This window comes from Telluria sp. LT2P34 (assembly GCF_059685915.1).
The window spans coordinates 56,615-113,443 of the sequence record NZ_JCASIN010000005.1; the positions used below are offsets into that span (position 1 = coordinate 56,615).

Annotated in this window: 53 protein-coding genes (2 of these 53 only partly in view); 37 read left to right on the forward strand and 16 right to left on the reverse strand. The window is 63.9% G+C overall.

Features of this window, described 5'->3' with window-relative positions; translation table 11 throughout:
- The 14 genes from dtd to AC56KZ_RS14670 form a co-directional block, all read left to right on the forward strand.
- Positions 1-125: the 3' portion of a D-aminoacyl-tRNA deacylase gene (gene dtd, locus AC56KZ_RS14605; RefSeq protein WP_497162904.1), read on the forward strand. It extends 334 nt beyond the left edge of the window; the window shows 125 of its 459 coding nt (coding positions 335-459); its start codon lies beyond the left edge, outside the window; the stop codon is at positions 123-125.
- A gap of 53 nt (positions 126-178) precedes the next feature.
- Positions 179-844 (forward strand): YbhB/YbcL family Raf kinase inhibitor-like protein, encoded by a 666-nt coding sequence (locus tag AC56KZ_RS14610; protein WP_497162905.1) that lies wholly within the window; start codon positions 179-181, stop codon positions 842-844.
- 52 nt (positions 845-896) lie between these two features.
- On the forward strand, positions 897-1,556 hold the full coding sequence (locus AC56KZ_RS14615) for a histidine phosphatase family protein (RefSeq protein ID WP_497162906.1): 660 nt from the start codon (positions 897-899) through the stop codon (positions 1,554-1,556).
- Positions 1,557-1,688: 132 nt separating this feature from the next.
- Entirely contained in the window at positions 1,689-2,714 is a 1,026-nt protein-coding gene (gene dusB / locus AC56KZ_RS14620) for a tRNA dihydrouridine synthase DusB (protein ID WP_497162907.1), read from the forward strand.
- A gap of 81 nt (positions 2,715-2,795) precedes the next feature.
- Positions 2,796-3,029, forward strand: coding sequence for a helix-turn-helix domain-containing protein (locus AC56KZ_RS14625; RefSeq protein WP_379747209.1), 234 nt, complete (start codon positions 2,796-2,798; stop codon positions 3,027-3,029).
- An 88-nt stretch (positions 3,030-3,117) separates the two neighbouring features.
- Entirely contained in the window at positions 3,118-4,689 is a 1,572-nt protein-coding gene (gene purH / locus AC56KZ_RS14630) for a bifunctional phosphoribosylaminoimidazolecarboxamide formyltransferase/IMP cyclohydrolase (protein WP_497162908.1), read from the forward strand.
- 110 nt (positions 4,690-4,799) lie between these two features.
- The gene (gene ruvC / locus AC56KZ_RS14635) at positions 4,800-5,336 is read left to right on the forward strand and encodes a crossover junction endodeoxyribonuclease RuvC (RefSeq protein WP_497162909.1); all 537 of its coding nucleotides are present in this window, start codon (positions 4,800-4,802) and stop codon (positions 5,334-5,336) included.
- Positions 5,337-5,355: 19 nt separating this feature from the next.
- Complete coding sequence (gene ruvA / locus AC56KZ_RS14640; RefSeq protein WP_497162910.1) at positions 5,356-5,934, forward strand: Holliday junction branch migration protein RuvA; 579 nt, start codon at positions 5,356-5,358, stop codon at positions 5,932-5,934.
- A 35-nt stretch (positions 5,935-5,969) separates the two neighbouring features.
- Positions 5,970-7,031, forward strand: a complete 1,062-nt coding sequence (ruvB, locus tag AC56KZ_RS14645) for a Holliday junction branch migration DNA helicase RuvB (protein WP_497162911.1) — start codon at positions 5,970-5,972, stop codon at positions 7,029-7,031.
- Positions 7,031-7,486, forward strand: a complete 456-nt coding sequence (locus AC56KZ_RS14650; RefSeq protein ID WP_497163139.1) for a YaiI/YqxD family protein — start codon at positions 7,031-7,033, stop codon at positions 7,484-7,486. Before ruvB ends, AC56KZ_RS14650 begins: the two co-directional genes overlap by 1 nt.
- 101 nt (positions 7,487-7,587) lie before the next feature.
- A complete protein-coding gene (locus AC56KZ_RS14655) occupies positions 7,588-9,381 on the forward strand; it encodes a CIA30 family protein (RefSeq protein ID WP_497162912.1) in 1,794 nt (597 codons plus the stop codon).
- A gap of 46 nt (positions 9,382-9,427) precedes the next feature.
- On the forward strand, positions 9,428-10,513 hold the full coding sequence (locus tag AC56KZ_RS14660) for a sensor histidine kinase (RefSeq protein WP_497162913.1): 1,086 nt from the start codon (positions 9,428-9,430) through the stop codon (positions 10,511-10,513).
- Entirely contained in the window at positions 10,510-11,115 is a 606-nt protein-coding gene (locus tag AC56KZ_RS14665) for a response regulator transcription factor (protein WP_497162914.1), read from the forward strand. The genes AC56KZ_RS14660 and AC56KZ_RS14665 overlap by 4 nt, the downstream gene beginning before the upstream one ends.
- A 60-nt stretch (positions 11,116-11,175) precedes the next feature.
- A complete protein-coding gene (locus AC56KZ_RS14670) occupies positions 11,176-11,700 on the forward strand; it encodes an MgtC/SapB family protein (protein WP_497162915.1) in 525 nt (174 codons plus the stop codon).
- Between the two features lie 191 nt (positions 11,701-11,891).
- On the opposite strand, the gene AC56KZ_RS14675 is transcribed toward AC56KZ_RS14670, so the two are convergent.
- Positions 11,892-12,101, reverse strand: coding sequence for a cold-shock protein (locus AC56KZ_RS14675; protein ID WP_497162916.1), 210 nt, complete (start codon positions 12,099-12,101; stop codon positions 11,892-11,894).
- Between the two features lie 349 nt (positions 12,102-12,450).
- On the opposite strand from AC56KZ_RS14675, the gene AC56KZ_RS14680 reads away from it, so the two are divergent.
- Both AC56KZ_RS14680 and AC56KZ_RS14685 read left to right on the forward strand, forming a co-directional pair.
- A complete protein-coding gene (locus tag AC56KZ_RS14680) occupies positions 12,451-13,611 on the forward strand; it encodes an ATP-binding protein (RefSeq protein ID WP_497162917.1) in 1,161 nt (386 codons plus the stop codon).
- A gap of 20 nt (positions 13,612-13,631) precedes the next feature.
- Positions 13,632-13,991 (forward strand): response regulator, encoded by a 360-nt coding sequence (locus AC56KZ_RS14685; RefSeq protein WP_497162918.1) that lies wholly within the window; start codon positions 13,632-13,634, stop codon positions 13,989-13,991.
- 51 nt (positions 13,992-14,042) lie between these two features.
- Here AC56KZ_RS14685 and AC56KZ_RS14690 read toward each other — a convergent pair whose 3' ends face one another.
- A complete protein-coding gene (locus AC56KZ_RS14690) occupies positions 14,043-14,489 on the reverse strand; it encodes a DUF2147 domain-containing protein (protein WP_497162919.1) in 447 nt (148 codons plus the stop codon).
- 86 nt (positions 14,490-14,575) lie between these two features.
- Positions 14,576-17,386 (reverse strand): valine--tRNA ligase, encoded by a 2,811-nt coding sequence (locus AC56KZ_RS14695; protein WP_497162920.1) that lies wholly within the window; start codon positions 17,384-17,386, stop codon positions 14,576-14,578.
- Between the two features lie 175 nt (positions 17,387-17,561).
- Between AC56KZ_RS14695 and AC56KZ_RS14700 the strand changes: the two genes are divergently transcribed.
- From AC56KZ_RS14700 to AC56KZ_RS14715, 4 genes are all read left to right on the forward strand, one after another.
- Positions 17,562-18,038 (forward strand): chemotaxis protein CheW, encoded by a 477-nt coding sequence (locus tag AC56KZ_RS14700; RefSeq protein WP_497162921.1) that lies wholly within the window; start codon positions 17,562-17,564, stop codon positions 18,036-18,038.
- A gap of 87 nt (positions 18,039-18,125) precedes the next feature.
- Positions 18,126-18,794, forward strand: a complete 669-nt coding sequence (locus tag AC56KZ_RS14705) for an ion channel (RefSeq protein ID WP_497162922.1) — start codon at positions 18,126-18,128, stop codon at positions 18,792-18,794.
- A 94-nt stretch (positions 18,795-18,888) separates the two neighbouring features.
- The gene (locus AC56KZ_RS14710; protein ID WP_497162923.1) at positions 18,889-20,769 is read left to right on the forward strand and encodes a potassium transporter Kup; all 1,881 of its coding nucleotides are present in this window, start codon (positions 18,889-18,891) and stop codon (positions 20,767-20,769) included.
- Positions 20,770-20,883: 114 nt separating this feature from the next.
- Positions 20,884-23,676: a bifunctional diguanylate cyclase/phosphodiesterase gene (locus AC56KZ_RS14715; RefSeq protein ID WP_497162924.1), complete on the forward strand. Its 2,793-nt coding sequence runs from the start codon at positions 20,884-20,886 to the stop codon at positions 23,674-23,676.
- 84 nt (positions 23,677-23,760) lie between these two features.
- On the opposite strand, the gene AC56KZ_RS14720 is transcribed toward AC56KZ_RS14715, so the two are convergent.
- Entirely contained in the window at positions 23,761-25,317 is a 1,557-nt protein-coding gene (locus AC56KZ_RS14720) for a S8 family serine peptidase (RefSeq protein ID WP_497162925.1), read from the reverse strand.
- 327 nt (positions 25,318-25,644) lie between these two features.
- On the opposite strand from AC56KZ_RS14720, the gene AC56KZ_RS14725 reads away from it, so the two are divergent.
- From AC56KZ_RS14725 to AC56KZ_RS14735, 3 genes are all read left to right on the forward strand, one after another.
- Positions 25,645-26,751: an S-(hydroxymethyl)glutathione dehydrogenase/class III alcohol dehydrogenase gene (locus AC56KZ_RS14725; protein WP_497162926.1), complete on the forward strand. Its 1,107-nt coding sequence runs from the start codon at positions 25,645-25,647 to the stop codon at positions 26,749-26,751.
- A 116-nt stretch (positions 26,752-26,867) separates the two neighbouring features.
- A complete protein-coding gene (locus tag AC56KZ_RS14730) occupies positions 26,868-27,518 on the forward strand; it encodes a hypothetical protein (RefSeq protein ID WP_497162927.1) in 651 nt (216 codons plus the stop codon).
- A gap of 185 nt (positions 27,519-27,703) precedes the next feature.
- Entirely contained in the window at positions 27,704-28,339 is a 636-nt protein-coding gene (locus AC56KZ_RS14735; RefSeq protein WP_497162928.1) for a YidC/Oxa1 family membrane protein insertase, read from the forward strand.
- Positions 28,340-28,349: 10 nt separating this feature from the next.
- On the opposite strand, the gene AC56KZ_RS14740 is transcribed toward AC56KZ_RS14735, so the two are convergent.
- Both AC56KZ_RS14740 and AC56KZ_RS14745 read right to left on the reverse strand, forming a co-directional pair.
- Complete coding sequence (locus tag AC56KZ_RS14740) at positions 28,350-28,829, reverse strand: hypothetical protein (RefSeq protein WP_497162929.1); 480 nt, start codon at positions 28,827-28,829, stop codon at positions 28,350-28,352.
- Positions 28,830-28,986: 157 nt separating this feature from the next.
- A complete protein-coding gene (locus AC56KZ_RS14745) occupies positions 28,987-29,532 on the reverse strand; it encodes an SRPBCC family protein (protein ID WP_497162930.1) in 546 nt (181 codons plus the stop codon).
- A 417-nt stretch (positions 29,533-29,949) separates the two neighbouring features.
- Here AC56KZ_RS14745 and AC56KZ_RS14750 point away from each other — a divergent pair, with 417 nt between their 5' ends.
- Positions 29,950-32,265 carry a UvrD-helicase domain-containing protein gene (locus AC56KZ_RS14750; RefSeq protein ID WP_497162931.1) on the forward strand — a complete coding sequence of 772 codons (2,316 nt, stop codon included), beginning with the start codon at positions 29,950-29,952 and terminating at the stop codon, positions 32,263-32,265.
- Between the two features lie 52 nt (positions 32,266-32,317).
- Here AC56KZ_RS14750 and AC56KZ_RS14755 read toward each other — a convergent pair whose 3' ends face one another.
- The 3 genes from AC56KZ_RS14755 to AC56KZ_RS14765 all read right to left on the reverse strand — a co-directional run bounded on the left by AC56KZ_RS14755 (position 32,318) and on the right by AC56KZ_RS14765 (position 34,691).
- Positions 32,318-33,091 (reverse strand): BPSS1780 family membrane protein, encoded by a 774-nt coding sequence (locus AC56KZ_RS14755; protein WP_497162932.1) that lies wholly within the window; start codon positions 33,089-33,091, stop codon positions 32,318-32,320.
- A 5-nt stretch (positions 33,092-33,096) separates the two neighbouring features.
- Positions 33,097-34,062, reverse strand: coding sequence for a homoserine kinase (locus AC56KZ_RS14760; protein ID WP_497162933.1), 966 nt, complete (start codon positions 34,060-34,062; stop codon positions 33,097-33,099).
- Positions 34,063-34,148: 86 nt separating this feature from the next.
- On the reverse strand, positions 34,149-34,691 hold the full coding sequence (locus tag AC56KZ_RS14765) for a DUF2782 domain-containing protein (protein ID WP_497162934.1): 543 nt from the start codon (positions 34,689-34,691) through the stop codon (positions 34,149-34,151).
- 190 nt (positions 34,692-34,881) lie between these two features.
- Here AC56KZ_RS14765 and polA point away from each other — a divergent pair, with 190 nt between their 5' ends.
- The 4 genes from polA to AC56KZ_RS14785 all read left to right on the forward strand — a co-directional run bounded on the left by polA (position 34,882) and on the right by AC56KZ_RS14785 (position 40,832).
- Positions 34,882-37,629 (forward strand): DNA polymerase I, encoded by a 2,748-nt coding sequence (gene polA / locus AC56KZ_RS14770; protein ID WP_497162935.1) that lies wholly within the window; start codon positions 34,882-34,884, stop codon positions 37,627-37,629.
- Positions 37,630-37,769: 140 nt separating this feature from the next.
- On the forward strand, positions 37,770-38,993 hold the full coding sequence (locus tag AC56KZ_RS14775) for a DUF4382 domain-containing protein (protein ID WP_497162936.1): 1,224 nt from the start codon (positions 37,770-37,772) through the stop codon (positions 38,991-38,993).
- 84 nt (positions 38,994-39,077) lie between these two features.
- Positions 39,078-39,962: a dienelactone hydrolase family protein gene (locus AC56KZ_RS14780; protein WP_497162937.1), complete on the forward strand. Its 885-nt coding sequence runs from the start codon at positions 39,078-39,080 to the stop codon at positions 39,960-39,962.
- A gap of 183 nt (positions 39,963-40,145) precedes the next feature.
- A complete protein-coding gene (locus tag AC56KZ_RS14785; RefSeq protein WP_497162938.1) occupies positions 40,146-40,832 on the forward strand; it encodes a ZIP family metal transporter in 687 nt (228 codons plus the stop codon).
- Between the two features lie 92 nt (positions 40,833-40,924).
- Here AC56KZ_RS14785 and AC56KZ_RS14790 read toward each other — a convergent pair whose 3' ends face one another.
- The 3 genes from AC56KZ_RS14790 to AC56KZ_RS14800 are packed head-to-tail and all read right to left on the reverse strand — an operon-like array spanning position 40,925 to position 43,825.
- Positions 40,925-41,791 carry a sulfurtransferase gene (locus AC56KZ_RS14790; RefSeq protein ID WP_497162939.1) on the reverse strand — a complete coding sequence of 289 codons (867 nt, stop codon included), beginning with the start codon at positions 41,789-41,791 and terminating at the stop codon, positions 40,925-40,927.
- 7 nt (positions 41,792-41,798) lie between these two features.
- Complete coding sequence (locus AC56KZ_RS14795; protein ID WP_497162940.1) at positions 41,799-42,722, reverse strand: DMT family transporter; 924 nt, start codon at positions 42,720-42,722, stop codon at positions 41,799-41,801.
- A 2-nt stretch (positions 42,723-42,724) separates the two neighbouring features.
- Positions 42,725-43,825, reverse strand: coding sequence for an aromatic ring-hydroxylating oxygenase subunit alpha (locus tag AC56KZ_RS14800; RefSeq protein ID WP_497162941.1), 1,101 nt, complete (start codon positions 43,823-43,825; stop codon positions 42,725-42,727).
- A 369-nt stretch (positions 43,826-44,194) separates the two neighbouring features.
- Between AC56KZ_RS14800 and AC56KZ_RS14805 the strand changes: the two genes are divergently transcribed.
- The 5 genes from AC56KZ_RS14805 (at position 44,195) to AC56KZ_RS14825 (ending at position 48,614) form a co-directional block, all read left to right on the forward strand.
- Positions 44,195-44,455, forward strand: a complete 261-nt coding sequence (locus tag AC56KZ_RS14805) for an exodeoxyribonuclease VII small subunit (protein ID WP_497162942.1) — start codon at positions 44,195-44,197, stop codon at positions 44,453-44,455.
- The gene (locus tag AC56KZ_RS14810; protein ID WP_497163140.1) at positions 44,455-45,345 is read left to right on the forward strand and encodes a polyprenyl synthetase family protein; all 891 of its coding nucleotides are present in this window, start codon (positions 44,455-44,457) and stop codon (positions 45,343-45,345) included. The genes AC56KZ_RS14805 and AC56KZ_RS14810 overlap by 1 nt, the downstream gene beginning before the upstream one ends.
- Entirely contained in the window at positions 45,346-47,220 is a 1,875-nt protein-coding gene (gene dxs / locus AC56KZ_RS14815) for a 1-deoxy-D-xylulose-5-phosphate synthase (RefSeq protein WP_497162943.1), read from the forward strand.
- Between the two features lie 174 nt (positions 47,221-47,394).
- Positions 47,395-48,249 carry an alpha/beta fold hydrolase gene (locus tag AC56KZ_RS14820; protein WP_497162944.1) on the forward strand — a complete coding sequence of 285 codons (855 nt, stop codon included), beginning with the start codon at positions 47,395-47,397 and terminating at the stop codon, positions 48,247-48,249.
- Positions 48,250-48,260: 11 nt separating this feature from the next.
- Positions 48,261-48,614, forward strand: a complete 354-nt coding sequence (locus AC56KZ_RS14825) for a hypothetical protein (protein WP_497162945.1) — start codon at positions 48,261-48,263, stop codon at positions 48,612-48,614.
- Here AC56KZ_RS14825 and AC56KZ_RS14830 read toward each other — a convergent pair.
- The 4 genes from AC56KZ_RS14830 to AC56KZ_RS14845 form a co-directional block, all read right to left on the reverse strand.
- Positions 48,583-49,278, reverse strand: coding sequence for a 2OG-Fe(II) oxygenase (locus AC56KZ_RS14830; protein WP_497162946.1), 696 nt, complete (start codon positions 49,276-49,278; stop codon positions 48,583-48,585). The two genes, AC56KZ_RS14825 and AC56KZ_RS14830, sit on opposite strands and share 32 nt — an antisense overlap.
- 108 nt (positions 49,279-49,386) lie before the next feature.
- Positions 49,387-50,055, reverse strand: a complete 669-nt coding sequence (locus AC56KZ_RS14835; protein ID WP_497162947.1) for a PEP-CTERM sorting domain-containing protein — start codon at positions 50,053-50,055, stop codon at positions 49,387-49,389.
- 181 nt (positions 50,056-50,236) lie between these two features.
- The gene (locus AC56KZ_RS14840; protein ID WP_497162948.1) at positions 50,237-51,304 is read right to left on the reverse strand and encodes a rhomboid family intramembrane serine protease; all 1,068 of its coding nucleotides are present in this window, start codon (positions 51,302-51,304) and stop codon (positions 50,237-50,239) included.
- Positions 51,305-51,312: 8 nt separating this feature from the next.
- Entirely contained in the window at positions 51,313-51,867 is a 555-nt protein-coding gene (locus AC56KZ_RS14845) for a cob(I)yrinic acid a,c-diamide adenosyltransferase (protein WP_497162949.1), read from the reverse strand.
- Positions 51,868-51,940: 73 nt separating this feature from the next.
- Between AC56KZ_RS14845 and AC56KZ_RS14850 the strand changes: the two genes are divergently transcribed.
- The 4 genes from AC56KZ_RS14850 to AC56KZ_RS14865 form a co-directional block, all read left to right on the forward strand.
- A complete protein-coding gene (locus AC56KZ_RS14850; RefSeq protein WP_497162950.1) occupies positions 51,941-53,434 on the forward strand; it encodes an FAD-linked oxidase C-terminal domain-containing protein in 1,494 nt (497 codons plus the stop codon).
- A gap of 10 nt (positions 53,435-53,444) precedes the next feature.
- Positions 53,445-54,488: a glycolate oxidase subunit GlcE gene (glcE, locus tag AC56KZ_RS14855; RefSeq protein WP_497162951.1), complete on the forward strand. Its 1,044-nt coding sequence runs from the start codon at positions 53,445-53,447 to the stop codon at positions 54,486-54,488.
- Position 54,489: 1 nt separating this feature from the next.
- Positions 54,490-55,728 carry a glycolate oxidase subunit GlcF gene (glcF, locus tag AC56KZ_RS14860; RefSeq protein ID WP_497162952.1) on the forward strand — a complete coding sequence of 413 codons (1,239 nt, stop codon included), beginning with the start codon at positions 54,490-54,492 and terminating at the stop codon, positions 55,726-55,728.
- A 207-nt stretch (positions 55,729-55,935) separates the two neighbouring features.
- On the forward strand, positions 55,936-56,829 hold the start of the coding sequence (locus AC56KZ_RS14865; RefSeq protein WP_497162953.1) for a TonB-dependent receptor plug domain-containing protein. It continues 1,887 nt past the right edge of the window; the window shows 894 of its 2,781 coding nt (coding positions 1-894); the start codon lies at positions 55,936-55,938; the stop codon falls past the right edge of the window.

Consider the following 56,829-nt stretch of genomic DNA (forward strand, 5'->3'; position numbering starts at 1 on the left):
AGGCGCGGCATCGCCATCACAAGGTTGAAACGGGTCAATTTGGCGTCGACATGCAAGTGACGCTGACGAACGATGGCCCGGTGACAATCTGGCTGCGTGTTGATCCGGTCGATATTTCACGTTGAAACCCCTGGCGCGCCCTGCGGTCAATACCATTGAGGCCCACCGGGAGTCTGCGATGAATATCTGGAGTGATTCGTTTACCGAAGGCGGGCTGATCCCGCCTGAGTGCGCGTTCGCGGTCATCGACCCGAAAACGCATGTACGCTTGTCGAACAACCGCAATCCCCACATCGCGTGGGAAGACGTGCCGGCCGGCACCCAGTCGCTGGTCATCCTGTGCCACGATCCCGACGTTCCCGCCGAGGGCAGCGAGGTCAACAAGGAAGGCAGTCTGGTGCCCGAAGCGGCCAGGCGCACCGATTTTTACCACTGGACGCTGGTCGACATCCCGCCCAGCCTGAAGGCCATCGGCGAGGGCCAGTTTTCCGACATGGTCACGCCGCACGGCAAGCCTGGCCCGAACGTCTCTTTCCTGGTGCGCAACGGCACCGAACATCAGTTGCGCCAGGGCGTCAACGACTACACCGGCTGGTTCGCGCGCGACCCCGCCATGGCTGGCGACTACTACGGTTACGACGGCCCTTGCCCGCCCTGGAACGACGAGCGCGTCCACACGTATGTGTTTACAATCTACGCACTCGACGTCGCCGAGTTTCCGCTCGAGGGACGTTTCGGCGGCCAGGAAGCGCGTCTCGCGCTGATGGGCCATATCCTCGACGAGGCGCAGATTTTCGGGATTTATTCGCTCAACCCGGAAATCGCGCCCACGCTTTCGGTGTAACTCTCTATATATATAACGACGCTGCCCCGAGGTTCGGGCACATTCGAACCTCATGCATACTCATTCCACTACCCGGATCACGCTGATCCGCCACGGCGAAACCGCCTGGAACGCCGAGCGCCGCCTGCAGGGCCACCTCGATATCGACCTCAACGCCGAAGGGCGGCGCCAGGCGCATGCGCTCGGCGCGGCGCTGGCCAACGAAGCGAATACCTTCGATCTGCTCGTCGCGAGCGACCTGGCGCGCGCCGCCCAAACCGCGAAAGCGCTGGGCGAAGCACTGCACCTGCCCTTGTATATCGACGGCCGCCTGCGCGAGCGCTGCTATGGCGGCTTCGAAGGCTTGCTGTATTCGGACATCGCTGCCCGCTACCCGCGCGAGTTTGCCGCCTGGCAGGGGCGTGATGTCGATGGTACTTTGCCGCCGGGCCAGAATCTTGGCGAAACCTTTCGCGAGTTCCATGACCGCGTCGTGCCCGCCATCCTCGGCTGGGCGCATGACAATCCCGGCAAGTCGCTGCTGCTTGTGACCCACGGCGGTGTGCTCGAATGCGCCTACCGCGCCGCGCTCGGCCTGTCGCTCGATACCCCGCGCGACTTCAAGGTGCTCAACGCCAGCATCAACCGCTTCAGCGTGCAGGACGGCAAGCTGGTGCTGGAGAGCTGGGGCGAAGTCGAACATCTGAAAACCGCCGTGCTGGACGATGTTTGATAACGGGTTCTTGTCCTCCTGTCCATAGTGAAATATCCCGTTCGCTACAGTTCGGGAAAAATTTTGCCGCTTAATTGAGCAGCGCTTGGGGTAAAATAGCGGGTTCCCGTCCATTCTTCTCCTGTTCCCTCCGTGCAAATAGGCCCGTATACGCTGCGCAATAACGTCTTCGTCGCACCCATGGCGGGTGTGACGGACCGCCCATTCCGCCAGCTGTGCAAGCAGTTGGGGGCGGGCTATGCCGTGTCGGAAATGGCGGCGTCGAACCCGCGCCTGTGGGCCAGCGAAAAGACCAGCCGCCGCACCGACCACGCGGGCGAGATGGAGCCGAAGGCCGTGCAGATTGCCGGCGCCGACCCGCAGGACCTGGCCGATTGCGCCCGCCACAACGTCGAGCGCGGCGCCCAGATCATCGACATCAACATGGGCTGCCCGGTAAAAAAGGTGTGCAACAGCTGGTGTGGCTCGGCGCTGTTGCAGCACGAGGACCTGGTCGAGCGCATCCTGCATGCGGTCGTGCGCGCCGTGGACGTGCCGGTCACCCTGAAATTTCGCACAGGCTGGGACCGCCAAAACCGGAACGCGCTGACCATTGCGCGCATGGCCGAGCAAGCAGGCATCCAGATGCTGACCCTGCACGGGCGCACCCGCGCCGACGGCTACAAGGGCGAGGCCGAATACGACACGATCCGCGCTGTCAAAGCGGCGGTCGGCATTCCGGTGGTGGCCAATGGCGACATCACGACCCCGGAAAAGGCGAAATTCGTACTCGACTACACGGGCGCCGATGCGATCATGATCGGCCGCGCGGCCCAGGGCCGGCCCTGGATCTGCCGCGAGATCGACCATTATTTGCGTACCGGCGAACACTTGCCGCCGCCCATGGTGGAAGAGGTGCGCGCGCTGATGAACGAACACCTGCCGGCGCATTACGCCTTCTATGGCGACTATGTCGGCGTACGCAGCGCGCGCAAGCACATCGGCTGGTATGTGGAAGACTTGCCGGGCGGTGAAGATTTCCGCCAGCGCATGAATCTGCTGGAAACGACGGGCGAACAATTGGCGGCGGTGGATAATTTTTTCCGATCCCAACTTCGCCATGGCGAGCGGTTACAATACCGGCCCGCCTTGCCTGTCGAACAGGCAATCGCAGCATAAATAGTTAAAACAACAAAAACGATTTGGGGACACCGCCGAACTAGCGGCGGAGCAATCACTAACCAGGATGAAGCAGCAGACATGAGCAAAGAGAGTATCCAGGAAGTTGTTCAGAAAAGCCTTGAGGATTATTTCAATGACCTGGGCGAGCAAAAACCCTCGAACATCTATGACATGATGGTCATGACGGTCGAGAAGCCGATCCTGGAGGTGGTGATGACGCGCGCCGACGGCAACCAGTCGCACGCCGCCCAGATGCTGGGCATCAACCGCAATACTTTGCGCAAGAAACTGCAAGAGCACGGACTGCTCTAAGCCTTTACCGGCACGCGTGGCCGCGTGGGCGCGGCCAGCAGGGCGCGCCGGGAATCCGTACCGAATTCTCATCAACAGTGGCCACCCCATGATCAAACAAGCTCTCATTTCCGTCTCCGACAAGACCGGCGTGCTCGATTTCGCACGCGCGCTGTCTGCGCTCGGCGTGAATATCCTGTCCACCGGCGGCACCGCCCGGCTGTTGCAGGAAAACGGCGTGCCGGTGACGGAAGTTGCCGACTACACCGGCTTCCCGGAAATGCTCGACGGCCGCGTCAAGACCCTGCACCCGAAAGTCCACGGCGGCATCCTCGCGCGCCGTGACTTCCCGGAGCACGTGGCCAAGCTCGACGAGCACGGCATCCCGCAGATCGACATGGTCGTGGTCAACCTCTACCCCTTCCAGGCCACCGTCGCCAAAATTGACTGCTCGCTGGAAGACGCCATCGAAAACATCGACATCGGCGGCCCGACCATGCTGCGCTCGGCGGCCAAGAACCACCGCGACGTGGTGGTGGTGTGCGACCCGGCCGATTACGAACGCGTGCTGGTGGAGATGAAAGGCGGCGAGGTGAGCTACGACACCAAATTCATGCTCGCCAAAAAAGTCTTTGCGCATACCGCGCAATACGACGGCGCCATCACCAACTACCTGACCAGCCTGGGCGAAGACAAGGCGCACGGCACGCGCATGAGCTATCCGCAGGTCATCAACATGAGCTTCGAGAAGGTGCAGGACATGCGCTACGGCGAGAACCCGCACCAGGGCGCCGCCTTCTACCGCGACCTGGCGCCGGTCGAAGGCGCGCTGGCCAACTACCGCCAGCTGCAGGGCAAGGAACTGTCGTACAACAACATCGCCGACGCCGACGCGGCCTGGGAATGCGTCAAGTCGCTGGGCGGCTTCGAGCATCCGGCCGGCTGCGTGATCGTCAAGCATGCCAACCCCTGCGGCGTCGCGATCGGCCTCGACGCCCTCGACGCCTACACCCGCGCCCTGCAGACCGATCCGACCTCGGCCTTCGGCGGCATCATCGCCTTCAATGTCGAAGTCGATGGCCGCGCCGCCGAAGCGCTGGCGAAACTGTTCGTCGAAGTGCTGATCGCACCCGCGTTCACCGAAGAAGCGCGCCGGATCATGTCGGCCAAGCAGAACGTGCGCCTGCTGGAGATTTCGCTTGGTAGCGGCCAGAACGCCTGGGACGTGAAACGCGTCGGCGGCGGCTTGCTGGTGCAGGCGCCCGATGCAAAAAACGTCGGCATCGACGACCTGCGCGTGGTGTCCAAACTGCAGCCAACCCAGCAGCAACTGCAAGACCTGATGTTCGCCTGGCGCGTGGCCAAGTTCGTCAAATCGAACGCGATCGTCTTCTGCGGCAACGGCATGACGCTGGGCGTCGGGGCAGGGCAGATGAGCCGCATCGATTCGGCCCGCATCGCTTCGATCAAGGCCCAGAACGCCGGCCTGTCGCTGGCCGGTTCGGCCGTGGCCTCGGACGCCTTCTTCCCCTTCCGCGACGGCCTCGACGTGGTGGTCGACGCGGGCGCGACCTGCGTCATCCACCCGGGCGGCTCGATGCGCGACCAGGAAGTGATCGATGCGGCCGACGAGCGTGGCGTGGTGATGGTGTATACGGGGACGCGGCATTTCAGGCATTGATCTGTAAGGCAGGCACGTAATGGAGCCCACCGGGCTCCATTACCCCACGCTACTGTGTTTTTCCACAGTATTTTTCCCACGACCCCTGCTGGCCGGTATACCATTCGATAATGATTATTCTCGGCATCGACCCAGGCCTGCGCACGACCGGCTTCGGGGTTATTGAAAAACACGGCAGCAAGCTGCGCTACATTGCCTCGGGCACCATCAAGGCCGGGATGGAGGGCGCCTTGCCGCCACGCCTGAAGATCATCCTGGCCGGCGTGCGCGAAGTCGTCGCCACCTATGGGCCGGATTGCGCGGCCATCGAAAAAGTATTCGTGAACGTGAATCCGCAATCGACACTGCTGCTGGGCCAGGCGCGCGGCGCGGCGATCTGCGCATTGGTCGGCGCCGACCTTGAGGTGGCGGAATATTCGCCGACCCAGATCAAGCAAGCCGTCGTCGGCAGCGGCAAGGCCGCCAAGCCCCAGGTGCAGGACATGGTCGCGCGCCTCCTGAAACTTTCCGGGCTGCCCGGCAGCGATGCCGCCGACGCGCTCGGCGTGGCGATATGCCACGCGCATACCTGCGATACGCTGGCGCTGGTCGGCGCGCTCAGCCCGCAAAAGACCGCGCTGCGCATGAAAAACGGTCGCCTCGTCTAACCGAAAAAAAAGGTCAAGCATGATTGGTCGCATCTCCGGAATTCTGCTGGAAAAAAATCCACCGCAACTGCTGGTCGATTGCCAGGGCGTCGGCTACGAAGTCGACGTGCCGATGAGCACTTTCTATAACCTTCCGCACACCGGCGAAAAGGTGGTGCTGTTCACCCACCAGGCGATCCGCGAAGATGCCCATTTGCTGTTCGGCTTCGGCAGCGCCGGCGAGCGTGCGCTGTTTCGCCAGCTGATCAAGATTACCGGTGTCGGCGCCCGCACCGCACTGGCGATCCTGTCCGGCATGACGGTGGCCGACCTGGCCCAGGCCGTCACCTTGCAGGAATCGGGGCGCCTGGTGAAGGTGCCGGGCATCGGCAAGAAGACCGCCGAGCGCCTGCTGCTGGAGCTGAAGGGCAAGGTCGGCGCCGATCTTGGCATTGTTGGCGGCGCGCCGCGCGACCATACCGAATCCGACGTGCTCAATGCATTGCAGTCCCTGGGGTATTCTGACAAGGAAGCGCTATTGGCCATCAAGAATCTGCCGGCCGGTTCGACCGTGTCGGACGGCATCAAGTTTGCCCTGAAAGCGCTGTCGAAGCCCTGAAGCCCTGAAGCGCCGTTTGCAATCGAAGATAAAACATGAGCATCCAGACCGATAATTTCACCGAGCAGCGCGTCATCGACGCCGCTCCCAGTTCGCCCAACGAGGAAGCGATCGAGCGCGCCTTGCGTCCGAAGCAGCTCGACGAATACGTCGGCCAGGAAAAGATCCGCGACCAGCTCGAAATCTTCATTTCGGCCGCGCGCAAGCGCAAGGAAGCGCTCGACCACACCCTGCTGTTCGGCCCGCCGGGCCTCGGTAAAACCACGCTGGCGCACATCATCGCGCGCGAGATGGGCGTGAACCTGCGCCAGACCTCGGGCCCGGTGCTCGAGCGCCCGGGCGACCTGGCCGCCATCCTCACCAACCTCGAGCCGAACGACGTGCTGTTCATCGACGAGATCCACCGCCTGTCGCCGGTGGTCGAGGAAATCCTGTACCCGGCGCTGGAAGACTACCAGATCGATATCCTGATCGGCGAAGGCCCGGCCGCGCGTTCCGTGAAGCTCGACCTGCAGCCCTTCACGCTGGTCGGCGCCACCACCCGCGCCGGCATGCTGACCAACCCGCTGCGCGACCGCTTCGGCATCGTCGCCCGCCTCGAGTTTTACAACGTCGATGAACTGACCAAGATCGTCACCCGCAGCGCCGCGCTGCTGGGCGCGCCCATCAATGACGACGGCGCGCGCGAAGTGGCGATGCGCGCGCGCGGCACGCCGCGTATCGCCAACCGCCTGCTGCGCCGCGTGCGCGACTACGCGGAAGTCAAAGCCAACGGCGACATCACCAAGAACATCGCCGACCTGGCCCTCAAAATGCTCGACGTCGACTCGGTCGGCTTCGACGTGATGGACCGCAAACTTCTCGAAGCGGTGCTGTTCAAATTCGGCGGCGGGCCGGTCGGCATCGGCAACCTGGCCGCCGCCATCGGCGAAGCGGCCGACACCATCGAAGACGTGCTCGAACCGTATTTGATCCAGCAGGGCTACCTGCAGCGCACCCCGCGCGGGCGCATCGCCACGCCGGCGGCCTACCTGCACTTCGGCGTCGCCGCGCCGCGCATCAGCCCGACGGGCGACCTGTGGGACAACCTGCAGTGATGCAGATCTGGGTCGATGCCGACGCCTGCCCGGGCGTCATCAAGGACATCCTGTACCGGGTTGCCGAGCGCACGCAAATCCCCGTGACCCTGGTGGCGAACCAGCTGATGCGCGTGCCCGGCTCGAAATACATCCGCGCGCTGCAGGTGCCGAGCGGCGCCGATGTCGCCGACCTCGAGATCGTCGAACGCCTGGCGCCCGGCGACCTGGTCGTCACCGGCGACATTCCGCTGGCGGCGCTGGTGCTGGAAAAGGGCGGCTTCGCCCTGAATCCGCGCGGCGATTTTTATACGAAGGACACCATCGCCCAGCAGCTGACGATGCGCGCCTTCATGGAAGAATTGCGCAGCGGCGGCGTCGACACCGGCGGCCCGCCCGCCTTCAGCCAGGGCGACCGCCAGGCTTTTGCCAACGCCCTCGACCGGCACCTTGTGCGACAAAGGCCACGCAACTGAGCACGCACATGACATTTGTAATGTAAATATCATGGCAGCCGCGTCTGGCGCGCCTGCCCCCAAATTCGGATACTCGCCCCATACCAACCTGGGAGAGCCCGATGAAACCGACCGTCCTGACAAGCCTGATGCTGTGCGCCGCCCTTGGCCTCAGCCCTACCGCATTCGCCGCGCCCACGCTAATCAAGGACGTGCGCGTCTTCGACGGCAGCAAGGTCCACGAGCGCCGCTCCGTACTGTTCGACAAAGGCGTGATCCTCGACGCGAACTACCGCGGCGCCGCGCCCCAGGGCGCGCGCGTGGTCGAAGGGCAGGGCCGCACGCTGCTGCCGGGCCTGATCGACTCGCATACCCATGCCTTTGCATCGCAAGAACTGCCGGTGCTGTTCGGCGTGACCACCCAGATCGACATGTTTACCGATGTCGGCATGATGAAAAAGGCGAAATCGGCGATGGCAGCGGGCGGCAATCACCAGCATGCCGACCTGTTCTCGGCCGGCACCCTGGTCACCGCCCCGAATGGCCACGGCACCCAGTTCGGCATCCCGATCCCCACCATCACGGGGCCGGAACAGGCCCAGGCCTTTGTCGACGCGCGCATCGCCGAAGGCTCCGATTTCATCAAGATCGTGATGGAGACCGGCTACGGTTTCCAGTCGCTCGACCTGGCGACGACGCAGGCCGTGATCGCGGCGGCGCACAAGCGCGGCAAGCTGGCCGTGGTCCATATCGGTAACGAAAAGGATGCGCGCGCCGTGCTGGAAGCCGGCGCCGACGGCCTGGTGCACCTGTTCCCCGGGGAGTCCGCCGATGCGAATGGGCTGGCGCAGCTGGCACGCTCCAAGGGCGCCTTCGTGATCCCCACTTTTACTGTACTGGAGAGCATGGCGGGCTGGCGCGGCGACGACCTGCTGGCGAATGCCGCCTTTGCCGGGCTGCTCGACAAGACCGCGCAGACTCCGCTCAAGGCGCGCTACGGCAACACGGCGCGTCCGGAAAGGCTGCTGGCGCCGAAAGCCGTCGCCAGGGCGATGATGGAGGCGGGCGTCCCGCTGCTGGCGGGCACCGACGCCGGCAACCCCGGCACCCAGTACGGGATCAGCATGCATCGCGAACTGGCGGCGCTGGTCGACGCCGGCCTGAGTTCAGCGCAGGCGCTGGCGGCGGCGACCAGCGTGCCGGCGCAGGCATTCAAGCTCGGCCGGCGCGGCCGCATCGACAAGGGCTACAAGGCCGACCTGCTGCTGGTCGACGGCAACCCGGCCGCCGATATCCTGGCCACGCGCCGGATCGTCGAGGTCTGGAAGGATGGCGAGAGCGCCAAGGGCCTGCGCGACGGCCAGCGCCAGCGCGTCGCCGCCGCGGCGCAGGAGCTGAAGAGCCCACTGGCGCTGCCGCTCGATGGCCGCATCAGCATGTTCAGCGACAAGCAGCTGGCCAGTCCCTTCGGCATGGGATGGGGCCCGTCGACCGACAGTTTTGTAGGCGGCAAGTCGACCGTCGCCCTGGCGGCCGGGCCGGCGCTGACGGACGGCCAGGTGCCGCTGGCGATCGCCGCCAAAGTGGCGCCGGGCCTGCCCTTCGCCTGGGCCGGCGTCGCCTTCATGCCGGGAAGCGCGCCGATGCAGCCGGTCGACCTGTCGAGCGCGAAGCTGGTGCGTTTCAAGGCGCGCGGCGACGGCAAGACCTACCAGCTGATCGCCATGTCGCAGGGCGTCCGGATACCGGGCGCGAAGTCCTTCACCGCAGGACCGGAATGGGCCGAGGTGACCATCCCCTTCAGCGAGCTGAAAGGCATCGATCCGGCGCTGGTGACCATGTTAGGATTCAACGCCGGCCCGCAGCCGGGCGACTACCGCTTCGAGATCGCGGACGTGCGCCTGCTGGCCCAATAACAAGGATAAAAAAGCGATGACCAGGATCGGGCGCGGGATACATAGATTGTGGACGGGACCGTGGATCCCGCCGGAACAGGGCAAGATGCCTTACTTCTGGCTGCTGAGCCTGGCTTACATGTTCTGGAAATATGCGTATGTGGCGCCGGGCGCCGTCGAGGTGGCGCTGCTGGTGCTGACCTTCGCGGTCTTCCTGCCGCTGTACTGCGCCAGCTACTGGGCGCGTGGCTGGCAGGTAGCTGCCTGCATGCTGGCGGGTTGCCTGATCGGCGCGGCCTGGGCGCCATGGAACGCCGGCGCCGGCACCTTCTTCATCTTCGCCTGCGCCATGGCCGCCCACATCATGCCGCTGCGGCGCGCGATGCTGGCAATAGTGGGCGTGATGCTGCTCGGCGCGCTCACCTCCCTGCAGATCGCGCAGGGGCAGATGCGCTGGCTGTTCCTGATGCCGATCCTGACCATCAGCCTGCCGGTGGGTATCGGCTCGGTGATGGATGCGCGACTGCGCCGCTCAAGCCAGGCACTGATGCGCAAGCAGGAAGAGGTGGAACACATGGCCACCATCGCCGAGCGCGAACGCATCTCGCGCGACCTGCACGACCTGCTCGGGCATTCGCTGTCGATGATCGCGCTGAAAGCCGAACTGGCGCGCAAACTCGTGCACCGCGACGCCCATGCCTGCGAACGTGAGATTGCGGACATCGAGACCAGTGCGCGCCAGACCCTGGCTGAAGTGCGCGCCGCCGTCAGCGGCTACCGCGAAAGCGGCCTGGCGCATGCACTGGCGGGCGCGCGCGCCAGCCTGGCGACCGCCGGCGTCGAACTCGAGGAGCGGGTCGAACGTATCGCCCTGGCCCCTGCCACCGAGCACGTGCTGGCGCTGGCGCTGCGCGAAGCGGTGACGAATGTCGTGCGCCATGCCGGCGCGCGCCGCTGTACCTTGTCGCTCGCACTGGAGGAGGGCAGCGTGGTGCTGCGCGTGGCCGACGACGGCGAGCGCCTGCGCGGCGGCGCGGGGCTCCGTCAGGGTAACGGCCTGACGGGCATGCGCGAGCGCGTGAGCGCTCTCGGCGGCAGGCTGGCCCTGTCCGAGGGCGACGGGCTGGCGCTCGAGCTGACGGTGCCGGCGTGATCCGCATCCTGATCGCCGAAGACCAGGCCCTGGTGCGCGGCGCACTGGCAGCCTTGCTCGGGCTGGAAGCCGATTTCGACGTGGTGGCCCTGGCCGCAGACGGCCGGGAAGCGCTGGCGCTGTGCACCCGGCTCGCGCCCGACATCGTCCTGACCGATATCGAAATGCCGCACATGACCGGGCTGGAACTGGCAGCCTGCCTCGGCGAACAAGGCTCTCGCAGCCGCGTCGTGATCGTGACCACCTTCGGGCGCAGCGGCTATTTGCGGCGCGCGCTGGCCGCCGGCGTGCGTGGCTACCTGCTGAAGGACGCGCCGGCCGACACCCTGGCCGCCGCCATCCGCACCGTGCACGGCGGCGGACGCGCGGTGGCGCCCGAACTGGCTTTAGAGGGCTGGGGCGGCACCCAGGACCCGCTGTCCGAACGCGAACGGCAGGTATTGCGCCTGGCGGGAGAAGGCCGCAGCAGCGCCGACATCGCGCGCCAGGTCCACCTGTCCGAAGGCACGGTGCGCAACTACCTGTCGGAGGCGATCAGCAAGCTGGGCGCCACGAACCGCGTCGAGGCTTACCGATTGGCGCGCGACGCCGGCTGGCTGTAGAGCGCCGTCCAGTCCGCCAATCTGCCATCATGCTTCCTGAATCGGCAATGGGAGCGGCACGTGTGGTTGGAACAAAGTTGGATCACGATACAGCAGGAATTTTCGGACCTCGGCAACGTCGAGGACATCACGCGCATCGTGGTGCGCCTGATGGTGGCGATGATACTCGGGGGGATGCTCGGCTATGAGCGCGAATCGGTCGGCGCTTCCGCCGGCTTGCGCACCCATATGCTGGTCTCGCTCGGCTCGGCCCTGTTCGTGCTGATCCCGCTGCAGGCGGGCATGGAAATCGGCGATGTCTCGCGCGTGCTGCAGGGGATCACGGCCGGCATTGGCTTCCTGGGCGCCGGCGCCATCCTGAAGCAGACCGACAAAAACGATATCAAGGGACTCACCACGGCGGCCAGCGTGTGGCTGACGGCCGCCGTCGGCATCGCCGCAGGAATGGGCCGCGAGGCGACCGCGGTGTTGAGCGCCCTGTTTGCGCTGGCAATTCTTTCGATGCTGCGTTTCATGCCGATCTACGATGCGGGAAAACGTGAAACGGGAAACAAAGAACTGGAAAAAGAAAACGCCCGTCGATAATGTTGCGCATGACGAATCGTATAGTTCCGATTTGATTCGGAATATCTTGTGATGGTAACCAGATGGTGCCGATAATCTGATTCGAACCAATGCAAAAAGCCCGCCAATTGGCGGGCTTTTTTTCGCTGGGGCCTCGCCCACGCTATCTGCGTGGTGCGCGCCTTGATCAGCCGATCTGGAAAATCCGCTGATTAAATCGCGCGGATGTTTCCGGCTTTTTCGCCTTTAGGACCGGTCGAGCGCTCGAACGAGACGCGCTGGTTCTCAGCCAGGCTCTTGAAGCCTTCCGACTGGATGTCCTGGAAGTGGGCGAACAGGTCGCCGCCGCCTGCATCAGGGGTGATGAAGCCGAAGCCTTTGGCGTCGTTGAACCATTTGACGGTGCCAGTTAAAGTAGTCATGTACGTTTCCTTTTTTTTTGCATGGGCAACGATGCCCGGTGCACATTCGACCAAGAGAGGGTGTAACGGGAGGAAATCAAACAGGACTGCCGGAAAGGCGAGACGGGAAAGAGACCAACAATAACAACGGCTTGACGTAGTGCGAGATGGAAGATACAGGGTTTTATCCGGTTTGCCTAATGATTTCGGTTTTATTTCGTCCTTGTGTGTTTGTCCTCTTTTCGATTAATCGGAATAATGGCTGTTATTATCCCGAAACCCGTTCTAAGCGAATCTCGTGGAATCGGGGAATAGAGAGGTTGTAGACAAAATGACAGATTATCGATTGGGAAGCTTTATTCGCGACAATATGGAGTCGATCCTGCAGGCATGGGAAGATTTCGCGCGCACCATCGAGCCGCCGGCGCTGACGATGGACGACGCCGAGCTGCGCGACCACGCGCGCCAGATGCTGCTCGCCTTCGCCGCCGACCTGGCGACGGCGCAGTCCGAGCCGGAGCGCGCCAACAAGTCGAAGGGCCTGGGCAAGCGCGGCAGCGACGACACGGCCGCCGAAACCCATGCCGAAGCGCGCCTGCTGTCCGGCTACACGGTGGTGCAGCTGGTCTCCGAATACCGCGCCCTGCGTTCGAGCGTGCTGACACTCTGGGCTGCGGATTCCGGCGGCACCCGCAGCGCGCACATGGGTGACGTCACGCGCTTCAACGAGGCGCTCGACCAGGCCCTGGCCGAATCGGTCGCGCGCTACGAGTTCATGGTGAAGCAGTCGCAGAACATGTTCCTTGCGATCCTCGGCCACGACCTGCGCAATCCGCTGGGCACGGTCGTGACCGGGTCGAGCTTCATGATGCAGGCGAACGACATCCCGCCGCGCTATGTTTTAGTGGCGACCCGGATGTTCAACAGCGCCAAGCGCATGAGTAAGCTGATCAACGACCTGATCGACTTCACGCGGACCCACCTGGGCCCGGGCATTCCGATCCGGGTCAAGCAGGGCAGCCTGGTCGCGGTGTGCGAAGAAGTGGTCAACGAGCTGCGTACCTACCATCCGGAACAGCTGATCGAACTGCATCATCCGCCCCAGGTGGACGCGATCTTCGACGAGAGCCGCATTGCGCAGGTGCTGTCCAACCTGATCGGCAACGCCATCCAGTACGGCGACCCGGAAGTGCCGGTCACGGTCCGGGTGACGGCCGCCGACGGCGACGCCGTGATTGCCGTGAACAACCGCGGCGCGACCATTCCGCCCGAGATGCTGTCGAGCGTGTTCGATCCGATGGTGCGCATCGCCGCCAGCGTGAATGCCGGAAGCGACGACTATGCCGAGCGCACCAGCCTGGGTATCGGCCTGTTCATTTCGCGCGAGATCGTCCACGCGCATGGCGGACATGTGAAGCTGGCCTCCACCGACGCCGACGGCACCACCTTCACGGTCACGATGCCGCGCATGCCGAAGGGATTCCATTCGGACGCCGGGACAAGCGGCGCCCCCGGCCCGCAGGCTGCTTGAGCGCGCCGGCGGTAAGGGGCATGCAAGCGCGCAAAGTGCTGGTGGTGGACGACGAGCGTGATCTGGCCGACCTGGCGGAATCTCTGCTGCGCGGCCATGGCCTCGAGACGCGCGTTGCCTACGGCGCCGGCGAGGCGCTTCAGATCCTGGCCTGCGATCCCGCGATCGACGCCGTGTTCTCGGATGTGATGATGCCGGGGATGAACGGGCTGCAACTGGCGGACGCGATCGGCAGCCTGTACCCGTCGATCAGGATCGTGCTGACCTCCGGCTTCACGGCGCCCGCACTGTTTGCCGGCCACCGCTCATACCCGTTTGCGGCCAAGCCCTACAGCATCGAGCACATCATCGGGCTGCTGGCCAGCCAGGGACCGGCCTGACGGACATGAAAAAAGCGGCCCTCGGGCCGCTTCGGATGAAACAGGAAGGAATCAGCCTTCGCGCTGCCAGACCTGCGAACGGCCGAACATCGGTGCGCCGATGTAGCCGCGCACTTCGAGCTTCTGGCCGCCGTCGCGCAGGGTTGCCTTGCTCTTGTAGACCTTGCCCTTGGACGGGTCGAGGATCTCGCCGCCGGTGAACTCGTCGCCGTCCTTCTTCAGGCCCGACACGATCGTCATGCCGATGATCGGCTGGTTCTTGCGCGAGTCGGTGCAGGCGACGCATTTCGGATTCTGGTCTTCGTTCGGACCGCGGAACAGCTTCTCGATCTTGCCCTGCAGGGCGCCGTTTTCCTCGGTGACGCGCACCAGGGCCTTCGGCTTGCCGGTTTCGTCGTCGATGGTCTTCCACAGGCCAATCGGCGAGGCATTCTGGGCCCAGGCGGCGGAAGTGAACAGCATGGTGGCGATGAGGCTGGCTTTGATCAGGGTACGCATTGTGGAGTCTCCGTTGTTGTAGTGTCGCTGAAAGGCAGTGTAGCAAACCCTGCACTTTCCTTGTCGAAAAATGGTTGCTGGATGTTTCAGCCCGCGGCGAGCTTGCCCAGCTGCTCGCGCATCTTGTCGACCGTCGCCGAGAAGTTCGCCACGCGTTCCTTCTCCTGCGCCACCACCGCGGCCGGCGCGCGCGCGACAAAACTTTCGCTCGACAGCTTGCCTTCGGCCTTGGCGATTTCGCCCTGGATGCGGGCGATCTCTTTCGAGAGGCGCTCGCGTTCGGCTTTGAGATCGATCTCGACCTTGAGCATCAGCTTGGTGGTGCCGACCACCGAGACCGCCGCCGGCGACTCCGGCAGCGCGTCGACGATCTGCACCTCGGCGAGCTTGCCGAGTGATGCAATGAACGGCGCGAAGCCGGCCATGTTGGCGTGGTCAAGCACGTTGCCCGGCTCGACGATCAGCGGCACCCGCAGCGACGGCGCCAGCTTCATTTCGCCGCGCAGGTTGCGCGTTGCATTCGTCAATTCCTTCAGCTGGGCCATCCAGGCTTCGGCCGATTCGCTGATCAGCGCTTCGTCGGCGATCGGGTAGGGCTGCATCATGATCGAATCACGATTTTCGCCCGGTCCTTTGCCGGCCAGCGGCGCGATCGCCTGCCACAGCGCTTCGGTGACGAAGGGGATGATCGGATGCGCCAGGCGCAGGATCACTTCCAGCACGCGCAGCAGGGTGTGGCGGGTGGCGCGCTGCTGCGCCTCGCTGCCTTGCTGGACCGAGACCTTGGCCACTTCCAGGTACCAGTCGCAATACTCGTCCCAGACGAATTTGTAGATGGTCGAGGCGATATTGTCGAAGCGGTAGTCGGCAAAGCCTTTCGCCACCTCGAGCTCGGCGCGGTTCATCAGCGAGATGATCCAGCGGTCGGCCTGCGACAGGTCGGCGTCGTCCGGCTGGCCGCAATCTTTCCCTTCCGTGTTCATCATCACGAAGCGGGTCGCGTTCCACAGCTTGTTGCAGAAGTTGCGGTAGCCCTCGGCGCGGCCCAGGTCGAAATTGATGTTGCGGCCCAGGGAGGCGTAGCTGGCCATGGTGAAGCGCACGGCGTCGGTGCCGAAGGCCGGGATCCCGCTCGGGAATTCCTTGCGCGTGGCTTTCGCGATCTTTTCGGCGGCGCGCGGGTCCATCAGGCCGGCGGTGCGTTTCGCCACCAGCGACTCGATGTCGATACCGTCGATCAGGTCGATCGGGTCGAGCGTATTGCCCTTCGACTTCGACATCTTCTGGCCCTGCGAGTCACGCACCAGGCCGTGCACGTAGACGGTGTCGAAGGGCACCTTGCCCGTGAAGTGCGCCGTCATCATGACCATGCGCGCGACCCAGAAGAAGATGATGTCGAAACCGGTGACCAGCACCGAGGACGGCAGGAACATCTTCATGTCCGGCGTCTCCTCGGGCCAGCCCATGGTCGAGAAGGGCACCAGGGCCGAGGAGAACCAGGTGTCGAGCACGTCGTCGTCGCGGCGCAGCGTGCCCGTGACGCCGCTGGCGGCCGCCTTGGCTTGCGCTTCTTCCTCGTCGCGGGCGACGATGATGTTGCCGTTTTCGTCGAACCAGGCCGGGATGCGGTGGCCCCACCACAGCTGGCGCGAGATGCACCAGTCCTGGATGTTGCCGAGCCACTGGTTGTAGGTCGTGCTCCAGTTTTCGGGCACGAACCTGATCTCGCCATTCGCTACCTTTTCCAGCGCCACGTCGGTAATCGATTTGCCGGGATTGAAGGTCCCTTCCGGCGCCGGCTTGGTCATGGCGACGAACCACTGGTCGGTCAGCATCGGCTCGATGACGACGCCGGTGCGGTCGCCGCGCGGCACCATCAGCTTGTGCGGTTTGACTTCCTGGAGGAAGCCCTGGGCTTCGAGGTCGGCGACGATCTGCTTGCGCGCGGCGAAACGGTCCATGCCCTGGTAGGCGGCCGGCGCGTTCTCGTTGATCTTCGCGTCCAGCGTAAAAATGTTGAGCGGCTCGAGGCCGGCGCGCTGGCCGACCGCATAGTCGTTGAAGTCGTGGGCCGGCGTGATCTTCACGCAGCCGGTGCCGAATTCCTTGTCCACATAGGTGTCGGCGATGACCGGCACTTCGCGCCCCGTGAGCGGCAGTTTCAACATCTTGCCGTGCAAGTGGGTGTAACGCTCATCGCTCGGGTCCACCGCCACGGCGACGTCGCCCAGCATGGTTTCGGGACGCGTCGTGGCCACCGTCAGGTCGCCGCTGCCGTCGACCAGCGGATAGCGGATGTACCACATAAAACCGTCTTCTTCGACCGAATCGACTTCGAGGTCGGAGACGGCGGTGCCCAGCTTCGGGTCCCAATTGACCAGGCGCTTGCCGCGGTAGATCAGGCCCTGCTCGTACAGGCGCACGAACACTTCCGTGACGGTTTTCGAGCGCGCCTCATCCATCGTGAAGTATTCGCGCTTCCAGTCGGCGGACGCGCCCATGCGGCGCATCTGGCCGGTGATGGTGTTGCCCGACTGTTCCTTCCACTCCCAGACCTTGGCGATGAAGGCGTCGCGGCCAAGATCGTGGCGCGAAATCTTCTGGGCGTCGAGCTGGCGCTCGACCACGATCTGGGTGGCGATGCCGGCGTGGTCGGTGCCCGGGATCCAGGCCGTGTTATGGCCGCGCATGCGGTAGTAGCGCGTCAGGCCGTCCATCACGGTCTGGTTGAACGCGTGGCCCATGTGCAGCGTGCCGGTCACGTTCGGTGGCGGCAGCTGGATGCTGAACGACGGTTTGTCGGCGTCGAGGGTGGCGGCGAAGTAGCCGCGCTCTTCCCACGCTTTACGCCAGTATTGTTCAATGTCGGCTGGCTCGAAAGACTTGGCTAATTCCATGATTGGGCGCTGTGATTTGCAAAAAAGAACATTATAGAGGAGGAGGGAGCCGCTGCGCTGGAGGAGCAGGCAGTTGCAGCGGCGAGACAGTTGCCGCTGTCGGAAGCGGTGTTCGTATGTTGCCATACGGAAAAACACTACAATGGCGGTATTCTCTTTTTAATCACGGCAGGCCATGGACAATATCTTGATGAACGACGGCGTACTCGAAGCGCTCGCCTTCAAACTCGGCAACGAGGAATACGGCATCAAGATCCTAAAGGTGCAGGAGATCCGCGGCTACGAATCGGTCACCCGCATCGCCAGCGCTCCGGAGCACGTCAAGGGCGTGGTCAACCTGCGCGGCACGATCGTGCCGATCGTCGACATGCGCATCAAGTTCAAGCTCGGCGAGCCGACCTATAACCAGTTCACCGTCGTCATCATCCTCAACATCCAGGACCGCGTGGTCGGCATGGTGGTCGATTCGGTGTCGGACGTGATCACACTGACGGCCGAGCAGATCAAGCCGGCGCCGGACATGGGCACCGCCCTGAATACCGACTACGTGGTGGGCCTGGGCACGGTCGACGAGCGCATGATCATCCTGGTCGATATCGAGCGCCTGATGTCGTCCCCGGACATGGGCGTCATCGACGTCGTGGCTGCCTGAGGCGCCGGCCGGCACGGCAATCGCAGCGCCGGGTGGCACGGCTTGTGCCTACAATGGCGTCATCGCCAACTAACCGATGAGTAGCCGATGCCCATGCCCTATCTGATCCACCACACCCGGCGCCATCCTTCGGCAATCCTGCTGCTGGTGCAGTTGCTGGCAATGATCCTGTACCCGTTTGTCGAGCACACGGCTGCCGGGCATGTTGCGCTCAACGCCTTTGGCATCGCGATCCTGGTGCTGACGACCAACATGGTGCGCCGCACGCCCGGTGCGACACGCGTCAGCATCTGCCTTGCGGTGCCGATCATTGCGCTGCTGGTGGTGCAAATGGTCCATGAGCAGCCCCAGTTGCAGGCGTGGTCGTCGGCGCTGGAGGCGGTGTTTTATTTCTACGCTGCCGGCTCGCTGATCGCCTACATGCTGGAAGACCGGTGCGTGACCACGGACGAACTGTATGCCGCGGGCGCCACCTTCACGCTCTTAGCCTGGGGCTTTACCCACTTGTACCTGGTGGTGCAGATCCTGGCGCCCGGATCCTTCTCTGCAGCCGTCAACCCGGAACTGCCGCGTACCTGGACCGAACTGAATTATCTGAGTTTCGCGCTGCTGTCGAGCACCGGCATTGGCGACGTCATTCCGCTGACCGTGCATGCGCGTTCGCTCGCGAGCATCGAAATGTTTACGGGACTGATCTACCTGGCAGCCGTGGTTGCAAGACTGATCGGACTCATGCAGCCCTCCAAGCACGACTGACCCGAAGCGGCTTTTGTCGGTATGGTTGCAATCCTGTACGAATCGCCAGCCAAGCTAGTTACAATATGCTCATCATATAAATGCTGGGAATATTGTGACTACAGAAGCATCCGGAAAAAAAGCCCTCGCAGCACTGACACTCGGCGCCATCGGCGTCGTGTATGGCGACATCGGCACCAGCCCGCTGTACACCATGAAAGAGGTGTTCGCCCCGGCCCACGGTATCGCCGTCACGCCGGCCAACGTGATCGGCGTCGTCTCCCTGATTCTCTGGTGCCTGATCATCGTGATTTCGCTGAAATACGTCACGCTCGTCCTGCGGGCCGACAATGAAGGCGAGGGCGGCATCATGGCCTTGACGGCCCTGGCACTGCGCTCCGTCAGCAAGCACCGGCAGTTGTACTACCCGGTCATGCTGATCGGGATGATCGGTGCGGGACTGTTTTTCGGTGACGGCGTGATCACCCCCGCGATCACGGTGCTGTCCTCGATCGAAGGGCTGGAAGTGGCAACGCCGGCGGTCAAGCCCTATGTCGTGCCGATCACCCTGGCCGTGCTCACCGTCCTCTATCTGGCCCAGCGCCGCGGCACGGGCGGCATCGGCAAGTGGTTCGGCCCGATCGTCCTCGTCTGGTTCTTTACGCTGGCGGCGATGGGTGTCATCAACATCGTGCAAAACACCGATATCCTGGCGGCCTTCAACCCCCTGTATGCGTTTGCCTACCTGCGCCAGAATGGCTGGCTTGCTTTCGTCTCGCTGGGCGCCGTCGTGCTGGCGCTGACGGGCGCGGAGGCGCTGTATGCCGACATGGGCCATTTCGGCCGCAAGCCGGTGCGGCTGGCCTGGTTTTCGGTCGTGTTTCCTGCACTGGCCCTGAACTACCTCGGCCAGGGCGCCATGCTGCTGTCGAACCCTGCCGCTTCGGTCAATCCCTTCTTTTACCAACTGGGCGCGTGGAGCATCTATCCGCTGGTGGCCTTGTCGACGGTGGCCGCCGTCGTCGCATCGCAGGCCACAATTTCCGGTGCGTTCTCGGTGGCCCAGCAGGCGATTTCGCTGGGCTTCCTGCCGCGCATGAAGATCATCTTCACGTCCAGCGAGGAAAAGGGCCAGATTTATATCCCGCTCATCAACTGGCTGCAGTTTGCGGCGGTCGTCTTCGCGGTCGTGGCCTTCGGATCGTCGACCAACCTCGCTTCGGCGTACGGCATCGCCGCGACGGCGACGATGCTGACCACCACCTTGCTGACCTTCTTCGTCGTGTATTTCGGCTGGGGCTACCCGCTGCTGGCCGTGATCGGCGCGACCGGGTTCTTCCTGCTGTTCGATGTGACCCTGTTCGCCTCGACCAGCCTGAAAATCGTCAGTGGCGGCTGGTTCACCCTGGCCATCAGCCTGGTGCTGGTGACCCTGATGCTGACCTGGCGCAAGGGCAAGCAGCTGGTCCTCAAGAACCTTCAGGTGCACCTGATCCCGCTCGAGGAATTCCTGGCCAGCCTGTTCCTCAGTCCGCCCCACCGCGTTGCGGGAACGGCCGTGTTCTTCCGCGCCGAAGGCGACGGCGTGCCGCATGCGATGCTGCACAACCTGACGCACAACAAGGTGCTGCATGAACGGGTCATTTTCCTGACCGTGCGTTCGCTGGGTATTCCTTCGGTACCGGTCGAGGAGCGCGTCAAGGTCGAGCCCCTGGGCCACGATTGCTACCAGGTCGACCTGCTCTATGGTTTCATCGACGAGCGGGATGTGCCGGCCGACCTGGGTTCCTGTGCGAAATACGGACTCGAATTCGAGCCGATGGAGACCTCCTATTTCGTCGCCCGGCAAAACATCATCTCCACGCCCGGTTCGGGCATGGCCACCTGGCGCGAGAACGTGTACGCGTCCATGGCCAGGAATGCGCGCGATGCGGCCGATTACTTCAAGCTGCCGGCGAACCGGGTAATCGAGCTCGGCACGCAGGTGGAAATCTGACGCTGCCCGGGGCCTGATCGGCCGCGCATCCTGGCCATGCCGGCGGGGCGCCCGGGTGCTACACTGGGTTGATTGCGCATCTGCGCACCACACCTACTGATCCAGGGACTCGCCGTGCGCAATCACCAGAACTGGTCGGTTCGCCGCTTGCTCTACAGCCTGACGGCAGCGGCAACGCTTCCCGCGTCCTGCCTGCTCGCCTTCTCGGTATGGAACCAGTACCGCACCGATGAGCAGGAGGCCGCGCGCTCGGCCTACAGCCTTGCCCAGCTGACGGCCGACAACGTGCAGGGATTGCTGTCGGATGCGTCGTTCGTGATCGGGAAAATAGCCCAGCGGCCCGGCGTGCGCGCCGATGCAGGAGGGCGCTGCGACCCGATTTTCGAGCAGTTCAAGGATTTGTACCCGCAGTTTTCCAACCTGAGCAAGGCCGACCGGCGCGGGTATATCGTTTGCTCCGCAATACCCCAGCCTTCCGGCAAGCCGACCTTCGTGGGCGATACCGCCTGGTACAAGCGCGTCTTTGCCACCAAGCAAATAACTCTCGGCCCTCCTTATCTCGGCCCGGTGACCGGGCGTGTGGTCGCCGTGCTGTCATACCCTCTGTTGGACGATGCAGGCAACATCACCGCTTCGGTCCAGATGCCGCTCGACCTGGCCAAGCTGCGTGTCATCCGGGGCGCTGAAAAACTGCCTGCCTCGACGGTACTTGCCGTGATCGACAGCCGGGGGGTGCTGGTAGCCCGCTCGCGCGGCGCCGAGGGCGTGGTAGGCAAGAACCTGAGCGATATTGAAGCGGTCAAGATTGTTCTATCCCGAAAAGACGGTACCGGGCGTGCCGGCACCTCCGATGGCAGCGACCGGGTGCTCGGGTTCTTGCCGATTCCAGGTACCGACTGGTATGCCGTGGCCGGCATCGACTCCGATGCGGTCCTGCTGAGCGCACGCCAGGCCGCACTGCGCAATACGGTGTTTGGCGGCCTGACCCTGCTGCTGGTGCTGATCCTCGCCGTCTGGGTCAGCAAGCGCATCTCGCGTCCGATGGCGGCTGTGCAGGAAGCGGCGCGCAAGGCCGCCGCCGGCAACCTCGATGCCAGGGTGCCTTATTCCGGTCCGCTCGAGATTGCCGATTTCGCCGTCCAGTTCAACCGCATGCTCGACGCCATCCGCGCCTCGCAGAACAAGCTCGACGACGCCAGGTCGGAGCTGGTCCTGTTGGGCACCTGCGTGCAGCACCTGACCGACATGGTCATCATCATGGGTGTCCGCGAGGGCGTCACCCGCTGGCCCCCGATCGTGTTCGTCAACGATGCGTTCGTGGAGATCAGCGGCTACGCGCGCAGCGAGGTGCTGGGCCGGCCAAGTTCCCTGCTGCATGGCCCTGACACCGCGGGCGACGCGATCGCCCGCATCGACGCAGGCTTCACGGCGCAAGCGCCGTTTCGCGAAGAACTGATCCACTACACGCGCAGCGGCGGGCAGTTCTGGGTCGAGCTGGACATGATCCCGATCCGCAGTGGAACGGGGGAGCTGAGCCACTGGGTATCGATCGAACGCGACGTCACGGTGCGCAAGCGCGCCGAGCAAAGCATTCACCGGCTCGCCTATTTCGATGCGCTGACCGACCTACCCAACCGGCCTTTCCTGATGAGCCGCATCGATGCGGCGCTGGCTGCGGCCACGCGCGACCGGCAGTTCGGCGCATTGCTGTTCATCGATCTCGATAACTTCAAGAACATCAACGACGCACGCGGGCATGCCGTCGGGGATGCCTTCCTGCAGGTAGTGGCGCAGCGGCTGTCGACCGTGGTGAGCGCCCGGGATACCCTGGCCCGGCTCGGCGGTGATGAATTCGTGGTCCTGATGACGGCGGCCGGCCGCGACGCGCAAGCCAGCGCCGCGATGGCGAAGGCGGCTGCAACCAGGGTGTGCGAAGCGTTTGCGCGCCCCTTCGAGGTCGACGGCCAGCCCTACAGTTCGACCGCCAGTATCGGCGTCACCCTGCTGCGCGGCGGCGTCCAGTCCGCGCACGACTTGCTGCGCGAGGCCGATACGGCGATGTACCAGGCCAAGAAAGGCGGCCGCAATCATGTCGCCTTTTTCGAGCAGGAGATGCAGGTCGCGGTGGAGTTCAGGCTGGCGCTCGAGCACGATCTCGGACTGGCGCTTGCCCGCCAACAAATGAGTGTCCATGTCCAGACCCAGGTCGACCGCGATGGTCAGCCGGCAGGCGCCGAATTGTTGCTGCGCTGGCGGCATCCGGACCGCGGCAGCGTGTCGCCAGTCGTATTCATCCCGGTCGCCGAGGACAGCGGCCTGATCCTGTCGCTCGGCGCCTGGGTGCTCGAACAGGGCTGCCTGGCACTGGCAAAGTTGCAGGAAGTCGGTTACAACCTGCCGCTCTCCGTCAACGTCAGCCCAAGACAATACCGTCAGCCGGGGTTCGTCGACCAGGTCAAGGCGGTGCTGGCGAAAACCGGCGCGCCGGCCGCTCAATTGATCTTCGAAGTGACCGAGAGCCTGCTGATCGATGACCTGGACGAGGTCATCGGCCGCATGCATGAACTGGCGGCGCTGGGAATCCGCTTTTCGATCGACGATTTCGGTACCGGCTATTCGAGCCTGGCTTACCTGAAGCGTTTGCCTTTGCATGAGCTCAAGATCGACAAGAGCTTCGTCCAGGACATGCCGCACGACAGCGACGACACGGCCATCGTCAAGATGATCCTGTCGATGGCGCGTCACCTGAACCTGAACGTGGTGGCCGAGGGGGTTGAAACGCGCGAGCAGACCGAATTCCTGATCGCGAACGAATGTCACCTCATGCAGGGCTATTTTTATTCGCGGCCGGAACCGATGGGGCAGTGGCTGGCCCGGCTGCTTGCTCCTGCCAGCCAGGAAACCTGACAGGCATGAAAAAGCCCCCGCAAGCTGTTGCCAGCTTGCGGGGGCGATTCCTGCACTTGCGTGCGCTTTACAGCATGATGCGCATTACATTCCGCAACCGAGCGACTTGATGCGGTCGTAGGCAGCTTTTGCCTGGACCAGGCCGAAACCGTACTTGGTGTCGCGGCCAACGGTGCCCAGGTCGAGCGCGCTCTTGGTCAGCGAAGTGCGGATCTGCGTGCCGGTACAGGTCGGGAAGTAGCTCCACACCAGTGCGGCGACTGCTGCCACGTGCGGGGTAGCCATCGAGGTGCCGTCGAAGTAGGCGTAGTTCGATGCCTTGATGCCGACGGTGGCGGTCTGGCCCAGCTGCGCCTTCATGGCCGCGCCATCGGCGTCGGTCGCGGTGACCGACGGGATCGAGGTCACGGTGGTGCCCAGCGTGCCGCCGAAGGCGCCTGCCACGTTGTTGTACACGATGGCGCCGACGCCGCCACTGTTCTGGCAGTTCGTGACCTTGGCCGAGAAGTCGACCGTGCCGCGCTGGATCAGGCAGACCTTGCCGGCGACGGCGGTGTTGACGGTATCGCCGATGCCGAAGTCGGCCAGCGGTGCGCTGGCGGTCGTGACTGGCGAGCCTTCCATCGCGCCCGGAGCGTAGGTGCTGGCGCCGACGGTCAGGACGGCTTCCTGGCCGGTGCCGGTCGGCACGGTGGACAGGACGCTGACGCCAGGACCGGCCAGTTCGACCTTGGTGTTGTACTGCGAGAAGGTGGCCCAGGCCTTGTTCTCGTCGACCGCGCCGACCATCATCACGCTGGCATAGCCGGCCGGGTAGGAAATCACCGTGTTGCCGTCGTTGCCGGCAGCGGCGATGTTCAGGACACCTTTCGTTTGCAGGCTGTCGAAGGCTTTTTGCTCGGTAAGGCTCTTGCGGCCGCCACCGAGCGACATGCTGACCACGTTGGCGCCGGCTGCGCCGCACTTGTTGGCAGCGGTGGCCAGGGTCGACGAGTAGGCCCAGCCTGCAGCGCCGAACACCTTGACGATGTGCAGCTTGAGCGCCTTGTTCGAGTTGACGCCGACCACGCCGGTGCCGCTGTTGTTGATCGCGGCGATGGTGCCGGCGACGTGGGTGCCGTGGCTGTTCTCGTCGGTGTACCACCAGCCGGTGCCGGCATCGTATTCGCCGGTGACAGGGTTGGCCGACAGGTCTTCGTGGTTGCGGTCGTAGCCGGAGTCGATGATGCAGACCTTGCGGTTACCGGCGAGCGAGTCGCTCAGCTGGTCGGCCTGCACTTGCTTGATGCCGTATGGGACTTGCTGGCCGGCCAGGTATGGGGTGCCGGTCGATGGCGAGGTCAGGGCGAATGGCTTGCGGATCGCGTCTTCCTCGATGTATTCAACGTTCGGGTTGTTTTCCAGGCCAGCCAGCGCGGCGCGCGGCACTTCGATGGCCATGGCGTTCATGCCGAAAATCTCGTGCTTCACGGAGCCCTTGGCAGCGGCAACGACCGATTTCATCGCCGCTTTCGCACCCGGCTTGAAGGCGACAATGACACGGGTGGTGTCAGGAGCGGCCGCGTAGGCAGCGTTGCACAGCATTCCGACCGCGGCTGCGGCCAGGCACAGGCTGAAAGTCTTTTTTGAAGCACGAGTCATGTTTACTTCTCCGTATAAAAACTTATCGATATGCCGCGATGTCTTCGACCGCGTGCACGTTTTCTGAAAAACGCTTGGTGCCGTAATTGAACGGCTGAACCCAGTGTAGACACGAAACCTGTACGTGGGCAATTGACAAATCAATCGTGCTCGGCTGTGTTGCAATGTTGCACACATGCATAATTGAAAACGCACCGGTCTGCTTGTTTGGTGCTATATTTTTGTCCCCTGACCATGTGCATATGCAGCAATTTGCAGCCTGCATGAACGACGCGCTTGCCGCCGCGTTGGTATGATGGCCTTCCATCTCATGTGACAGGAAGCACCATGAAAACCAAGGCAGCGATTGCATGGCAGGCGGGTCAACCGCTGACGATCGAGGAAGTCGAACTCGACGGCCCACGGGCCGGCGAAGTCCTCGTCGAAATCAAGGCCACCGGCATTTGCCATACCGATTACTACACGCTCTCGGGCGCCGATCCGGAAGGCATCTTCCCGGCTATCCTCGGCCATGAAGGCGCGGGCGTGGTGGTCGACGTCGGCCCCGGCGTGACGAGCGTGCAGCGCGACGACCACGTCATTCCCCTCTATACCCCCGAATGCCGCCAGTGCAAATTCTGCCTGTCGCAAAAGACGAATTTGTGCCAGGCGATCCGCTCGACCCAGGGCCGGGGCCTGATGCCGGATGCGACCTCGCGCTTTTCGCTGGACGGCAAGCCGATCTTCCACTACATGGGCACGTCCACCTTCTCGAACTACATCGTGGTGCCGGAAATCGCGCTGGCGAAGGTGCGTCCGGACGCGCCCTTCGACAAGATCTGCTACATCGGCTGCGGCGTCACCACCGGCGTCGGCGCGGTGATCTTCACGGCCAAGGTCGAAGCGGGGGCGAATGTCGTCGTCTTCGGCCTGGGCGGCATCGGCCTGAACGTGATCCAGGCGGCAAAGATGGTCGGCGCCGACAAGATCATCGGCGTCGACCTGAACCCGGCGCGTGAAGCCATGGCGCGCAAGTTCGGCATGACCCATTTCATCAACCCGAGCCAGGTCGGGAATGTCGTCGACAGCATCGTCGGGCTCACCGACGGCGGCGCCGACTACAGTTTCGAGTGCATCGGCAACGTCACCACCATGCGCCAGTCGCTCGAGTGCTGCCACAAGGGCTGGGGCCAGTCGATCATCATCGGCGTGGCCGAAGCGGGTGCGGAAATCTCGACCCGGCCCTTCCAGCTGGTCACTGGCCGCGTGTGGAAGGGCTCGGCCTTCGGCGGCGCGCGCGGGCGTACCGACGTGCCGAAGATCGTCGACTGGTACATGGAAAACAAGATCAACATCGACGACCTGATCACCCACCGCCTGCCGCTCGAGCGCATCAACGAGGGTTTCGATCTCATGAAGTCGGGCGAGTCGATCCGCTCGGTGGTCATGTACTAAGTCGATCGTTTTTCGCTGCCTGTTCCGCCAATGCGACCGTCTGTCGCACGGCGCGGGCGGGTGGCGCCGGGTTCTTCTAGAGTAGCTCCATCGCCAATCGGCTCCTGGAGGACACCATGCAGACCACCCGCTTTCCTTTCACCTCGCGCACCATCAAACACGCACTCCTGCTGAGCGCCGCCGCTGCCGCCTGCGCCGCGCCGCTGCTGGCCGTGAGCGCGTCTCCGGGCAATGGCGTGCAACAGGTGCGCAGCATGCACCGCTCCGAGGGCGGCGAGCCGTATGCGCTGGTGCGCTCCGGCTCGCGTGACGGCATCTCGGTAGGCAATCGCATCAGCGATGTCGATATCGGCGAACTCCAGCGCAGCGTGCAGGGCGAATTCCTCTGGTTCCGCAAGGACGGCAAGGACTACATCGTGCAGGACGCCGCGCTGCTGTCGCGCGTGCGCCAGGCCTGGGCGCCGACCGAAAAGCTGGGCCGCGAGATGGAAAAGCACGGCGAGGAAATGGGCCGCCACGGCAAGGCCATGGGCGCGCTCGGCAACGACATGGCGCTCGCCTCGGTGAGCCTGAACCAGAAGAAGATGGAAGCCATCGGCAAGAAGATGGAAGACGCCGGCAAGCCGATGGAGGCGCTCGGCGAAAAGATGGAAGTGCTCGGCAAGCAGATGGAAGCCGAGCATGCGGTCGCCGACCGCACCGTGCGCGGCATCATCCAGGAAGCACTGACCACGGGCGCAGCCCGCCCGGCCCCGCGCCGCAGTTAACAAGCGGGAGTCAGCTTGAGGTGGTCCCCAGCCTTTGACTTTACTCAGCTGGGGCTTGCGGCCGAAGCTTGCCGAATTACTTCCGAAAAACCGAAGTAACTCATCGGTATTTACATGTTTTTTAGTAAGGAACTCTGGGTAGAATCATGACAAATAATTCTTATTAATCAACGAAAGAGCGCGAAATGAACGAGATCCTGGCTTCCACCATGTCCTGGCTGGCAATGCTGTTTGATGGGAACATGGGCTGGGCGATCCTGCTGTTGGCGCTTTCGGTGCGGCTGGCGCTGCTTCCGCTGACCCTGCACCTGTCGCGCAAGATGCTCGCCAACGGGCAGAAAATCAAAGCCCTGCAGCCACAGGCCGATGCCATCAAGGAGCGCCTTGCGGACAAACCCGCGGAAATGTTCGCGGCCATTTCGGCCTTATACAAAGCCAACGGCGCGCACGTCATCGATCGTTCGAGTTTTATCGGCATACTGGTCCAGCTGCCGGTATTCGGGCTGCTGTATAAAGCGATCGGCACTGCCAGTGCGGGCAATTCTCCCTTCCTGTGGATGAAAAGCCTGGCCACGCCGGACGCCGCACTGACGGCCATCGTGCTTCTGCTCACGGCAATCTCGGCGTATTACTTTCCGTCGGCGGCAGGCGGACCGGCCATGTTGATCGTAGCCGTCCAGGTGCTCGTGACCGCTTTCATCCTGTGGAAACTGTCGGCCGGCCTGGGCCTGTACTGGGCTGCTTCGGCGGCAGTCGGCGCGGTGCAAACTTTCGTGCTGCGCCATGAACAGCGCCGCATGGCGGCGAACGCCGTGGCGTGAGCGCCTCCATTCATTCATCTGGCGCGGGAAAAAGAGTGGAGCGGATCGCGGCCGCCGCTTCCCCGGCCCGGTCCATCGGCAGGTAAAGCGGAGCACCGCGCAAGCCGGGACGATTGACCAGCAGGATGAGGCCCCTGAATTCATCATGCGCGGACGAGGCTTCGGCACTGCGTATTTCGTCCCACGCAAAATGCGAGGTCCTGCCGCCAGGGCCGCCCTCGACATGGTGAACGCCATGCTGGTCAAGCCAGAAATACCGGAATGGCGGGCTGTCGGGAAGGGGCTTGGGAGCGACCCGCAACATGCGGGCATAGCTTGCGCAGGCAAGGAGTGCGATGAGAAGTCCGATCCACATGGTCGCTGCTGTGGTCGCCATGACAGCCAGGCTGAGACCGCCCACCACGGCCATCAGGAGCCATGGATACAGCCCCTCGACGCCTGTCGGATCGCGCGACACCGTCGTTTCGAATGACAGTTCCTCGACTTTCATCACTTCGCCTCCATGCAGAAGATCCGTGTGCTCCTATGGTAGCGCAAGCGGCAGGCTGCCGGGGCACGGGCCGGGCGACGAATCGGGCGGTCCCTGAAAAAATACCGCCCGGGTGAACCCGGGCGGCATCGATCCTGCTGTCAACGGCCTTATCGCATTAATGCGCGTTGATCTTGCCGCGCCATGCGCCCGTTTCCGAGCCGCGCGATTCCAGCATTTCCTTGTAATTCGACAGATTGCCGCGCGCTTCCATGCGCACCGCACCCAGGGCGTCGCCGATGGTTTCCAGCACGCCGTCGGGCTGGTAATCCATCTGCAGCGTCACGCGGGTGACGTTATCCGAGATCTTGTGGAAGGTCACCACGCCGGCATTGTGCACACCGCTGGTGCTGTGCCAGGCAATGCGCTTGTCCGGGATCTGCTCGGTGATTTCCGCATCCCATTCCTTGTCTTCACCAGCAACATTTGCTTTCCAGTGCAGGCGCTTGTCGTCGAGCTGGCGAATTTCCTTCACGCTCTTCATGAACTGCGGGAAGTCTTCGAACTGGGTGAACTGGTTGTAGGCAGTACGCACCGGCACCTTCACTTCGATCGATTCGATGATCGACGACTCGCCGTTCGAATTACCTTTTTGCTTCAATTTCTTCGACAGCATCATCCCGCCGACTGCAAGTGCGGCAACAGTAACCACTCGATTTAGCATGTGTATCTCCTTTGGCAAAAAACAGACCTGTACGCTGCAGCAAACTAAAAGGCCCGACCCGGAGCGCGTACAGACCCGAGGTCTTGAAATGGTGGGGTCGAGGCGGGCCACGCAGTAGTTCGCGTATTTGTTATTAAATTAAGCGAATTTCTGAACAGGTGGCGCGCGGGAGAAGTTGCGTGCTGATACCGATGAGTTAAAGGAAATTGCAGCCAAATGCCGTCTTTACAGAAATTTTTAGCGACGGAAATGTTTTAATTATTTCGGGTAGGCCCGGGGCAGCATGTTCGGCTGAAGAGCGCTGCCGCTGAATAATATTTTAGCGATTGCGCTTTTATGGAATATTCTTTCAGCGCCAGCCAGTTTCATCGCGGTACTGGATGGGCATACAGTAAATCGCGGCGGTATAATGGACGCATGAATCTCCTTCACAACCTCAATCCTGAACAACTGGCTGCCGTCACGCTGCCATCGCAAAGCGCACTCATCCTGGCTGGCGCCGGGTCGGGCAAGACCCGTGTCCTGACGACCCGCATCGCCTGGCTGGTCCAGACCGGGCAAGTGTCGCCGGCCGGCATCATGGCGGTAACGTTCACCAACAAGGCGGCGAAGGAGATGCTCACGCGCCTGTCCACCATGTTGCCCGTGAATACGCGCGGCATGTGGATCGGCACTTTCCACGGCTTATGCAACCGACTGCTGCGCACCCACCACAAGGATGCCGCACTGCCGCAGTCCTTCCAGATCCTCGATTCGCAAGACCAGCTGTCGATGATCAAGCGCATGCTGAAGGCCGCGAATGTCGATGATGAAAAATATCCGGCCAAAAACCTGATGTACTTCATCAACAATGCAAAAGACCAGGGCCTGCGTGCGGACAAGGTCGAGGCCTACGATCCGATCGAACGCAAGATGGTCGAGCTGTACGCGCTCTACGACCAGCAATGCCAGCGCGAGGGCGTAGTCGATTTTGCCGAACTGCTGCTGCGTGCCTATGAACTCTTGTCGCGCAACACGCCGCTGCGCCAGCATTACCAGATGCGCTTCAAGCACGTGCTGGTCGACGAGTTCCAGGATACGAACGACCTGCAATACAATCTGCTGAAACTGCTGGCCGGCCACAACGAAGGCATGGGCGGCGTCATCTTCGCCGTCGGCGACGACGACCAGAGCATCTACGCCTTCCGCGGCGCGAATGTCGGCAACATGCAGGCTTTCGAGCGCGACTTCCGCGTGCAGAACCTGATCAAGCTCGAGCAGAATTACCGCTCGCACGGCCACATCCTCGACAGCGCCAACTTCCTGATCGCCAACAACACGAAGCGCCTCGGCAAAAACCTGCGCACCGACGCCGGCCAGGGCGAGCCGGTGCGCATCTACGAGGCGTCGTCCGACCTCGAAGAAGCGCAGTGGATCATCGAGGAAGCGAAAAGCCTGATGGGCGAGGGCGTATCGCGCAGCGAAATCGCCATCCTGTACCGCTCGAACGCGCAAAGCCGCGTCATCGAGCACGCCCTGTTTGCGGCGGGCATTCCGTATACCGTCTACGGCGGCCTGCGCTACTTCCAGCGCGCCGAGGTCAAGCACGCGATCGCTTACCTGCAGTTGATGGACAACCCGCACAACGATTCGGCCTTCCTGCGCGTGGTGAACTTCCCGACGCGGGGCATCGGCGTGCGCTCGATCGAGCAGCTGCAAATGGCGGCCGACACCTATGGCGTGTCGCTGTATGCGGCGGTGCCCTACATGAGCGGCAAGGCCGGCAGCTCGCTGGGCGCTTTCGTCAAGCTGGTCGAGGGCGCGCGCTTCGAGACGCAGCAGCTGGCGCTGCCGGAAATGGTGCGCGTCGTGCTCGAGCGCAGCAATTTGCTGACCCACTACGCCAACGAAAAAGAAGGCGCCGACCGCATCGAAAACCTCGAGCAGATGGTGGCCGCAGCCACCCAGTTCGTGCAGGAAGAAGGGTTCGGGCAGTTCGCCCCGGCCCACCTGGGCCCGCCGTCGGCGGCCCAGGCCGGCGACGCGGTGATCTACCAGGACGGCATCGAAATCCTCGACGCGGACGCGCCGCTGCCGTCCGTCATGTCGCCGCTGTCGGCTTTCCTGTCGCATGCGTCGCTGGAAGCCGGCGACGCCCAGGCCCAGGCCGGGCAGGACGCGATGCAGCTGATGACGGTGCACTCGGCCAAGGGCCTTGAATTCGACGCCGTATTCATTACCGGCCTGGAAGAAGGCCTGTTCCCGCACGAGAGCAGCGCGAGAGAGCTCGACGGCGTGGACGAGGAACGGCGCCTGATGTATGTGGCGATCACGCGCGCGCGCAAGCGGCTGTATATGAGCTTTACCCAGCAGCGCATGCTGCACGGCCAGACGCGCTACAACATGAAGTCGCGTTTCTTCGACGAGCTGCCAGAAGAAGCATTGAAATGGCTGTCGCCGCGGGTGCAGAGCCACTGGTTCGCCAAGAACAAGGCGCCCAATGCCTGGGACGACACGGCTTTCCGGAATGGCGGCAGCGACAACAAGATCGCCCAGCAGCTGACCCAGAAATCAAGCAGCAGCAGTTCCGGCTGGCGCATCGGTGAAACGGTGGCGCATGCCAAGTTCGGCGAGGGCGTGATCATCAACATCGAGGGCGGCGCCGGCGCCGCGCGGGCGCAGATCAACTTCGGCCCGTCGGGGATCAAGGTGCTGGATTTGTCGGTGGCGAAGCTGGAGCGGGTCGGGCGTTGAGCTTGTAGTTGCAAGGTGCGCTCGCGAGCCCACTCTGCCAAAACCCCACCGCTTATTTATCCAGGTTCACCCGCGCATTGGCGCCTGCTTCGACCGGCTTGCCGAAAATCTGCCGGTAGCCCGCGTACATCGCGCATTGCAGCAAGAGTGTGAACAGGAAAACCAGCCACATCATGAGCACGCGGCCGATATCCGAGTTGCCCGTCAGCAGGGCAATCACGAAGAAAGCCAGCATCATCAGCCCGAACCAGCTCATCAGGAGCACGAAGAACACGTGCGCGCTCCTGAGCACGGCGAAGAAGCTGTAGAAGATGGCCTTGCCCGGCTTCATGTTCAGCCAATAAATCAGCGGCGCGGCAAAGGACAGCGCAATCAGCACGCACGCGTTCAGCGCTGACAGCATCAACACTTTGGCAATTTCCCAGCTGGGAACCGGCGGCACGTTTTTCGGGTCCGCCGGCTGGACTACCTGCTGTATGAGTTCGAGATCGACGAAAAAGCGCACCAGCATGGTCAGCAGCAGGGATACGCCCAGGTAGATCAGGCCGACCTTGCATAACTGGACGAATACCGGCTTGCGGAAACCCGTGAGCAGGACGACGGGCGTTACCCGTTCGCCGTTCTCGATCATGAGGCAGCCCTTCATGAAGGCCATCGAGAATGCCGGGATCAGGACCAGCGCCACCAACGAGCCGAGTACGGGCACGGCGCTGATCAGGAGGAGAATCAGGATGTTCGCAAACAGCAGGGTCGTCAGCGCGGCGGGTTGTTTGCGGAACAGGCCAGTGCCTTCTTTCAGCCAGTTCCAGCCAGTAATTGCGGGCATGTTATTCATTCGTGGTTGGCCAAGCCCGGCGCCGGGTTGGCAATGCGGTCGCGCAGGATGCGCTCAAAATGGGTGGGATCGTGCGGCGTGAGCATTTCCGCGGCACGCGGCAGGTGCAGGTCATACAGGCGCGACAGCCAGAAGCGCAGTGCGGCGGCGCGCAGCATCGTCTGCCACGCGTTCATTTCGTCGATCGTGAATGGCCGCACCATAGCATAGGCTTCCAGCAGGGCCTGCACGCGCGGCGCGTCGAGCCGGCCGCTGGCCAGGTCGATGCACCAGTCGTTGACGGTCACGGCCAGGTCGAACAGCCAGGTGTCGACCCCGGCGAAATAGAAATCGAAGCAGCCGGAAAGGCGTTCGCCGACGAACATCACATTGTTGCGGAACAGGTCGGCATGCACCGGGCCGCTGGGCAGACGCGCATAGGTGTCGGTGCCGGCGAAGTCCGCCTGGTAGGCGACCTCGTCCTGCAACAGGCGCGCGTTCTCCGGCGCCAGGTAGGGCAACACACGCGGCGCCGTGGCGCGCCACCAGTCGAGGCCGCGCAGGTTCGGCTGGGCCAGCGGAAAGTCGCGCGCGGCCAGGTGCATGCGCGCCAGCAGGGCGCCGACCTCGCGGCAGTGCGCCGGTTGCGGATCCATCTGCGAACTGCCCGTCAACTTGCTGACGATGGCTGCCGGTTTGCCCTGCAAGGGGGCGACCAGCTCTCCCCGTGCGTTGGCCACCGGCGCCGGCACCGGGATGCCGCGCTCGGCCAGGTGGCGCATCAGCTGCAGGTAGAAGGGAAGCTGCTCGAATCCGAGGTTCTCGAACACCGTCAGCACATACTCGCCGCGCTCGCTGCTCAGGAAGAAATTGCTGTTTTCGATTCCCGAAGCAATGCCCTGGAGGGCCAGTGGGCGGCCGAGCGGAAACTGTTCCATCCACTGGGTGAGGTCATCGAGCGTGACCGCGGTAAAAACTGCCATTGTGCGAGTAACGAGGAAGGTCGGCGAGAAGTAGGGAAGCTGGCCGGCCGGCGCAAGGCGCCAGCTCGGCAAGGCGTGCTTGGGGATTACCGGGTGGCCGGCGGCGGCGGTGGCGGCACGTCGGCCGGGCGCAGCATCGGGACCGTTGCCGGAGGAAGCTTGCTGGCAGCGGCAGCCGGCCTGGCTGCAGCCGGGGCAGACGACGGGGCAGTTGCGGGGGCCGTCCCTGCAGCGGCTGCGGCAGCCGCCGCGGCCTCCGCTGCCGCCTTGCGCTTGGCGTTCAGGTCGAATTCCATGACCTGCCACTGCGGCGCGCGGAACGCGCTGCTCTGGCCATCTCCCGCCTGCGCGTTGCCGGCAGGCTGGTTCGGACGCATCATGTAGCGGCTCTTGCCGGCTTGCACTTCAATCTCGGTGACCTGGCCGTTGTTGCGCTTTTCCATGATCCGGGTGCCGCGGCGCGGTTCGATCGGCGTAGCCGGCTCGTCGCTGCCGGCCTCGATCGGTTCGGTGACCGGAGGCCGGGCCGGGGGCTGGGCGGGAGCCTGGGCAGCCGTTTGCGCGCCCGCGCCGCCGGCGCATGCAAACAGGGCGAGCGAGAGGGTCAAGCGGGGAAGTGTGCGCGGCATGATGGTCACCTTGTATCGTTTGGACCATTGTAACAAACCGACACCGTTCCCTGTGAAAAGTGTACCGAGCTGAATATAGCCGGACTCTTGCGCAACGCCACTGTTGCGCTTTCACCATGCCGGATTCTGCGATAATGCTTCTCACTAGGCGCGCCGCCTTGGCGCGCCGCCGGCTCTAGCTCCTATTCCCATGCAAAATACCCTGCTGCTCGTTGACGGTTCCAGCTACCTGTACCGCGCCTTCCATGCGCTGCCCGACCTGCGCGGTCCGGACGGCCACCCGACCGGAGCGATGCACGGCATGGTCAACATGCTGCGCCGCCTGCGCGCCGACTATCCGGCGGCATATATTGCCTGCGTGTTCGACGCGAAAGGTAAAACCTTCCGCGACGACATGTACGCCGAGTACAAGGCCACGCGCACCTCGATGCCGACCGACCTTGCCAAGCAGATCGAGCCGATCCACGAAGTCGTGCGGCTGATGGGCTGGCCGATCCTGATGGTCGAGGGCGTGGAAGCGGACGACGTGATCGGCACGCTGGCCGTGCAGGCGGCGGGCAAGGGCATGAACACCATCGTTTCCACTGGCGACAAGGACCTGGCGCAGTTGGTCAACGACAAGGTCATGCTGATCAATACGATGAGCAACGAAAAGCTCGATGAAGCCGGCGTGCTGGCCAAGTTCGGCGTGGCGCCGAACCGCATCATCGATTACCTGACCCTGATCGGCGACACGGTCGACAACGTGCCCGGCGTGAGCAAATGCGGCCCGAAGACGGCCCTGAAATGGCTGGCGCTGCACGGCTCGCTTGACGGCGTGATCGAGAACGCCCACAGCATCGGCGGGGCAGTCGGCGAAAACCTGCGCAGCGCGCTCGAGTGGCTGCCGCAGGGCCGCCAGTTGATCACCGTGAAAACCGACTGCGATCTGGTGAACCACCTGGTGTCGATCGAAGAAAGCCTGGTCGGCCGCCCGGAAGACAAGGAGGCGCTGCGCGACTTCTTCCAGCGCTATGGTTTCAAGACCATGCTGCGCGAGCTGGGGCAGGGCAACGGCGCCGGCGTGCCCGCCATGAATTCCCCGGAAGGAAAACAGGGCACTCAGGACACGCTGCCGGGCATGCCGATCATCAAGGGCGAATACGAGCTGGTCACGACCTGGGAGCAGCTCGACCGATGGCTGGCGCTGCTTGACACCGCCGAACTGAGCTCGGTCGATACCGAAACCACCTCGCTCGACCCGATGACGGCGCAGATGGTCGGCATTTCGCTGTCGGTCGAGGCGGGCAAGGGCGCCTACATTCCGGTGGCGCACCGCTACGCCGGCGTGCCGGAACAGCTGCCGCGCGAAGAGGTACTGGAGCGCATGCGCCCATGGCTGGAGAATCCAGGCAAACCCAAGCTCGGCCAGAACCTGAAGTACGACATGCACATCTTTAACAACCATGGCGTGACTTTACAGGGCATCGTCCACGACACGCTGCTGCAGTCCTACGTGTTCGAGTCGCACAAGCCGCACGACATGGACACGATGGCGATGCGCCACCTCGGCTACACGACCATTCCTTTTGTCGACGTCTGCGGCAAGGGCGCCAACATGATCTGCTTCGACCAGGTGGAGCTCAATCGCGCCACCGAATACGCGGCCGAGGATTCCGACATCACGCTGCGCCTGCACCAGACGATGCTGCCGCACGTGCGGGAAGATGCGGGCCTGACCTATATCTACGAAAAGATCGAGCTGCCGACCCAGATCGTGCTGCAGAAGATCGAACGCAACGGCGTGCTGATCGACGCCGAAAAGCTGGGCGTGCAATCGCGCGAAATCGGCGCGCGCCTGATGCAGCTCGAGGCGCAAGCCTATGAACTGGCCGGCGGTCCCTTCAACCTCGGCTCGCCCAAGCAGATCGGCGAGATCTTCTTCGGCAAACTGGGCCTGCCGGTCATCAAGAAGACCGCGACCGGCGCCCCTTCGACCGACGAGGAAGTGCTGCAAAAGCTGGCCGAGGACTTCCCGCTGCCGAAAGTCCTGCTCGAACACCGGGGTCTCGCCAAGCTGAAGTCGACCTATACCGACAAGCTGCCGACCATGGTCAACCAGAACACCGGCCGTGTGCACACGAATTATGCCCAGGCGGTCGCCATCACCGGGCGCCTGGCATCGAACGACCCGAACCTGCAGAACATCCCGGTGCGGACCAGCGAAGGACGCCGCATCCGCGAAGCCTTTATCGCCGCGCCAGGCAACCTGATCGTCTCGGCCGACTACTCGCAGATCGAGCTGCGCATCATGGCCCATATCTCGGGCGACGAAGCGATGTTGCGCGCCTTTGCCGAAGGCGAGGACATCCACCGCGCGACCGCCGCCGAAGTGTTCGGCGTGGCCCTCGACGAAGTGGAAAACCAGCAGCGCAGCTATGCCAAGGCGATCAATTTTGGCCTGATCTACGGCATGAGCGCCTTTGGTCTCGCTGCGCGCCTAGGCATCGAGCGCGCGGCGGCGGCCAGCTACATCGACCGTTATTTCGCGCGCTTCTCGGGCGTGAAGCAGTACATGGACGAAACCCGCGCCGCCGCCAAGGCGCGCGGCTATGTCGAAACCGTGTTCGGCCGCCGCCTGTGGCTCCCCGAAATCAATTCCCCGAACGGCCCGCGCCGCGCCGGCGCCGAACGGGCAGCGATCAACGCGCCGATGCAGGGCACGGCGGCGGATTTGATCAAGCTGGCGATGATCGCGGTGCAGGGCTGGCTGGAGTCCGAAAAGCTGGCCACGCGCATGGTCATGCAGGTGCACGATGAATTGGTGCTGGAAGTGCCCGAAGCCGAACTGGAGATCGTAAAAGCGAAGCTGCCGGAACTGATGGCCGGCGTGGCCGATTTGAAGGTGCCGCTGGTGGCCGAGACGGGCGTGGGCAGTAATTGGGAAGAGGCGCACTAAGAAGTTGCGCAAAGCCAACCGTCAAATGTTTCAGTTGTAATGAAACGTTTCAGCGCACACGATTTCACACAATAGTTGCCACGTGGAATGTTAGGATCCTTTCAACGCCTCTTCGGCGAGCCACTTTTGAAAGGTTTTTCATGCATTCCACCCTGAACCGTCCTTCTTTCCTGATCGGCAGCCTGATTGCTGCAGCCACTCTGGCAGCCTGCGGTGGCGGCGGGGGCGACTCTGCCCCAGCCACGCCAAACGCACCGGTCTCGACCATGGGAACGCTGAGCGTCGGCCTGACCGATGCACCGGCTTGCGGCTTCGACGCGGTCAACGTCACGGTTACCAAGGTGCGCGTGAACAAGAGCGCCGCTGCGAGCGAGACCGAGGGCGGCTGGACCGACATCACGCTGGCCACCCCAAAAAAGATCAACCTGCTGAACCTGACCAATGGCGTGCTGGAAAACCTCGGCCAGACTTCGCTCGAGGCCGGGCAGTACAACCAGCTGCGCCTGGTCCTGGACGGCAATGCCAGCGGCACCGCCAACACGGTGCTGCCAAGCGGCAGCAAGACCGAACAGGCATTGGAAACCCCGAGCGCGGCGCAAAGCGGCATCAAGCTGGTGGGTTCGTTTACGGTCCAGGCCGGGCAGCGCGCCGACGTCGTGATCGACTTCGACGCCTGCAAATCGGTGATTACCCGCGGCAAGGGCGCCTACGCCCTGAAGCCGGTCGTGAAAATGCTGCCGAGCGCGATCAACGGCATCTCGGGCTTTGTCAGCCCGGCAGTGCTCGGCAAGAGCGTGACGGTATCGGCCCAGCAAAACGGCAACATCGTCAGCGCCACCACGCCGAACCCGACCACGGGCGAATTCCTGCTCTCGCGCCTGGCGCCGGGTAACTACGAAGTCGTCGTCACGGCCACCGACAGCGGAGCCACGGTAGTGGGCGCGGTCCCGGTCGCCAGCACCAGCAGCAACACCGCGATCAGCACCGCGGCCGCACCGCTGTTGCTGGCGCCGAGCGCCATGGGATCGATTGCCGGCACGGTCACGATGACGCCGCCGAGCACGACGGAAGCGGCCTATGTCGCGGCCAGGCAAAGCTTTGCGGCCGGCCAGGCGGTCACCATCCGCTACCAGGGCGCGGACCTGGCCAGCGGCGCCTACACCATCGCCAACCTGCCGCTGGCGGCGCCCCAGTACGCCGTCTACAGCGCCAGCCTTCCATTGGCCTTTGCACCGGCGGCCAACGTCACCGGCGGCACCTATCGTGTCGAAGCGTCGGCGACGGGTTACGCGACCAAGGGCGTGGACGCGGTCAGCATCGCCACCACCAACGCCACCGGCGTGAACCTGACGCTGACGCCGTAAGCATGTGATTTTCCTTCATGCGCAGCCCCGGCCGAGTCGCTGTTAAGATAGCCATCTGACAACCAAGGACCGGAGGGGATGGGTATGAAGGATCTCGTAGAAGACGGCGCGAGCTTGAGCGCCGCCAGCACGTTCCAGGACGGCGTCGATCGCCGTGTCTTCCTGAAAGGGGCCGTGGGCGCCGGTTTTGCGGCAGCGGTCCTGCCGGTCGAGGCGCAAACCCTGGTCAAGACCGACACCGCCGGCTTGTCCGCCGGCGACCACATCATCGTCATCAACGGCCAGGACGTCCCGGTGTATCGGGCTCAGCCCGAGGGCAAGAGCAATCCGCCCGTCATCCTCGTTATTTCCGAAATCTTCGGCGTCCATGAGCACATCAAGGACGTGGCGCGCCGCTTCGCCAAGCAGGGTTACCTGGCCGTGGCGCCGGACCTGTTCGTGCGCGCGGGCGACGCCAGCAAGGCGCCGAACATCGCCGACCTGATGAAGAACATCGTCTCGCAAACGCCCGATGCGCAAGTCATGTCGGACCTCGACACCGTCGTCAACTGGGCCAGGCAGCGCGGCGGCGACACCGAAAAACTGGGTATCACGGGTTTCTGCTGGGGCGGGCGCATCACCTGGCTGTATGCCGCCCACAATCCGAAGGTCAAGGCCGGCGTCGCCTGGTACGGCCGCCTGGTCGGCGAGGCCAGCGCCAATTCGCCGAAACACCCGATCGACATCGCCCAGAACCTGAAGGCGCCGGTACTCGGCCTGTACGGCGCCAAGGACACCGGCATTCCGCTCGAATCGGTGGAGCGCATGAAGGCGGCGCTGGCCAAGGGCAACAGCAAGTCCGAATTCGTGGTGTATCCGAATTCGGGCCACGCCTTCCATGCCGATTACCGGCCGAGCTTCAACGAGCTTGACGCCAAAGACGGCTGGAAGCGCGCGCTCGACTGGTTCCGGCGCCACGGCGTCGCTTGATACCGGTTGAGCGAGTTTGAGTAGCACCAGTGGGAGCCGGGGGCTGTACAATGCCCGGCTTGCCACGCACTGCCCGACAAGAACAAGAGGCTTCACATCGACCCCATTCTCATCTCCATCCTGCTGGCGACCCTGATCGCCGGCGTCGTCAGCATCTCAGCCGCGGCCCTGTTTTCGTTCACGATGCTCTCCAAAATGGTGGAGCGCCTGGTGAGCCTGTCGGTCGGCATCATGCTCTCGACCACGCTGCTGCACGCCCTGCCCGAGGCCTTCGAGTCCGGCGCCGACGCCCACAAACTGTTCGCCACGCTGCTGGCCGGCCTGCTGGCCTTCTTCATGCTGGAAAAGCTGGCGCTGCTGCGCCACTCGCACCACCACGAGGGCGACGGCCACCATCACGGCCACGGCCACGATGCGCGCGAAGCCGGCAAGTCGGGCTGGATGATCCTGGTCGGCGACGGCATGCACAACTTCGTCGACGGCATCCTGATCGCGGCGGCCTTTCTGGCCAACCCGGAACTGGGCATCGTCACCGCGCTGGCCATCGTCGCCCACGAAATCCCGACCGAGATCGGCGACTTCATCGTGCTGCTCAATGCCGGCTTTTCGCGCCTGCGCGCGTATGTCTTCAACCTGCTGTGCAGCCTGCTGTCGGTGGCGGGAGGACTGCTCGGGTATTACACGCTCGACCAGGCCAGCGGCCTGATTCCCTACGTGCTGGTGTTCGCATCGTCCGGCTTCATTTATATCGCGGTGAGCGATTTGATGCCGCAGATGCAGAGGAGGGCGACGGTGAAGGAATCGGTGCCGCAGGTGTTGTTGATCGGGCTCGGTGTGATTATCGTGCTGTTTTTGACGGCGGGGCATTAAAGTACGACAGCGTGGACTCGGGAGTCCACCCTACCAAAGCCGGCCGTTGTAGGGTGGGCCGGGCGGCGAACCGCTCCTGAGCCCACGCGCTACTACGCCTGATCAGTCGAATCCCCCGTCGCCACCGGCCGCGCCGGATCGCTGCTCCACTCGCTCCACGACCCCGGATACAGCGCCGCCCCCGGCAACCCCGCCACTTCCAGCGCCAGCAGGTTATGGCAAGCCGTCACCCCCGAGCCGCACTGCATGATCGCGTCCTGCGGCGCCCCGATCACGCCCTCGAACTCCTCGCGCAGCTGCGCCGGCGCCTTGAAGCGGCCGTCGGCTTGCAGGTTGTCCTTGAAGAAGCGGTTCTTCGCCCGCGGGATATGCCCGCCCACCGGATCGATGGTCTCGTTCTCGCCCCGGAAACGGTCCGGCGCGCGCGCATCGACCACGGTGCGCCGCGCCGTCTCGAGATTCTCCAGCACCTCGGCCAGCGTCACCGTCGGCACGAAGGGCGCGCCGGCAGTGATGGTGCCGCGCGGCCTTGAAACGACTTCCGTCGCCAGAGGCTGCCCGATCTCCTGCCAGGCCGGCATGCCGCCATCGAGCACCGCCGACGCTTCATGCCCGAGCCAGCGCAATAGCCACCACAGGCGCGCCGCGTACATGCCGCCATGCGCGTCATAGGCCACGACCTGGCTGCGATCGTGCACACCAAAAGCACGCAAGGTCTCGATCAGCGCTTCTTTTTCCGGCAGCGGATGACGGCCGCGGAACACGCCGTCCGCGCCGCGTTTCGGCCCCGACAGCGCCGTTTCCATATCTGCGATTACGGCGCCAGGCAGGTGGCCGGCGGCATAGGCCTCGCGGCCATAGGCGAGGTTCACCAGGTCGTGCCGGCAGTCGACGACGACCCAGTCGGGATCATGGCTGTGTGCAGCCAGTTCGGAAGCGGAAATCAGGGTCGTGTACATGCAGTCCTCACAGTTCGCTGGCGATCGGATCGGTCTTCTCGAGGGCGGCGCCACGCGCCGTCTTGCGCGTATTGTAGAACGTCGCCGCGATGCCGGACGCGAGGATCACGCCGATGCCCATCCAGACGGTCCAGTCGAAGCGGTCGCCCCACAAGGCCAGGCCCCACAGGCTGGAAAACACGATGCCGGTGTACTGCAGGTTCGCCACCACCAGCACCTTGCCGACGCGGTAGGCGCGCGTCATGGCCATCTGCGCCATCAGGGCGGCAAAGCCGATGCCGAGCAGGAGCACGGCGCCTCCGGGCGTGTGCGAATGGAAGGGCAGGCCGGCAGCGGCGCCGTCGCCGCCCAGCACCCCTGCCAGGCCCACGATCGTGGTCGTCAGCGAAAAATAGAACACCACGCGGTATTCCGGCTCGCCCATCTGGCCGAGTTTGCGCACCTGCATGTAGGCGATGGCCGAGATCACCGACGAGCAGACGCCGGCCAGGCCGCCCAGCCACTGGTTGCTCTCGAAGGCCGGCTGCAGCACCAGGGTGACGCCGAAAAAGCTGGCGCCGACGGCCACCAGCAGGGGCCACTCGACGTTCTTTGTACGCGACCACCAGCCGGCGACGAACAGGCCGGCGGCCATCCAGATCGGCGCCATGTAGTTCAGGGTCATGGCGGTGGCCAGCGGGAGTTTGCCGATGGCGAAGAACCACAGCCAGAGGGAGAGCACGCCGACCATGCTGCGAAACAGGTGCGCTTTCGGAAAAGCGGTGCGAAAGCTGCCGCCCTGGTGGCGCACGATGGCCAGCAGGATCACGGAGCCGATCAGGCCGCGGTAGAACAGCAGTTCGGAGGTGGTGTAGAACTCGGACGCCAGCTTCACGCCCGCCCCCATGGCGGCAAACGCGAAGCTGGCAAACAGCATCCAGAGTGAAGGCATCCTTACAAGTCGATCTTGCTGCGGTACCACTCGTGGAAGTGCTGCATCCCGTCTTCCATCGGCGACTGGTAGGGTCCAACTTCATTGACGCCGCGCTCGAACAGGATCTTGCGGCCGGCATCCATGCGCTGCGCGATTTCGTCGTCCTCGACGCAGGTTTCCATGTAGGCGGCGCGCTCGGCTTCGACCAGCTCGCGCTCGAACAGGGCGATTTCTTCCGGATAGTAGAACTCGACCACGTTGCGCGTCTTTTGCGGGCCCAGCGGCCACAGGGTCGACACCACCAGCACGTTCGGATACCACTCGACCATGACGTTCGGGTACAGGGTCAGCCAGATCGCGCCCTGTTTCGGCGCCTGGCCACCGTTGAACTTGAGTACCTGTTCCTGCCACTTTTTATACGTGGGCGAGCCGGCCTTTTGCAGGCCGCGGTTCACGCCGACGGTCTGCACGCTGTAGTCGCGGCCGAAGTCCCAGGTCAGGTCTTCGCAGGAGACGAAATTGCCCAGGCCGGGGTGGAAGGGCTCGACGTGGTAATCCTCCAGGTAGACCTCGATGAAGGTCTTCCAGTTGTAGTCGATGTCGTGGATTTCGACGTGGTCGAACAGGTAGCCCGAAAAGTCGAGGTCCTTGTTGACCGACATGCCGCGCAGCTTGTCCATGACGTCGTAACCGTTCTGCTCGAACAGCAGGCCGTTCCAGCTTTGCAGAGACGTTTTGGCCAGGTTCAGGCAGGGCGTTTCCGCGAAATGCGGCGCGCCGATCAGCTCACCCTTGAGGTCATAGGTCCAGCGGTGCAGCGGGCACACGATCGTGTTCGCGTTGCCGCGGCCATTGAACATCAGCGCCTGGCGATGGCGGCAGACGTTGGACAGCACCTCGATCCCGTTGGCGTTGCGCACGAGCATGCGGCCCTCGTTTTCCGAAGGCAGCGTGGCGAAGTCGCCCGTTTCCGGCACCATCAATTCGTGGCCGACATAGCGCGGGCCATTCCTGAACAGGTGCTGGAGTTCGCGCTGCAACAGCGCCTCGTCGAAGTAAACATGTACCGGTAGCTGAGCGCAGGAGCGCGCCAGCTTGGCGTGGGTAGCCAGATCGGACATCCCAACCCCCCTTATAAAAGCATCAAGCCAAAGAAGAGAATAAGAATCCTAGGACCAGTATTCTGGCTGCAGAGATACGGTGTTTCGGACAGAACCGGTAATTATACCGGCTATCGAGCTCTGCCGGTACTCAGGCGCGCGGTCTTGCATCCGATTGTGGCGCACAATGACACAGGCATGCCGGACGGCCTCCCGCAAGGGCATCCCGATCGGGGTGGTTTTGCATGGCCGGCTGCACCGGAGGAGCGCATCCGTCGCACGGGCCAACCCCTCTTGTGTGGATTGTTTTAAAATACGCGATTGAACTTCCCTGCGGCGCACCAGTTGCGTCCCAAGGGCAGGTTCGCCGGCCCAACACAACAAGACACTATGGCAAACAATGTAATCGCTGGAGCGCCAACCCCGCCAGCCTCGTTCGAAGAGGCCATGGCCGAACTGGCCCAGCTCGTCACCCAGATGGAAGGCGGCCAGTTGCCGCTGGAAGCGTCGGTGGCCGCCTATGCACGCGGCTCCGAGCTGGTGAAGTATTGCGCGGCCCAGCTCGACCGGGTCGAGTCGCAGGTCAAGGTACTGGAAGGCGACATGCTCAAACCCTTCAGCGCCGACGGCGCCGGCGAGGGCGATCGATGATGACGACCCCGTTCGCCCAGTGGATGGCGGGCGTGCAGGCGCAAGTGGAAGACGCCTTGTCGGACTTCCTGCCGCGGCCTGAAGCCGTGCCCGAGAAACTGCACGCGGCGATGCGCTACACCGTGCTCGGCGGCGGCAAGCGCGTGCGTCCCTTGCTGGTGTATGCCAGCGGCGCCCTGTTCGATGCCGAGCCGGCTGCGCTGGCGCGCGCTGCCTGCGCGCTGGAAATGATCCACGCCTATTCGCTGGTGCACGACGACATGCCCTGCATGGACGACGACGACCTGCGCCGCGGCAAACCGACCGTGCACGTCGCCTGGGACGAAGCGACCGCGCTGCTGGTGGGCGACGCATTGCAGGCCCAGGCCTTTGGCGTGCTGGCATCCAGCGATGGCCTGCCGCCGGCACGCATCGTCGGCATGCTGCGCCTGCTGGCCGAGGCTGCGGGCTCGAGCGGCATGTGCGGCGGCCAGGCGATCGACCTCGACAGCGTCGGCCTGGCGCTCAACCTGGAACAGCTCGAGCGCATGCACCAGCTGAAAACCGGTGCGCTGCTGCGCGCTTCGGTGCTGCTGGGCGCGCTGTGCGGCAAGGACTTGACGGCGCCGGAACTCGACGCCCTGGCGGCCTACTCGAAAGCCGTGGGCCTGGCCTTCCAGGTGGTCGACGACATCCTCGACGCCACGGCCGATTCGGCCACGCTGGGCAAGACCGCCGGCAAGGATGCGGCCGACAACAAGCCCACCTATGTGTCGATCCTCGGGCTGGAACAGTCGCAGGCATTGGCCGGGCAATTGCGGCGCGAGGCGCATGAGGCGCTGGCGCCATTCGGAGAACAAGCACTGCGGCTGCGCGAACTCGCGGACCTGATCGTGCAGCGGAAGGCATAAATGAAACTGCTAGAAACCATCAACGACCCGTCCGACCTGCGCCGGCTTGGACGCTCCCAGCTGACGCCGCTCGCGAACGAGCTGCGCCAGTTCCTGCTCGAGTCGGTTGCGAAGACCGGCGGCCACCTGTCGTCGAACCTCGGCACGGTGGAACTGACGATCGCGCTGCATTACGTGTTCGAAACGCCGCATGACCGCATCGTGTGGGACGTCGGCCACCAGACCTATTCGCACAAGATCCTGACCGGCCGCCGCGAGCGCATGCACACGCTGCGCCAGCTGAACGGCCTGTCGGGCTTCCCGAAGCGCGACGAAAGCGAATACGACACCTTCGGCACCGCCCACTCGTCGACCTCGATCTCGGCCGCGCTCGGCATGGCCGCCGCCTCCAAGCTCAAGGGCGAGCACCGCCACGCGATCGCCGTCATCGGCGACGGCTCGATGACGGCCGGCATGGCCTTCGAGGCGCTCAATCATGGCGGGGTCGAGGAAGACTGCAACCTGCTGGTGGTCCTGAACGACAACGACATGTCGATCTCGCCGCCGGTGGGCGCCCTGAACCGCTACCTCGCGCGCCTGATGAGCGGCCAGTTCTACGCCGCCGCCAAGACGGTCGGCAAGACGGTCTTGCCCGGCCCGCTGCGCGAGCTGGCCAGCCGCCTGGAAGAGCACGCGAAGGGCATGGTGGTCCCGGCCACGATGTTCGAGGAATTCGGCTTCAATTACATCGGCCCGATCGACGGCCACGACCTCGACTCCCTGATTCCGACGCTGGAAAACATCAAGAAGCTCAAGGGTCCGCAGTTCCTGCACGTGGTCACGAAAAAAGGCCAGGGCTACAAGCTGGCCGAGGCCGAGCCGATCCTGTACCACGGCACCGGCAAGTTCAACCCGCTCGAGGGCATCATTCCGGCCACCGCCCCGGCGAAAATGACCTACACCGAAGTCTTCGGCAACTGGCTGTGCGACATGGCCGCCGTCGACAGCCGCCTGGTCGGCATCACGCCGGCCATGCGCGAGGGCTCGGGCATGGTGCGCTTCCACCAGCAGTACCCGGAGCGCTATTTCGACGTCGGCATCGCCGAGCAGCATTCGGTGACCTTCGCCGGCGGCCTGGCGACCGAGGGCATGAAGCCGGTGCTCGCGATCTACTCGACTTTCCTGCAGCGCGGCTACGACCAGCTGATCCACGACGTGGCGCTGCAAAACCTCGACGTCACCTTCGCGCTGGACCGCGCCGGCCTGGTCGGCGCCGACGGCGCCACCCACGCCGGCAACTATGACCTGGCCTACCTGCGCTGCATCCCGAACCTGGTGGTGATGGCGCCGTCCGACGAGAACGAGTGCCGCCAGATGCTGACCACCGCTTACCACTATCCGGGTCCGGCGGCCGTGCGTTATCCGCGCGGCGCCGGCATCGGCGCGGTGCTCGAAGAGGCGCTGAGCTCGATCGAACTGGGCAAGGGCGAGATCAAGCGCAGCGGCGAAAAGATCGCCATCCTCGCCTTCGGCTCGATGGTCACCCCGAGCATGGGCGCGGGCGCCGAGCTGAATGCAACGGTCGCCAACATGCGCTTCGTGAAACCGCTCGACGTCGCGCTGGTGAAAAAGCTGGCGCAGGACCACGACTGCTTCGTGACGGTGGAAGAGGGCGCCACCATGGGCGGCGCCGGCGCCGCCGTGGCCGAGGCCATGGCCGCGGCCGGCATCGTCAAGCCGCTCCTGATCCTGGGCCTGCCCGATAAATTCATCGACCAGGGCGACCCGGCCGCGCTGCTGGCCTCCGTCGGCCTCGACGCCAAGGGCATCGCCGCCTCGATCCGCACGCGCTTCGGCGCCGCCGGGGAACCGCGGCTGGTGGTGAACAATACCTGAGCTGATCCGGCTCCATGAGAAGCGGCGCTGCGGCGCCGCTTTTTTTACGTCGGGCGAAGTGGGCTGCAGCGCGCTTCAGCTTGCTGTTTCGGCAGTTCGTCGCATGGCGCCGCTGGCCTGCTCCTTCGAATGCTAACTTCCAGCATCGAAAGAACAAACCAAGGGAAAATAAAAATGAGGCTCTTCATTCGCTCGCTCGCCGCCGCGGCCCTGATCGTTTGCTGCGGCGCCCGGGCGCAGACGCCGGCGCCGGCCGCGGCCCTCGCAAGCGAGCAGATTGCCGTCGGCGCCAAGCCCTACCAGGTGCAGATGGCCAGCGCCGGCGCCGGCCGCTACACCGTGATTTTCGAATCCGGTTTCGGGACCGACCTGCGCGCTTGGCGCAAGGTGGCGCCCGAAGTGGCCAAGGTCGCGCGCACGCTGACGTATTCGCGCGCCGGCCACGGCGCATCCGAGCCGCGTCCCGAGCCGCGCACGATCGCGCAAAGCACCGTGGAACTCGAACAGCTGATCGCAGCGGCCAAGCTGAGCCCGCCTTTCATCCTGGTCGGCCATTCCTATGGCGGTTTGCTGGTGCGCTCGTTTGCGGCGCGCCATCCGGAGCAGGTGGCGGGCATGGTGCTGGTCGACCCGGCCGACGAAGGCTTCAATCCGGCGCTGCGCAAACTCGATGCCGCGCGCGCAGCCGACGACGATCGCCAGTTCGACGCCATGGTGCCACCGAAGTTCCAGCCCGAACTCAAACTGTTGCAGCCGGTGCTCGACAGCGGCACGCTGGCGCTGGCCGGCAAGCTTCCGGACGTGCCGACCGTGGTCCTGACCTCGGTGCAGCAGGCGGACAAGCCGATGTTTTTCCTGGAGTCGCCGCAAGCGGTGGCGGCCAAGCAGGCCCTGCACGCCGGCTTTGTAAAACAGTTCCGCGACGGCTCGCAGGTAGTGACCTCAAAGAGCGGTCACAACATCCAGCTCGAGGAGCCGGAACTGGTGATTGCGGCCGTCAACAAAGTCATTGCGCAGGCGCGCCGCTGAAGAAAAGGCTGATGAACATGGATGATGTAAAGAGGACCGAACTGATCCGGATGGGCTGGGAGATTCACCGCGTTGTCGAAGAAAGCTATCTGTCTCATTCCCCTGCGCAGGCAGGGGAGGGCAGCACCGACCACTGGATGGAAAGGCGGCGCCTGCTGCTGGCCGACATGGCCATCCATTTACTGCAAACAGCGATCAAGCCGGGGAGTATCGAACTGGACCAGCTGCGCAACAACCTGCATGCGATTCTGACGATCGCCGATCCGTTTCTGCCGCATGCCGACCTGAAACAGGCCACCGCCAACATCTACCTCGACCGCGCACCGACGATCTTCACCGGGCAAACAGTTCCTCGGCCCGCCTGAACAGGATCCACGAGGTGGCGATGTATTTGTCGCCGCTGACCGGCACATGCCCCTTGTGGGTGTGCGTGAACCCGGCCGGGGCGATGATCAGGCGTCCCTTGCGCGCTTCCACCTTGCGTTCCTGGTAGAGGAATTCGGTCTCGCCGCCTTGCGCCACATCGTTCAGGTAGAACTGGAACAGCAGCACCCGGTGCAGGGTCTCGCAGCTGGCGTTTTGCGGATAGACCTCGGAATGCCAGTGGTGATAACCGCCGCTGCCTTGCAGGTATTTCTGCAGGTTGATCGCGCCGCAACGGTACATCGACTGCATCAGCCCCGCCAGGTAAGGCGTGCCGCATTCGTCGAAATTCGCCAGCGACAGCGCGACCGGTTCGCCCGTTTTTGGGTGCTTCACCATCGGCGCCAGCGCGCCCAGCACGAGGGCGCGGTGCTGGTCGATGTAGCTGGCCAGGTGCTGGGCGACCGCCGTCATCATCAGGTTGCCCACGTCATGCCATTCCGGATGCGGGGCGATGGTCAGGTCGTAGCTGTCCTTCTTGCTGGTGTCGACGCCCGCGCCGGTGCGTCCGCGCACGACCTTGTCGCTGGTGTCGAAACGCGCGACGATGGCGTCGCATTGTTCCGGCGCGAGGGCGCCGTCGTAGATGCCGATGAAGTCCTTCAACGTCGATCCTTTCCGCTGTAGAGATGTACGCAAGGGAGTGTAACCTGCGTTCGAGCGGAAAGGCGAGCAAGCCCACCGGGAGGGCGGGCTTGTACGGCAGTACAGCGTTTACTTGCGACGGCGCGCTGCAGCGAAGCCGAAAAGACCAAGGCCGAGAAGCGCCAGCGACGCCGGCTCAGGCACGGCGGTTACATCCAGGTCGTTTGCGGTCAGCGTGACGCCGTTGCTGATATTCACCGTGCGAATGCCAACGGTATTGAACGAGGCGAAGTTGGTGACGCCTGCGATGCGGGCATCGGCGCCGGTCAGCGTCAGCATTTCTTCATCGCTCGGGTTCAGCCAGACGTCGAGTGCGTTGTAGACGCCGCTGCTATTGCCGGTCTTGTGCAGGTAGCCCATCAAGTGGTAGTTGAGGCCGGCACTGACATTGCTATTAACCAGATAAAAATTGTCGTTGTTGTTCATCCGCAGGAAGAGATCGTTCGTGCAGGTGGCCGTGCCGCCGCAATTGGCCTTCAGACCGAAGCTGGGACCGTTTGCTGTGTTGAAGAACACGCTAAAGAAGTCGTTGTCTTGCAGCGTACCGGTAAACGAAAAATCAAAATCCATGAACACACCAGCCGACTGGCGCGATGGCAGGGCGATGGTCGTGGTTTTGTCTTCTGGCGTGTTGACGGTATACGTGGCCGTGCCGTCGATCAGAGGCAGGGTTCCGGCATTTGCAAGGCCGGTAGCGCCGATGAGCGAGGCAATCAGGAAGGTGGATAGTTTGGACATGGAAATTCTTTCGACTTAAGTTATTTTTAAAACATCACTAACAAAAGCAATTTCCATGCCAATAGGAATTATTTCTTGATATTCAGTAACTTAAGTTTATAACAAGAGTCTCTGCGTTCTGAGATGTAAATTTTTCCGACAGTGGCCATGCTCCTGATCGCGCACATGGTTGTCCTCGACCTCATCCCGCCTTCGGTGGCGGCAAGTGGATCGAGCGTGCCAGCAGGTGGCCGGCCAGCCAGCCGCCGACCAGGCCGCCGATGTGGGCCGCGTTGTCGGTATGCGGGTAAATGAATCCCATCCACAGGCTGAACAGCAGGAAGGGCACCAGCGAGGAGCGCAGCTCGGACACGACCGTGGGCGGCACGCCGCTGTTGCGGCGGCCGAGGAAGGCCAGCAGGCCGCCGATGATGCCGAAAATCGCGCCCGAGGCGCCCACGCTATTGACCTTCGGGTTCCACAGCACGCTGGCGAGGCTGCCGGAAACGCCTGCCAGCAGGTAGAGGCTGGCGAAGCGCGTGCTGCCGAAGATGCGCTCGGTGACGCGGCCTACCTGCCACAGGGCCAGCATGTTGAAGCCCAGGTGCCAGATGCTGCCGTGCAGGAACATCGAACTGACCAGGCGCCACCATTCGCCATTCAAGGTGCGGCGGCCGTAGTTCGAGCCCCAGTCCACCAGTTGCTGGGCATGCAGCATGGCCGACACGTTCGGATGGAGCGCGAAAAATTCGCGCAGCGGCGCCACCAGTGAGGCCTGGTAGTGCTGGCGCGCCAGCCACATGGTGCCGAAAATGCCGATATTCGCCGCCAACAGGCCCCAGATCACCGGCGTGGACGGGCTCCAGTAATCGATCCGGTCGTGAAAGACTTCGTTCTCTTCGTGTTCGCGCGTAAACGCTTCGAGCTGGCGCGTCGGCAGCAGCGCGACGATCTGCCTGGCCGTCAGGGCGTCGGCGACGGCAAAGCCCACCGTCACGTTGCTCTTGACACCCAGCACGTCGAAATACACGTCCTGGCCGTTGGCATAGGCGTTCACGATATCGACCATGCGGATACGCTCTTCGCGCCGCTGGGGCAGGCGGAACGAGCGCTGGCTGCTGGCGCGCAGGAACACGAAGTCCTGCTGCAACTCGAGCGTGCCCTTGCCGCGGAAACTGTAGGGGTTGGACGGCCACTTGACGCCGGCCATGTAGAAGCGAACCTCGAAGACCTTGCTGTCTGTACTGCCTCGCACTGGACTACCTGCCATGCGCCGCCTCAGCCGCGCTGGCGCTGGTGGTTCCACAGCACGTCGGCGCCGCCCGCGAAGCTGTTCAGCACGCGCGCCAGCACGAACATCAGGTCCGACAGCCGGTTCACGTACTGGCGCGGCTGCGGGTTGATGGTATCCGTTGTCGAGAGGGCGACGATGGCGCGTTCGGCGCGGCGGCAGACCGTGCGGCAGACGTGGGCGAGCGAGGCCGCGCGCGAGCCGGCCGGCAGGATGAATTCCTTCAGCACCGGCAGGTCGGCATTGTATTTTTCAAGCAAGTCGTCCAGGCGCGCCACGTGCTCGTCCTTGATCATCTGGTAGCCGGGAATGCACAGCTCGCCGCCGAGGTCGAACAGGTCGTGCTGGATCGAGACCAGTTCCTCGCGCAGGTCGGGCGGCATGTCTTCGCACAGCAGCAGGCCGACGAAGGAATTGAGTTCGTCGACTTCGCCCAGGGCATGGATGCGTGCGCTGTCCTTGCCGGTGCGGCTGCCGTCGCCGAGGCCCGTGCTGCCGTCGTCTCCGGTGCGCGTGGCGATTTTGGAGAGTCGATTACCCATGATTATGTCCAGCCTTGAAAAAAGATAGCCCGAGGATACGGCAAAACGATGTGATTGTGCTTACAATTGGAGGATGAGCGCATCCCTCCCAGTCCCATCCGTTGCGCCGATCGAGCGCCTGCAACAGGTTGCCGCGGCACTGAACGCCAGGCTGCCGCACGGTGTCGTCCTGCATGACCCGGAAGACACGCGTCCCTACGAATGCGACGGCCTGGCCGCCTACCGCCAGCTGCCGATGATCGTCACGCTGCCGCACGACGAAGCGCAGGTGCTCGAGATCCTGAACGTCTGCCGCGAACTCGGCGTGCCGATCGTGCCGCGCGGCGCCGGCACCGGCCTGTCCGGCGGGGCGCTGCCGATCCACGACGGCGTCGTGCTGTCCACCGCGCGCATGAACCGGATCCATCGCATGGACGCGTATTCGCGCACGGCGACCGTGCAGCCGGGCGTGCGCAACCTTGCCATATCGGACGCCGCGGCCCAGCACGGCCTGTATTACGCGCCCGATCCGTCCTCGCAGATCGCCTGCACCATCGGCGGCAACGTGGCCGAGAATTCGGGCGGCGTGCACTGCCTGAAATACGGCCTCACCGTTCATAACGTGCTGCGCGTGCGCGTGGCCACCATCGACGGCGAAATCATCGAACTGGGCAGCGAAGCGCTCGACGCCCCGGGACTGGATCTGCTGGCCGTCTTCATCGGCTCGGAGGGCATGCTCGGCATCGTCACGGAAGTCACGGTGAAACTGGTGCCCAAGCCCGCCGCCGCCCAGGTGATCATGGCCTCCTTCGATGACGTCGTCACCGGCGGCAATGCGGTGGCCAGCGTGATCGCGGCCGGCATCATCCCGGCGGGACTGGAAATGATGGACCGCACCTCGGTGCGCATGGTCGAACCCTTTGTCCATGCCGGCTACGATATCGACGCCGCCGCCATCCTGCTGTGCGAGGCGGACGGCACGCCGCTCGAAGTGGCCGAGGAAATCGAACGCATGACCGCGGTGCTGGAGGCGGCCGGGGCCAGCGCGATCGCGGTGTCGCAGACGGAAAGCGAGCGCATGCGTTTCTGGTCGGGGCGCAAGAACGCGTTTCCGGCGGCAGGGCGCATCTCTCCGGATTACTACTGCATGGACGGCACCATTCCGCGCAAGCACCTGGCGCGGGTGCTGATGGGCATCGAAGCCATGGAAACCACCTACGGCCTGCGCTGCGCCAACGTGTTCCATGCGGGCGACGGCAACCTGCATCCCCTGATCCTGTTCGACGCCAACCAGCCCGGCGAATTCGACCGCGCCGAAGCCTTTGGCGCCGCGATCCTGGCGCTGTGCGTGGAAGTGGGCGGCACCATCACGGGCGAGCACGGCGTCGGCATGGAAAAGATCAACTCGATGTGCGTGCAGTTCAAGCGCGCCGAGCTCGACGCTTTCTTCGCGGTGAAACGCGCTTTCGATGCGCCGATGCTGCTCAACCCGGACAAGGCCATCCCGACCCCGCACCGCTGCGCCGAATTCGGCAAGCTGCACGTGCACCAGGGGCAGGTGCCGTTCCCGGACCTGCCGCGCTTCTAATGGGCCAGACATGATCGAGCAATTCAGGGACCAGGTGAGGGCGGCGGCCGCAAGCAAGACCACGCTGCGCATCCGCGGCGGCGGGACCAAGGACTGGTACGGCGGGCCGCTGGCGGGCGAGGTCCTCGACACCCGCGCGCACGCCGGCATCGTCGACTACGAGCCGACCGAACTGGTGATCACCGCGCGCTGCGGCACGCCGCTTGCCGAGATCGAAGCCGTGCTGGCCGAACGCAACCAGATGCTGGCCTTCGAGCCGCCGCATTTTGGTCACGGCGCTACCTTCGGCGGCGCCGTGGCCGCCGGCCTGTCGGGCCCGCGCCGCGCCAACAGCGGCGCCGTGCGCGACTTCGTGCTGGGCGTCCAGCTGATGGACGGGCAGGGCGAGGTGCTCGGTTTCGGCGGCCAGGTCATGAAAAACGTGGCCGGCTACGATGTCTCGCGCCTGCTGGCCGGCTCGCTCGGCACGCTCGGGCTGATGCTGGAAATGTCGGTCAAGGTATTGCCGCGTTCGTTTGCCGAGACCACGCTGCAGTTCGAGATGAGCGAGATCGAGGCGCTGCGCAAGCTGAACGAATGGGGCGGCCAGCCCTTGCCGGTCTCGGGCAGCTGCTGGTTCGACGGCGTGCTGTCGCTGCGCCTGTCGGGCGCGCGGGCGGCGGTCGATAGCGCGGTCAAGTCGCTGGGCGGGCAGGTGCTGGCCGACGCCGACGCCTTCTGGAGCGGTTTGCGCGAGCAGCGCCATGCCTTTTTCGCAGGCGAGGCGGCCTTGTGGCGCTTGTCGGTGCCGTCGACGGCGGGCGCGATCGTGCTCGGCGGCGCCCAACTGATCGAGTGGGGCGGGGCCCAGCGCTGGCTGCGCGCGGCCAGCGCCGACGCCGAGGCGATTCGCCGCACGGCGGCTGCCGCCGGCGGGCATGCCACCCTGTTTCGCGGCGGCGACAAGGCAGTCGGCGTATTCCAGCCGCTGGCGCCCGCCGTGGCGCGCATCCACACGCGCCTGAAGACGGCTTTCGATCCGTCGCAGGTTTTCAATCCCGGACGGATGGTCTGACATGCAAACCAACCTGGCAGATTTCATCAAGGGTACGCCGGACGGCGATGAAGCCGAAGCGATCCTGCGCGCCTGCGTGCACTGCGGCTTCTGCACCGCCACCTGCCCGACCTATCAACTGCTCGGCGACGAGCTCGATGGCCCGCGCGGGCGCATCTACCTGATCAAGCAGGTGCTCGAGGGCGTGGAGCCGACCCGCAAGACCCAGCTCCACCTCGACCGCTGCCTGACCTGCCGCAACTGCGAAACGACCTGCCCATCGGGCGTGAAATACGGCCGCTTGGTCGACATCGGGCGCCGCGTCGTCGAAGAGCGGGTGCCGCGGACGGCGGCGGACCGCATCAAGCGCACGACACTGAAGGAATTCCTGCCGCGCGGAGGGCTGTTCAAACCGGCCTTCCGGGTCGGCAGCGCGCTGCGTTTGGTGCTCTCGAAAGACATGCAGGAAAAGCTGCAGCCGGCGCGCGCCGCCGGCGTTTGGCCGACGCGGGCGCACGCGCGCAAGATGCTGGTGCTGGAAGGCTGCGTGCAGCCGGCCATGGGACCGAACATCAACGCCGCCACCGCACGCGTGCTCGATGCGCTCGGCGTGCAGCTGCTGCGCGCGCCAAAGGCCGGCTGCTGCGGCGCCGTGCGCTACCACCTGAACGACCAGGACGGCGGATTGGCCGACATGCGGCGCAACATCGACGCCTGGTGGCCTTACGTGGAAGAGGTGGAAGCGATCGTCATGACCGCATCCGGCTGCGGGGTCACGGTCAAGGAATACGGCCACCACCTGGCGCACGACCCGGCCTATGCGGCCAAGGCCGCGCGCATCGCGCTGCTGACGCGCGACCTGTCCGAAATCATGCCCGAGTTTGAAGAGCAGCTGGCCACTGCCCTGCGCGGCAAGATCATGAAGCGGGTCGCCTTCCATCCCCCGTGCACGCTGCAGCACGGCCAGCAAATCCGCGGCAAGGTCGAAGGCGTGCTGCGCGCTGCCGGCATCGACGTCGTGCTGTGCGCCGACAGCCACCTGTGCTGCGGCTCGGCCGGCACCTATTCGGTACTGCATCCGGAGATCGCCCATGCCCTGCGCGACCGGAAACTGGCCAGCCTGGAAGCGACCGGGGCGACCGAGATCGTCTCGGCGAACATCGGCTGCATGACGCACCTGCAGTCGGGCACCGCGACCCCGGTGACGCACTGGATCGAGCTGGTGGACCGGGCACTGGGAGGGGCAAACGAGCGAATGTAGCGAAATGTATCTGTTTCGCTACGGAATGACACAGTATTTAACGACTTCATCAATTAAACCGGGTCTCGACTTTGCGCTACGGCAAGGTTGTGGGACAGTATTTATGTGTATGTATCGCCGCGTTCCGATAGAACGCGAACCAGCGATATTGCACGTTAATAAAAATACATCTACCACCCGGGAGTCGTTGTGAAGCATAAGAGTACCTTGAAACAAAATTCCATCGCGCTGGCCCTGAGCCTGGCTTTCCCTGCCTTCGCACTGGCGCAACAGGCAGTCGTGCCGGAGACGCCGATTGCTCGCGTCGAAGTCACCGGCAGCAGCATCAAGCGCACCGAAGTGGAAGCGGCGGGCTCGGTCCAGGTCTTGAATCGTGAAGACATCGAGCGTACCGGCCAGACCACGGCTCTCGGCATCCTGACGTCCACCGCCTCGGTCGACACCAGCATCAATTCGGCCACCAACGGCGGCGGCAGCTTCGCCACCGGCGCCTCGGGCGTCTCCATGCGCGGCCTGGGCAAGGTCTCGACGCTGGTGCTGGTCAATGGCCGCCGCATCGCGCCTTACGGCCTGGCCGACGGCGCCCAGGAAAACTTCACCAACCTCGACGCCATCGCCAGCGAGGCGATCGAGCGCATCGAGATCCTGAAAGACGGCGCCTCGGCAATCTATGGCTCCGACGCCGTCGCCGGCGTGGTCAACATCATCCTGCGCAAGGATTACCAGGGTGGAAAGATCCGCGCCCATTACGCGGAATCGCATCATTTCAAGGAAAACCGCAGCCGTAACCTGTCCGGCATCTTCGGTTTCGGCGACATCGATACGAACGGCTTCAACACCTACGTCACCGCCGAAATCTACAAGCGCGACGGCTACACCACGGGCGACCTGCGCCGCCATTACCCGGCATGGCACCGCATGACCCCGGGCCGCTCGACCTGGGACGCCAAGAGCTCGTTCTCGCCGACCGGTAACTATTTCCGTAGCAGCACGAACATCAAGCCGGCGCCTGGCTGCCCGGCCGTGGATATCGATCCTGTCGACGGCCTGTGCAAATGGGACGTGCTGCCGTACACCGGCGTCACGACCAACAACGAGCGC

What these genes read in the sequence shown, in the direction of transcription:
- AC56KZ_RS14610 (WP_497162905.1), top strand. Translation starts at nt 179, where the DNA reads ATGAATATCTGGAGTGATTCGTTTACCGAAGGCGGGCTGATCCCGCCT.
- AC56KZ_RS14615 (WP_497162906.1), top strand. Translation starts at nt 897, where the DNA reads ATGCATACTCATTCCACTACCCGGATCACGCTGATCCGCCACGGCGAA.
- AC56KZ_RS14625 (WP_379747209.1), top strand. Translation starts at nt 2,796, where the DNA reads ATGAGCAAAGAGAGTATCCAGGAAGTTGTTCAGAAAAGCCTTGAGGAT.
- purH (WP_497162908.1), top strand. Translation starts at nt 3,118, where the DNA reads ATGATCAAACAAGCTCTCATTTCCGTCTCCGACAAGACCGGCGTGCTC.
- ruvC (WP_497162909.1), top strand. Translation starts at nt 4,800, where the DNA reads ATGATTATTCTCGGCATCGACCCAGGCCTGCGCACGACCGGCTTCGGG.
- ruvA (WP_497162910.1), top strand. Translation starts at nt 5,356, where the DNA reads ATGATTGGTCGCATCTCCGGAATTCTGCTGGAAAAAAATCCACCGCAA.
- ruvB (WP_497162911.1), top strand. Translation starts at nt 5,970, where the DNA reads ATGAGCATCCAGACCGATAATTTCACCGAGCAGCGCGTCATCGACGCC.
- AC56KZ_RS14650 (WP_497163139.1), top strand. Translation starts at nt 7,031, where the DNA reads ATGCAGATCTGGGTCGATGCCGACGCCTGCCCGGGCGTCATCAAGGAC.
- AC56KZ_RS14655 (WP_497162912.1), top strand. Translation starts at nt 7,588, where the DNA reads ATGAAACCGACCGTCCTGACAAGCCTGATGCTGTGCGCCGCCCTTGGC.
- AC56KZ_RS14675 (WP_497162916.1), bottom strand. Translation starts at nt 12,101, where the DNA reads ATGACTACTTTAACTGGCACCGTCAAATGGTTCAACGACGCCAAAGGC.
- AC56KZ_RS14680 (WP_497162917.1), top strand. Translation starts at nt 12,451, where the DNA reads ATGGAGTCGATCCTGCAGGCATGGGAAGATTTCGCGCGCACCATCGAG.
- AC56KZ_RS14685 (WP_497162918.1), top strand. Translation starts at nt 13,632, where the DNA reads ATGCAAGCGCGCAAAGTGCTGGTGGTGGACGACGAGCGTGATCTGGCC.
- AC56KZ_RS14690 (WP_497162919.1), bottom strand. Translation starts at nt 14,489, where the DNA reads ATGCGTACCCTGATCAAAGCCAGCCTCATCGCCACCATGCTGTTCACT.
- AC56KZ_RS14695 (WP_497162920.1), bottom strand. Translation starts at nt 17,386, where the DNA reads ATGGAATTAGCCAAGTCTTTCGAGCCAGCCGACATTGAACAATACTGG.
- AC56KZ_RS14700 (WP_497162921.1), top strand. Translation starts at nt 17,562, where the DNA reads ATGGACAATATCTTGATGAACGACGGCGTACTCGAAGCGCTCGCCTTC.
- AC56KZ_RS14705 (WP_497162922.1), top strand. Translation starts at nt 18,126, where the DNA reads ATGCCCATGCCCTATCTGATCCACCACACCCGGCGCCATCCTTCGGCA.
- AC56KZ_RS14720 (WP_497162925.1), bottom strand. Translation starts at nt 25,317, where the DNA reads ATGACTCGTGCTTCAAAAAAGACTTTCAGCCTGTGCCTGGCCGCAGCC.
- AC56KZ_RS14725 (WP_497162926.1), top strand. Translation starts at nt 25,645, where the DNA reads ATGAAAACCAAGGCAGCGATTGCATGGCAGGCGGGTCAACCGCTGACG.
- AC56KZ_RS14730 (WP_497162927.1), top strand. Translation starts at nt 26,868, where the DNA reads ATGCAGACCACCCGCTTTCCTTTCACCTCGCGCACCATCAAACACGCA.
- AC56KZ_RS14735 (WP_497162928.1), top strand. Translation starts at nt 27,704, where the DNA reads ATGAACGAGATCCTGGCTTCCACCATGTCCTGGCTGGCAATGCTGTTT.
- AC56KZ_RS14740 (WP_497162929.1), bottom strand. Translation starts at nt 28,829, where the DNA reads ATGAAAGTCGAGGAACTGTCATTCGAAACGACGGTGTCGCGCGATCCG.
- AC56KZ_RS14745 (WP_497162930.1), bottom strand. Translation starts at nt 29,532, where the DNA reads ATGCTAAATCGAGTGGTTACTGTTGCCGCACTTGCAGTCGGCGGGATG.
- AC56KZ_RS14750 (WP_497162931.1), top strand. Translation starts at nt 29,950, where the DNA reads ATGAATCTCCTTCACAACCTCAATCCTGAACAACTGGCTGCCGTCACG.
- AC56KZ_RS14755 (WP_497162932.1), bottom strand. Translation starts at nt 33,091, where the DNA reads ATGCCCGCAATTACTGGCTGGAACTGGCTGAAAGAAGGCACTGGCCTG.
- AC56KZ_RS14760 (WP_497162933.1), bottom strand. Translation starts at nt 34,062, where the DNA reads ATGGCAGTTTTTACCGCGGTCACGCTCGATGACCTCACCCAGTGGATG.
- AC56KZ_RS14765 (WP_497162934.1), bottom strand. Translation starts at nt 34,691, where the DNA reads ATGCCGCGCACACTTCCCCGCTTGACCCTCTCGCTCGCCCTGTTTGCA.
- polA (WP_497162935.1), top strand. Translation starts at nt 34,882, where the DNA reads ATGCAAAATACCCTGCTGCTCGTTGACGGTTCCAGCTACCTGTACCGC.
- AC56KZ_RS14775 (WP_497162936.1), top strand. Translation starts at nt 37,770, where the DNA reads ATGCATTCCACCCTGAACCGTCCTTCTTTCCTGATCGGCAGCCTGATT.
- AC56KZ_RS14780 (WP_497162937.1), top strand. Translation starts at nt 39,078, where the DNA reads ATGAAGGATCTCGTAGAAGACGGCGCGAGCTTGAGCGCCGCCAGCACG.
- AC56KZ_RS14785 (WP_497162938.1), top strand. Translation starts at nt 40,146, where the DNA reads ATGCTCTCCAAAATGGTGGAGCGCCTGGTGAGCCTGTCGGTCGGCATC.
- AC56KZ_RS14790 (WP_497162939.1), bottom strand. Translation starts at nt 41,791, where the DNA reads ATGTACACGACCCTGATTTCCGCTTCCGAACTGGCTGCACACAGCCAT.
- AC56KZ_RS14795 (WP_497162940.1), bottom strand. Translation starts at nt 42,722, where the DNA reads ATGCCTTCACTCTGGATGCTGTTTGCCAGCTTCGCGTTTGCCGCCATG.
- AC56KZ_RS14800 (WP_497162941.1), bottom strand. Translation starts at nt 43,825, where the DNA reads ATGTCCGATCTGGCTACCCACGCCAAGCTGGCGCGCTCCTGCGCTCAG.
- AC56KZ_RS14805 (WP_497162942.1), top strand. Translation starts at nt 44,195, where the DNA reads ATGGCAAACAATGTAATCGCTGGAGCGCCAACCCCGCCAGCCTCGTTC.
- AC56KZ_RS14810 (WP_497163140.1), top strand. Translation starts at nt 44,455, where the DNA reads ATGACGACCCCGTTCGCCCAGTGGATGGCGGGCGTGCAGGCGCAAGTG.
- dxs (WP_497162943.1), top strand. Translation starts at nt 45,346, where the DNA reads ATGAAACTGCTAGAAACCATCAACGACCCGTCCGACCTGCGCCGGCTT.
- AC56KZ_RS14820 (WP_497162944.1), top strand. Translation starts at nt 47,395, where the DNA reads ATGAGGCTCTTCATTCGCTCGCTCGCCGCCGCGGCCCTGATCGTTTGC.
- AC56KZ_RS14825 (WP_497162945.1), top strand. Translation starts at nt 48,261, where the DNA reads ATGAACATGGATGATGTAAAGAGGACCGAACTGATCCGGATGGGCTGG.
- AC56KZ_RS14835 (WP_497162947.1), bottom strand. Translation starts at nt 50,055, where the DNA reads ATGTCCAAACTATCCACCTTCCTGATTGCCTCGCTCATCGGCGCTACC.
- AC56KZ_RS14840 (WP_497162948.1), bottom strand. Translation starts at nt 51,304, where the DNA reads ATGGCAGGTAGTCCAGTGCGAGGCAGTACAGACAGCAAGGTCTTCGAG.
- AC56KZ_RS14845 (WP_497162949.1), bottom strand. Translation starts at nt 51,867, where the DNA reads ATGGGTAATCGACTCTCCAAAATCGCCACGCGCACCGGAGACGACGGC.
- AC56KZ_RS14850 (WP_497162950.1), top strand. Translation starts at nt 51,941, where the DNA reads ATGAGCGCATCCCTCCCAGTCCCATCCGTTGCGCCGATCGAGCGCCTG.
- glcE (WP_497162951.1), top strand. Translation starts at nt 53,445, where the DNA reads ATGATCGAGCAATTCAGGGACCAGGTGAGGGCGGCGGCCGCAAGCAAG.
- glcF (WP_497162952.1), top strand. Translation starts at nt 54,490, where the DNA reads ATGCAAACCAACCTGGCAGATTTCATCAAGGGTACGCCGGACGGCGAT.